This is a genomic window from Pseudofrankia coriaricola (assembly GCF_032027725.1).
In the GTDB taxonomy this organism is placed as follows: Bacteria; Actinomycetota; Actinomycetes; order Frankiales; family Frankiaceae; genus Pseudofrankia.
Map to the genome: position 1 here is coordinate 1 of NZ_JASNFO010000087.1, position 49,028 is coordinate 49,028.

General features: G+C 72.4%; 33 protein-coding genes and 3 rRNA genes. 21 read left to right on the forward strand and 15 right to left on the reverse strand.

Annotation, left to right across the window (positions count from 1 at the left end; genetic code table 11):
* Positions 1–88 precede the first annotated feature (88 nt).
* The gene (locus tag QOZ89_RS36330) at positions 89–775 is read right to left on the reverse strand and encodes a MarR family winged helix-turn-helix transcriptional regulator (RefSeq protein WP_241842139.1); all 687 of its coding nucleotides are present in this window, start codon (positions 773–775) and stop codon (positions 89–91) included.
* 360 nt (positions 776–1,135) lie between these two features.
* Here QOZ89_RS36330 and QOZ89_RS36335 point away from each other — a divergent pair, with 360 nt between their 5' ends.
* On the forward strand, positions 1,136–2,728 hold the full coding sequence (locus QOZ89_RS36335; protein ID WP_083419482.1) for an MFS transporter: 1,593 nt from the start codon (positions 1,136–1,138) through the stop codon (positions 2,726–2,728).
* A gap of 56 nt (positions 2,729–2,784) precedes the next feature.
* Here the strand turns inward: QOZ89_RS36335 and QOZ89_RS36340 are convergent, their stop codons facing one another.
* Complete coding sequence (locus QOZ89_RS36340) at positions 2,785–3,870, reverse strand: oxygenase MpaB family protein (RefSeq protein ID WP_241842138.1); 1,086 nt, start codon at positions 3,868–3,870, stop codon at positions 2,785–2,787.
* Between the two features lie 294 nt (positions 3,871–4,164).
* Here QOZ89_RS36340 and mptB point away from each other — a divergent pair, with 294 nt between their 5' ends.
* The 9 genes from mptB to QOZ89_RS36385 all read left to right on the forward strand — a co-directional run bounded on the left by mptB (position 4,165) and on the right by QOZ89_RS36385 (position 16,004).
* Entirely contained in the window at positions 4,165–6,201 is a 2,037-nt protein-coding gene (mptB, locus tag QOZ89_RS36345) for a polyprenol phosphomannose-dependent alpha 1,6 mannosyltransferase MptB (protein WP_241842137.1), read from the forward strand.
* Between the two features lie 37 nt (positions 6,202–6,238).
* Positions 6,239–7,396: a galactose-1-phosphate uridylyltransferase gene (galT, locus tag QOZ89_RS36350; RefSeq protein ID WP_071051991.1), complete on the forward strand. Its 1,158-nt coding sequence runs from the start codon at positions 6,239–6,241 to the stop codon at positions 7,394–7,396.
* A 180-nt stretch (positions 7,397–7,576) separates the two neighbouring features.
* Positions 7,577–8,899 carry a galactokinase gene (locus tag QOZ89_RS36355; RefSeq protein ID WP_083419481.1) on the forward strand — a complete coding sequence of 441 codons (1,323 nt, stop codon included), beginning with the start codon at positions 7,577–7,579 and terminating at the stop codon, positions 8,897–8,899.
* Positions 8,900–9,894: 995 nt separating this feature from the next.
* Positions 9,895–11,499 carry an ATP-binding protein gene (locus QOZ89_RS36360; protein ID WP_083419494.1) on the forward strand — a complete coding sequence of 535 codons (1,605 nt, stop codon included), beginning with the start codon at positions 9,895–9,897 and terminating at the stop codon, positions 11,497–11,499.
* 210 nt (positions 11,500–11,709) lie between these two features.
* On the forward strand, positions 11,710–12,129 hold the full coding sequence (locus QOZ89_RS36365) for a roadblock/LC7 domain-containing protein (RefSeq protein WP_198543478.1): 420 nt from the start codon (positions 11,710–11,712) through the stop codon (positions 12,127–12,129).
* Positions 12,126–12,500, forward strand: a complete 375-nt coding sequence (locus QOZ89_RS36370) for a DUF742 domain-containing protein (protein WP_071051988.1) — start codon at positions 12,126–12,128, stop codon at positions 12,498–12,500. The genes QOZ89_RS36365 and QOZ89_RS36370 overlap by 4 nt, the downstream gene beginning before the upstream one ends.
* Positions 12,481–13,164 carry a GTP-binding protein gene (locus QOZ89_RS36375; RefSeq protein ID WP_491677183.1) on the forward strand — a complete coding sequence of 228 codons (684 nt, stop codon included), beginning with the start codon at positions 12,481–12,483 and terminating at the stop codon, positions 13,162–13,164. Before QOZ89_RS36370 ends, QOZ89_RS36375 begins: the two co-directional genes overlap by 20 nt.
* 63 nt (positions 13,165–13,227) lie before the next feature.
* Positions 13,228–14,487: a cytochrome P450 family protein gene (locus tag QOZ89_RS36380; protein WP_071051987.1), complete on the forward strand. Its 1,260-nt coding sequence runs from the start codon at positions 13,228–13,230 to the stop codon at positions 14,485–14,487.
* A 269-nt stretch (positions 14,488–14,756) separates the two neighbouring features.
* A complete protein-coding gene (locus tag QOZ89_RS36385) occupies positions 14,757–16,004 on the forward strand; it encodes a cytochrome P450 family protein (RefSeq protein ID WP_071051986.1) in 1,248 nt (415 codons plus the stop codon).
* 115 nt (positions 16,005–16,119) lie between these two features.
* On the opposite strand, the gene QOZ89_RS36390 is transcribed toward QOZ89_RS36385, so the two are convergent.
* The gene (locus QOZ89_RS36390; RefSeq protein WP_071051985.1) at positions 16,120–17,355 is read right to left on the reverse strand and encodes a hypothetical protein; all 1,236 of its coding nucleotides are present in this window, start codon (positions 17,353–17,355) and stop codon (positions 16,120–16,122) included.
* A 129-nt stretch (positions 17,356–17,484) separates the two neighbouring features.
* Between QOZ89_RS36390 and QOZ89_RS36395 the strand changes: the two genes are divergently transcribed.
* The gene (locus QOZ89_RS36395; protein ID WP_071051984.1) at positions 17,485–19,224 is read left to right on the forward strand and encodes a DNA polymerase ligase N-terminal domain-containing protein; all 1,740 of its coding nucleotides are present in this window, start codon (positions 17,485–17,487) and stop codon (positions 19,222–19,224) included.
* A 66-nt stretch (positions 19,225–19,290) separates the two neighbouring features.
* Here the strand turns inward: QOZ89_RS36395 and QOZ89_RS36400 are convergent, their stop codons facing one another.
* Positions 19,291–20,634: an FAD-dependent oxidoreductase gene (locus QOZ89_RS36400; RefSeq protein WP_071051983.1), complete on the reverse strand. Its 1,344-nt coding sequence runs from the start codon at positions 20,632–20,634 to the stop codon at positions 19,291–19,293.
* Entirely contained in the window at positions 20,631–20,987 is a 357-nt protein-coding gene (locus QOZ89_RS36405; RefSeq protein WP_071051982.1) for a hypothetical protein, read from the reverse strand. The genes QOZ89_RS36400 and QOZ89_RS36405 overlap by 4 nt, the downstream gene beginning before the upstream one ends.
* A 231-nt stretch (positions 20,988–21,218) precedes the next feature.
* Between QOZ89_RS36405 and QOZ89_RS36410 the strand changes: the two genes are divergently transcribed.
* A complete protein-coding gene (locus tag QOZ89_RS36410; protein WP_071051981.1) occupies positions 21,219–21,593 on the forward strand; it encodes a YccF domain-containing protein in 375 nt (124 codons plus the stop codon).
* Positions 21,594–21,649: 56 nt separating this feature from the next.
* Here QOZ89_RS36410 and QOZ89_RS36415 read toward each other — a convergent pair whose 3' ends face one another.
* From QOZ89_RS36415 to tyrS, 5 genes are all read right to left on the reverse strand, one after another.
* Positions 21,650–22,375, reverse strand: coding sequence for a TetR/AcrR family transcriptional regulator (locus QOZ89_RS36415; RefSeq protein ID WP_083419479.1), 726 nt, complete (start codon positions 22,373–22,375; stop codon positions 21,650–21,652).
* 27 nt (positions 22,376–22,402) lie between these two features.
* Complete coding sequence (locus QOZ89_RS36420) at positions 22,403–23,950, reverse strand: MFS transporter (RefSeq protein ID WP_083419478.1); 1,548 nt, start codon at positions 23,948–23,950, stop codon at positions 22,403–22,405.
* Between the two features lie 196 nt (positions 23,951–24,146).
* Positions 24,147–26,117: a rhodanese-like domain-containing protein gene (locus tag QOZ89_RS36425; RefSeq protein WP_071051980.1), complete on the reverse strand. Its 1,971-nt coding sequence runs from the start codon at positions 26,115–26,117 to the stop codon at positions 24,147–24,149.
* A gap of 254 nt (positions 26,118–26,371) precedes the next feature.
* A complete protein-coding gene (locus QOZ89_RS36430) occupies positions 26,372–27,835 on the reverse strand; it encodes a carboxylesterase/lipase family protein (RefSeq protein ID WP_071051979.1) in 1,464 nt (487 codons plus the stop codon).
* A gap of 462 nt (positions 27,836–28,297) precedes the next feature.
* Complete coding sequence (gene tyrS, locus QOZ89_RS36435; RefSeq protein WP_312628447.1) at positions 28,298–29,608, reverse strand: tyrosine--tRNA ligase; 1,311 nt, start codon at positions 29,606–29,608, stop codon at positions 28,298–28,300.
* Between the two features lie 350 nt (positions 29,609–29,958).
* On the opposite strand from tyrS, the gene QOZ89_RS36440 reads away from it, so the two are divergent.
* From QOZ89_RS36440 to QOZ89_RS36450, 3 genes are read left to right on the forward strand one after another with little or no spacing between them, the layout of a single operon-like run.
* Positions 29,959–30,393, forward strand: a complete 435-nt coding sequence (locus QOZ89_RS36440) for a hypothetical protein (protein WP_312628455.1) — start codon at positions 29,959–29,961, stop codon at positions 30,391–30,393.
* A gap of 49 nt (positions 30,394–30,442) precedes the next feature.
* A complete protein-coding gene (locus QOZ89_RS36445) occupies positions 30,443–31,237 on the forward strand; it encodes a copper resistance CopC family protein (protein WP_083419476.1) in 795 nt (264 codons plus the stop codon).
* A complete protein-coding gene (locus QOZ89_RS36450) occupies positions 31,227–33,596 on the forward strand; it encodes a bifunctional copper resistance protein CopD/cytochrome c oxidase assembly protein (RefSeq protein ID WP_312628449.1) in 2,370 nt (789 codons plus the stop codon). Before QOZ89_RS36445 ends, QOZ89_RS36450 begins: the two co-directional genes overlap by 11 nt.
* A gap of 44 nt (positions 33,597–33,640) precedes the next feature.
* Here QOZ89_RS36450 and QOZ89_RS36455 read toward each other — a convergent pair whose 3' ends face one another.
* Entirely contained in the window at positions 33,641–34,000 is a 360-nt protein-coding gene (locus QOZ89_RS36455; protein ID WP_083419474.1) for a YkvA family protein, read from the reverse strand.
* Positions 34,001–34,194: 194 nt separating this feature from the next.
* Between QOZ89_RS36455 and QOZ89_RS36460 the strand changes: the two genes are divergently transcribed.
* On the forward strand, positions 34,195–34,839 hold the full coding sequence (locus tag QOZ89_RS36460; protein ID WP_071051977.1) for a pyridoxamine 5'-phosphate oxidase family protein: 645 nt from the start codon (positions 34,195–34,197) through the stop codon (positions 34,837–34,839).
* A gap of 82 nt (positions 34,840–34,921) precedes the next feature.
* On the forward strand, positions 34,922–35,779 hold the full coding sequence (locus QOZ89_RS36465; protein ID WP_241842136.1) for a thioesterase family protein: 858 nt from the start codon (positions 34,922–34,924) through the stop codon (positions 35,777–35,779).
* Positions 35,780–35,801: 22 nt separating this feature from the next.
* Here QOZ89_RS36465 and QOZ89_RS36470 read toward each other — a convergent pair whose 3' ends face one another.
* The 3 genes from QOZ89_RS36470 to QOZ89_RS36480 all read right to left on the reverse strand — a co-directional run bounded on the left by QOZ89_RS36470 (position 35,802) and on the right by QOZ89_RS36480 (position 40,280).
* Complete coding sequence (locus QOZ89_RS36470) at positions 35,802–37,760, reverse strand: Hsp70 family protein (protein WP_071051976.1); 1,959 nt, start codon at positions 37,758–37,760, stop codon at positions 35,802–35,804.
* A gap of 79 nt (positions 37,761–37,839) precedes the next feature.
* Positions 37,840–39,420, reverse strand: coding sequence for an acyl-CoA synthetase (locus QOZ89_RS36475; RefSeq protein WP_071051975.1), 1,581 nt, complete (start codon positions 39,418–39,420; stop codon positions 37,840–37,842).
* A 392-nt stretch (positions 39,421–39,812) separates the two neighbouring features.
* Positions 39,813–40,280, reverse strand: a complete 468-nt coding sequence (locus tag QOZ89_RS36480; RefSeq protein ID WP_071051974.1) for a universal stress protein — start codon at positions 40,278–40,280, stop codon at positions 39,813–39,815.
* Between the two features lie 223 nt (positions 40,281–40,503).
* Between QOZ89_RS36480 and purU the strand changes: the two genes are divergently transcribed.
* A complete protein-coding gene (gene purU, locus QOZ89_RS36485) occupies positions 40,504–41,460 on the forward strand; it encodes a formyltetrahydrofolate deformylase (protein ID WP_241842135.1) in 957 nt (318 codons plus the stop codon).
* Positions 41,461–41,495: 35 nt separating this feature from the next.
* Here purU and QOZ89_RS36490 read toward each other — a convergent pair whose 3' ends face one another.
* Complete coding sequence (locus tag QOZ89_RS36490) at positions 41,496–42,275, reverse strand: class I SAM-dependent methyltransferase (protein ID WP_071051973.1); 780 nt, start codon at positions 42,273–42,275, stop codon at positions 41,496–41,498.
* A 1,509-nt stretch (positions 42,276–43,784) separates the two neighbouring features.
* On the opposite strand from QOZ89_RS36490, the gene QOZ89_RS36495 reads away from it, so the two are divergent.
* The 3 genes from QOZ89_RS36495 to rrf all read left to right on the forward strand — a co-directional run bounded on the left by QOZ89_RS36495 (position 43,785) and on the right by rrf (position 49,000).
* Positions 43,785–45,291: ribosomal RNA gene (locus QOZ89_RS36495) — 16S ribosomal RNA — on the forward strand.
* A gap of 389 nt (positions 45,292–45,680) precedes the next feature.
* Positions 45,681–48,789: ribosomal RNA gene (locus QOZ89_RS36500) — 23S ribosomal RNA — on the forward strand.
* A 94-nt stretch (positions 48,790–48,883) separates the two neighbouring features.
* Positions 48,884–49,000 (forward strand): 5S ribosomal RNA (gene rrf / locus QOZ89_RS36505).
* Together the 16S, 23S and 5S rRNA genes form the textbook arrangement of a ribosomal RNA operon.
* Positions 49,001–49,028: the final 28 nt, after the last annotated feature.

Consider the following 49,028-nt stretch of genomic DNA (forward strand, 5'->3'; position numbering starts at 1 on the left):
GCTCGCGCGCCGCCGCCTCGCCGATGCCGCTGCTCGCGCCGGTCACGAGCGCCACCGTGCCGTCCAGCCGTTCCGCCATCGCCCGAACCTACGGGAAGGCGCGTAGCAGCGCCCGCAGGGCCTCGTCGAGGCTGGCGCGCTGGTCGGGGGAGAGCACCGCGTCCAACCGGTTGACGAGCTGGGCGTGTTCGGTGACCGCCGCGTCGATGACGGCGCGGCCCTTGTCGGTGAGCCGGACCCGGAAGCTGCGCCGGTCGGCGGGGTCCAGGGCCCGCTCGACCAGGCCCGCCGCCTCCAGCCGGTCCAGCCGGTTGGTCATGCCGGCGCGTGACATCATCAGCAGCGCCGACAACTGCGACGGGATGAGCGTGCACCGCGGTCCGGAACGGCGCAGCGCCGCGAGCACGTCGAACTCGCCGGCGTTCAGCCCGTGCCGGCGCATGACCTGCTCGGCCATCGCCGCGAGGTTCTTGGTCAGCCACTTCATCCGGGCGAAGCAGCCGAGGGCGCCGAGGGTGCCGAGGTCGAGGTCCGGGCGTTCCAGGCGCCAGGCTTCGATGAATTCGTCGACCTGGTCCGGTCCAACCTCTGGTGCGGCGCCTTCCGGGGCGATGCAGAAGTCCTCGGGCTCCGGCACGTCGTCCAGGGAGGCCATGTCGGTGCTGGCCATGGCGCTGGTGTCCGGGCCGTAGCCGGTGAGCGGGGCGTCGTCGGTGCGCGTGCCCGCGTCGGCGCCGTGGGTGCGGGCCTTCATGACGTGAGTGTAGTTGATCACGATAGTTTGATGCCAGCTCTGTTCGATGCCGTACTATCTGGAAGCGAACTACCGTCGGTCTGACCCACTGGCGGCCCGTAGCCGGGCGTTCGCTCCGACCACTGCCAACCACCGACGTCCACGGCGGCATTCCAGTCCCCTGCCGCGCGCCGAACGCCCGGCCACCCAGGCCGACGCGGGCGGCGTGTTCACGGGAGGGCCGCGCGACCGCGGACCTCGCTCGAGACGGCCCCACCCGGGCAGCCCCGCGTGCCGGAGACACCCCGGTCCGCAGGAGAAGACCTTCGCCCCCGGCCGAGAAGACGCGACGATGCTCTCCCTCGCGCCTCCGGAGCCCTCTCCAGAAGACACGGAGACACAGTGACCACAACCACCGACGTCACATCGTCGGGCGACGGCGGCGATCAGAGGACCGGCGCGCCGGTGATCCCGGCCCAGCCCGCCGCTGCGGCCGCGGCGGTCACCGCCGCCGCGGCGCCGGTCGCCGAGGCGTCCGCCCATGGGGCGGCCGGCGAGCCCGACCCACGCCGCTGGATCGCGCTCGCCGTCATCGCCGTCGCCCAGCTCATGGTCGTGCTCGACGGCTCGATCGTGACGCTCGCGCTCCCGCACGCGCAGGCCGCGCTGGACATCTCCACCGCCAACCGGCAGTGGGTCATGACCGCCTACACGCTCGCCTTCGGCGGCCTGCTGCTGCTCGGCGGGCGGATCGCCGACTTCGCCGGGCGCAAGCGGGCCTTCATCTGGGGCCTGTTCGGCTTCGCCGCCGCCTCCGCGCTCGGCGGGTTCGCCCCGAACGCGGCGATGCTGTTCGCCGCCCGCGCCCTGCAGGGCGCCTGCGCAGCGGTGCTCGCGCCGGCCGCGCTCTCGCTCATCACGGTGACGTTCACCGACGGCAAGGAGCGCGCCCGCGCGTTCGGCGTCTACGGCGGCATCTCCGGCGGCGGCGCCGCGATCGGCCTGATCGTCGGCGGCCTGCTCACCGAGTACACCTCCTGGCGCTGGTGCCTGTTCGTCAACGTCCCGATCGCGGTGGTCACGGCCGTCGCCGCGATCTCGGTCGTGCGCGAGAGCCGCGCCGAGGGCAAGCCGAGCTACGACATCCCGGGCGCGACGACGATCACCCTCGGCCTGGTCGCCCTGGTGTACGGGTTCACCAAGGCGGCCGACGACGGCTGGGGCTCGGCGGTGACCGTCTCCCTGCTGGTGGCGGCGGTCGTGCTGTGCGCGGCGTTCGTCGTGATCGAGCTGCGCACGGCGAAGCCGCTGCTGCCGATGCGGGTCGTGCTCGAGCGCAACCGCGGCGGCTCCTTCCTCGCGTCGCTGTTCTTCGGCGCGGCGCTGCTGGCGATGTTCCTGTTCATGACGTTCTACTTCCAGCAGACGCTCGGCTACAGCGCGCTGCGCAGCGGGTTCGCCTTCCTGCCGTTCAGCGGTGGGATCATCTTCGGGGCGGCCATCGCGAGCCAGCTGCTGCCGCGCGTCGGCCCGAAGTCGCCCATGGTCGTGGGCGGCGTGATGGCGGTGGTCGGCCTGCTGCTGCTCACCCAGGTCGGGCTGCACACCGGCTACGCCTCCCACGTCCTGCCGGCGGAGCTCCTGATCAGCCTCGGCATGGGCATGGCGTTCGTCCCGATGTCGAGCCTGTCGCTGATCGGCGTGGCGGACCACGACGCCGGCGTCGCGAGCGCCCTGGTCAACACGACCCAGCAGGTCGGTGGCTCGCTCGGCATCGCGCTGCTCAACACCGTCTACGCGACCGTCGTGACGAACTACCTGGGCAGCCACGGCATCGGCCCGGCCGCGCAGGCGCAGTCCCAGATCGAGGGCTACACCACGGCATTCCTCTGGAGCGCCGTGCTGATGGCGGCCGCGCTGGTCACCGTCGTGATCCTGGTCAAGGCGCGGAAGTCGGACGTGGCCGCCGCCGGCGCCCCCGTCCACGCGGGCTGAGCGGCTCCGCGGCGTAGCTGAACGGCCATGCGGCGAACGGCCAGCGGCTGGGGCAGTCAGACCAGCCGCTGGCCAAGCCGGCGGCGCAGGCGCATGTCCAGGAGCAGCACGTTGTAGGGGAAGAGGCGGGCGAACCGGGGCAGGCGGCGCTGGACGGCGCCTAGCCGGCGCAGCGTCCGGTCGAACCTGGCCTGGTCGGCCGCCGACCAGGCCAGCCCCATCTCCTCGCGGAACCTGGGCGGCAGGAAACCGGTCGTCACGAACACCACGAGGCGCCGCGGGCCCAGGCTGAACGGCCAGCGCATCCCACGGCCGGTCACCAGGCCGTGCAGGTAGGCGCGGACGGTCGGGTCCATCGCGACCCGGCCGAGCGCCTCCTCCCAGTACAGGTCGAACGCGACCCGGTCGGTGGGCCACATCGGCTGGCGCACCTGCAGGGTCGTGCCGAAGCGGGCGGCGTGCCGGTAGAACGCGTCCGCCGCCGGCGGCTCGATCGGGCCGTGCAGCCGGGTGTGGACGTCGACCGCGCCCTGGTACATGCACGCCGCGACCCAGAGCTGCAGTTCCGGCCACAGCGCGTTGTAGCGGACGGAGCTCGCCGAGGTGGAGCGGACCTGCCGGTGCGCCGCGTTGACCGCGTCCCGGTAGCGGGCCCGCTCCTCGTCGCTGCCGAGCATGGAGACGGCGACGTAGGTCAGCGTGGTGCGGAAGCGCTTCACCGGGTGGTGGGTCAGCCGGCCGCCGGCCACCCGGCTCTCCACCACGCCGTGGCCGACGGGCGCCCAGCTCAGCTGCATGACGACGTTCGCGACACCGGCGAGGAACGCACCGAGGCCGTCGAGGTACTCACGCACGTCGAAACCGGCCGGATCGGGACCGAGCACGCGGGGACGGGCCGCGTCGGCGTCGGCGTCGGCGTCGGCCGCGCCGGGACGGGCGGGGCCGGGGATGGCCGGGTCGAGGACAGCCGGGTCGAGGACCGCCGGGTCGAGGACGTCCACCGTGGGGCTCGCCGCGCCGACGGCCGTGGCGGCGGCGAGTGCGGCGGCGGACGCGGATGACACGTCGCCGGGCGGGATGACGGTGGCGGGCGCCGCCCTGGGGGCCGGGATGTCCCCCGCGGCAGCCGGGGCCCTCGTCACGTGGCGTCTCCTTTCGCCCTGCGCGCAGGCGGGCGCGTCGACCAGTTCTCGACGTCCATCACCGAGTCTCGACGTCCATCACCGAGGTTAGAGGAGGGACTGGGCGTCGATATCGCGCTCCGTGTCGCTGGCTTCACCCGTGCGGCGAGATTCGCGCGATCCGTGGTCGAGCTGTGACCCGATGCTCGTGGCCTCGCGGTCAAGGTGACGGGTATCACGTCGACGATGGTGGTGACCTCTCCGGTTCCGGTCTGTTCATTCCGGGTCCGCTCCGGCGCCGTCTGGGCGTGCGGCATGGCTGGCAGCGTTCTCGTCGCGATGGGAGATACCAGGCCGGACAGGCAGACCAGGGGTCGCGACGTCCGTGACGTGGCGAACGCCGGCGGAACCGGGGCCGACGGCGCGTGGCCTGTCACCGGCGACGCGCCGATCGGCTCCGGCAGCGCGCCAACGGTCACCGGCAGCGCGCCGACCGACAGCGCACCGACCCACAGCGTGCCGACCGACAGCGCGCCGACCGACAGCGCGCCGACCGACAGCGCGCCGACCCACAGCGCGCGGGGCGACGGCGCGCCGACCGGCGGGGCGCGGGGCGACGGGGCGAGCGCGCGTGGGCGCCGGGCGCGGCACCTCGGTGCGCTCGTGCTCGCCGGGGCGGTCGGCGCCCTGGGTGCCACCCTCGTCGTCATCACCGGCGGGCGCCTCGCGCTCGGCCCCGTGGTGCGCCCGCCGACGGCCTGGTTCGGGCTGCTCGACCCCGTCGCGACTGACAAGCCGTCGCTGCTGCCGGTGGTGCTGCTCCTTGGCGCGACCCTGCTCGTCGGCGCCTGGTGGTGGGCGTGCCGGCGCAGCCAGCGCGGCGAGTTGTCCCTGCGCGGCGTCGCGGCGCTGATCTGCTGCTGGTCGGCCGCGCCGCTGTTCGGCCCGCCGATCCTCAGCCTCGACGTCTACAGCTACGTGGCCCAGGGGGCGATGCTTTCCGCCGGGCTCGACCCCTATGCGGCGGGGCCCGCGCTGCTCGGCAGCCACCCGGCGGCGCTGGCCGCCGACCCGATCTGGCAGGACACCCCGTCGCCGTATGGCCCCGTCGGCCTGGGGCTCTTCCACGCGGTCACCGCGCTGACGGGTGGCCGGGTCGTCCGGTCGGTCATCCTGCTGCGGGTCGTGACCACCGTCGCGGTCGCGGCGCTGGCCTGGTGCCTGGTCCGCGCGGTGCCCGCGCACCGCCGCCCGTGGGCGCTCGCCGCCGGCGTCGGCGGGCCGGTCGTGCTGCTGGAACTGCTCGGCGCCGTCCACCTCGAGGCGGTGATGATGGCGCTGGCCGCGGCCGGGCTGCTGGCCGCGCTGCGCGGGCGGGTCGGGCTCGGCCTCGCCCTGCTCACCGCCGCCGCCCTGACCAAGTGGCCGGCCGCAATGATCATGGTCGTGCTGCTGGCCCGCCGCTGGGCCGATCTCGCGGTCGGCCCGGCCGCCGCGGCGGAGCCGGAGCCAGAGCCGGAATCGGCGCCGAACCCCGCGGATGGGCCATCGCCGGGTGCCCCCGTCAGGACACGGACGGCGACCGGGAGCCTGGCCGGGCGCGGGCTCGCCCTCGGCCGGCGGCTCGCCGCGGCGATCACCGCCTCGGCGCCGGTGCGCTGGGTCGGCGGCGGCGGTACGGACCGGCGCTGGGCCCTGCCCGGCCCGTCGACGAGGGGACCCGTGGCGCGGGTGCTCACGGCCATGATCCGTGACCTCGCCGTGATCGCCGCGACGGCGACCGTGCTGTCGCTGCTGCTCGTGCCCGACGGGCTGGGCTGGGTACGTGCCACGTCGACACCGTCGCACGGGCTGAGTCTCTACTCGCCCGTGTCTGCGCTCGCCAACCTGCTCGCCATCGTGACCGACACACCGGGCCCCGCGCTGCCGGGCAGCGACCTTCTCGGCCTCGCCCGCGCCGCCGGGATGGCCGGGGCCGCGCTGCTGATCGGCTGGCTGCTCATCACGGTTCGCCGCCGGGACGTCCCGGCCACCTGCGGCCTCGCGCTGCTCAGCCTCGCCCTGCTCGGGCCGGTGCTCTACCCGTGGTACCTCGTCTGGGGCATGGTCCCGCTGGTCATGGCCAGAGGCGTGCCGCGCCGCCGGGTGCTCATGGCTGTCGGCGCCGCCGGGGCGTTTCTGTCGGTGCCGCATCCCGAGGTGCTCTTCGTCGGCGAGCCGGAGGTGACGTCGTGGTTCGCGCGGGAAGGCCCGGTAGTCCTGATTGTCCTGCTGGTGTGCGCGGGCGTCGGGCTGATCGCCCGGCGCAGGCTGGTCAGCGGTACCCGCGCCGAGGTCTACCGGTCGATGTGATCGGGCGTCCCGGTAGCGTCTAGCCCGTGACGACGGCGTGACGGCGGCTGACGCGGCCGCGCCCGGCGCGACCCGGACGGCGGTGCTGCTGTCCGACGGCCGGGAGCTCATCTACTTCGACGACGAGCCGGGCCGCCGCCGCGGAGAGCCCGACAGGCGCGGCCTCGCGCCGGTGGCCCGGCCGCCGTCCCAGCTGCGCCACGACCGGCTGACCGACGAGTGGGTGGTCATCGCCGCGCACCGCCAGGGGCGGACCCATCTGCCGGCGGTCGCCGACTGCCCGCTGTGCCCCAGCGGGCCGGCCCGGGAGACCGAGGTCCCCGAGGACTACGACGTCGCCGTCTTCGAGAACCGTTTCCCCGCCCTCGGCGTGCCGGCGGTCGGCCTTCCGGCGGTGGGCCTGACCGGCCCCGGCGAGGGCGGCCCGTCCGCATCGGGGCAGGCCCGGCGGGGGGACCGGGCCGGACCGTTCGCCGGCCAGCCCGGTGACGGGCGCTGCGAGGTCGTCTGCTTCACCGCCGACCACGACGCCTCGTTCGCGGCGCTCACGCCACGCCGGGCCGCCACGGTGCTCGCGGCCTGGACCGACCGCACCGCGGTACTGGGCCGCCTGCCCGCCGTGGCGAGCGTGTTCGTCTTCGAGAACCGCGGCGAGGAGATCGGGGTGACGCTCGGCCACCCGCACGGCCAGATCTACGCCTACCCGTTCGTCCCGACGCCGCTGTCCGCGATGATCCGCGTCGCGCGTCGCCTCGGCCGCTGCCAGCACTGCGAGGCCGTCGCCGCCGAGGAGGCGGCCGGTGCCCGCCTCGTCGCCTCGACGGACGCCTGGGTCGCGTTCGTGCCATACGCCGCCCGCTGGCCGTTCGAGGTGTCGATCTACCCGCGCCGGCACGTGCCCGACCTGCCCGCGCTCGACGAGGACGAGCGGGCCGAGTTCCCGTCGCTCTACCTGGACGTCCTGCGCCGCTTCGACCGGGTGCTCGGCGTGAAGATGCCCTACATCGCCGCCTGGGAGCAGGCCCCCGTCCGGGCCGGCCGGCGCTGGGCGCACCTGCGCCTGCGCGTGTTCTCCAACCGGCGTGCCCCGGACAGACTCAAGTACCTCGCCGGCAGCGAGTCCGCGATGGGGGTCTACGTCAACGACATCGAGCCCGAGCACGCCGCGTCCCTGCTGCGCGCCGCCGCGTGCTGAGCCTAACCTCCCAGATCGGCTTCCGGACCTCCCAGATCGACTCCGCAAGCTCCGTCGATCCGGCAGGAACCCCGGATCCGGCAGGGACCCTGCTCTGCACCTGGTTCCGGGTCGGGGCGCGGCGGGGTGCCCACAGGTGGGGGTGTGGATCGTCCCGCCAACGTCGGGCGTTGCGTAGACATGACGGACGGCCAGGCCGCCGGGGGTGGTGGCGCCAGGAGTGCGGAGGTCGCGCTGGACAGTTCCGTCCCGCCCCGTCCCGGAGAGCCTGGCGAGCCGGCGGGCGGGCCACGCCGTTCCAGGATGCGTCGCGGCCGGCCCGCCGGACGGGGGCCGGTTACGGCGGTCGCCTTCGGGCCGGGGCGGGTCAACCTCGTCGGGGAGCACACCGACTACAACGACGGCCTGTGCCTGCCGTTCGCGATCGAGCTCGGTGTCACGGTACGGGCGCGGCCCTCGCTGGACGGCCTGATGCGGATGCACGCCGTCGACATCGGCTCGCACGACGTGTTCCCCGCCGTCGCGCCCCCGCGCGTCGAGGGCTGGCGCTCGTTCGCCCGCGGGGTGGTCGCCTTGCTTACCGAGGCCGGGTACTCCATCCGTCCCGCGCGCCTGACGATCACCGGCACACTGCCCCGGGGCGCGGGCCTGTCGTCGTCGGCGGCGCTCGAGGTCGCGCTGGCGCTCGCGCTGCTGGCGCACAGCGGGCACGGCGAGCCGGACCGTCGCCAGCTCGCCGGGCTGCTGTCCCGGGTGGAGAACGAGTGGGTCGGCGCGCGTACCGGCCTGCTGGACCAGACCGCCTCGCTGTTCGGCCGTCCCGGCCACGCGCTGTGTCTGGACGTCCGGGCCCTCGGCGCCATCCCCGCCCCCGGCCAGGCGCCCGGCGGCGTTCCCGCTCCCGGCCCGCTGCCCGCGCCGCCCGCGTCGGCCGCCCGGGCGAGCGGCGCGGACGGCGGGCGGGCGACTCCGGGTGCCGAGCCGGCGGCGACGGGCATCGAGCCGGTGCGTCTCGACCTGGGCCGGTGGCGGCTGGTGACGGTTGACTCCGGGGTCCGGCACGCCATCGCGGCGTCCGGCTACAACACCCGCCGGGCCGAGTGCGCCCGCGCCTGCGAGCTGCTCGGGATCGGTTCGCTGCGCGACGCCGACCAGGACGCGCCCGGCCGGCTGCCCGAGCCGCTGGGCCGCCGGGTGCGCCACGTGCTGGCGGAGAACGAGCGGGTCCGCCTCGCGGTGGCGGCGCTGCGGGCCGGCGACCTGCCCGAGCTCGGCCGGGTGCTCGACGCGTCGCACGCCAGCCTGCGCGACCTCTACGAGGTGTCGGTGCCCGAGGTGGAGGCGACGGCGGCGCGCCTGCGGGCCCTCGGCGCTGCCGGCGCGCGCATGGTCGGCGGCGGGTTCGGCGGGTCGGTCCTCGCGCTCTTCCCTCCGGGCAGGCGCCTACCAGCCGAGGCCATGCGCGTCGCCCCAGGTGGCCCCGGCCGCCTGCTGCCCCGCTGACGCCGGACGCCGTCGCCGGTCCCTGACCGCCGGCCCGCCGCGGGTGCTCGGCCCGCCGCGCCCGCTCGCCCCGCCGGTGCCGCTCGGACGGCTCGAACCGCTCGCGAGCTCACCGCCTCCGAACTCACCGTCACCGAGGTCGCGTGGCGCGCCCGCTCGTCCGGGCAGGTGCCCGCGAGGCATCTCGGGCGCCCGGCCGCGCCGGGGAACGCCCCGGCACGACGGTTGGCCGCCGACGCAACGACGAGAAAACGTCGACACTCCGGACGTGTCTCCACTGTAGGCATCCGTGTTGTGGCGCGGGCCGTGCCCGTTCGCGCGCAGCCATGGGCCGCGCCGCCGGCGGTCGCGGCCTGTGACGAATGTGCCGAGGCGGCGCGGGTCAGCGCGGCCGATGCAGGGGGACGCCCCTCAAGGCTGAAGATCCCGATTTGTCCAGTTCTAAGTGCCGGCGCACCGCGTCGGTTCCGTCGAAATGTCCGGATGCGTGAGAGGGCCTGTCTCTGACAGCGATTCCGGAACAGTTTGGCTCTGATGTTCAGAGTGACCACCCGATTATCACCGGTGGCCAATCCGGGCCGCCCAACGGGTGCGCGCCAATACCCAGTGTCCATCGGCGTGACAACGTGAACACATGTCACTCACTCGGCCGTGGCCGGGTGGCCGGTGGCGGCGCCAGCTGCATGCGGCCGGTGCGCGTGGTCTCCCTAGCATCGGGTGACGGCCGGCATATGGGCGACGCCCACGCGGCCGGCCGGCTCCATCGCGTGGCCGGCGGATGGCCGAGGAGTGGTCGCGGTGTGGGGGAAGCCTGCGAGGCACGGCGCGCCTTTGCCGCGCATTCAGCGCCGGCCCGCGCGGCCACCGCGCCCGCCGGCGAATCCTGAGCTTTTGTTGGACGGTTTCTTTGCCGCGCCGGCCCGGTCCCGCGCCGTCGGCGTGGCCGCGGCCGCCCGGGCTGCCGTGACGACGAGTTGGACGAGGAACTGATCGCGATGCCACGTGTACTCGAGCCCGCTCGCGGGCGGGCCGACACCTTCCCGGCTGGCACGTCCACCCCGGCCGGCACGTCCACGCGCCGCCAGCCCGTCCTCGGCGCGAACCGCACCGTGTTGCTGTCCGCGCTGCTGGTCGTCGCCGTCGCCGCGCTGTGCGCGGTCGCGACGGCCCCGTCGTCCGCGCGGGTCTCCGTCGGAGTCGCGGTGCTCGTGGGCCTGGCCGCCGCGGCCGTGATCGTGGTCCTCGCGATCCGCCAGGCGGACGGCACGGCGCGGCTCGTCGAGCGGTTGGCGGCCCTCGACGCCCTGACGGAGCGGCGGGCCGCCGGCCTTGCCCAGCTGGCTGACGACACCCTGCCGAAGATCGTCGCCCAGCTCCGCGACGGTGTCTCGGCCGAGGAGGCCATGGCGGGCGGGCCACCGCCGGCCGACCCCGCCGAGCAGCGAATCCTGCGCACCCTCGCCGAGGAGGTCGGCCGCGGCGAGCGCATGCGCGCCGCCGCGATGGCCGCCTGCGCGAACGCCGCCGGCCGGGTCCAGGCACTGGCCACCAGCATGCTCGCCGACCTGCGCGACATGGAGGACCGGCACAGCGAGGAGGTCCTCGGCGACCTGCTGCGCCTCGACCACAGCGTCTCCCAGGCCGGCCGGCTCGCCGACTCCATCGCGGTGCTCACCGGGGCCCGCTCCGGCCGGCGCTGGACCAAGCCGATCGTGATGGAGAGCATCCTGCGCGGCGCGCTCGGCCGGATCAGCGCCTACCAGCGGGTCCGGCTGCACTCGACCAGCACGGCCGCCGTCGCCGGCTACGCGGCCGAGGGCGTCATGCACGCGCTGGCCGAGCTGATGGACAACGCCACCAGCTTCTCCCCGCCGTCGGAGGAGGTGCACGTCTACGTCGAGGAGGTCCAGGCCGGCCTCGTCGTCACCGTCGAGGACGGCGGGCTCGTCATGGGCCCGGCGGCGCTGCGCCGGGCGGAACGGGCCGTCTCGGCCGAGGCGCTCGACCTGACCACGCTGTCCGGCACACGCCTCGGCCTGGCCGTCGTCGGCGTGCTCGCCCGCAAGTACGGGCTCACCGTCTCCTTCCGCCCCTCCTCCCGGGGCGGCACCGGCGTGATCGTCATCATCCCCCGCCAGCTCATCACCCAGCCGCGGCCGGACGGTGCGCCGCTGCCCGGGGCACATGTCACGGCGGCACCGGGCGTGCCGGCCGGCGGGCGCGGCGGCCGGCAGGCAGTGGCGGAGCGGCCCGGTGAGCCCGCGCCGGCGGCACCTCCGTCGCGGGACGCGGCGCACCCGGCGGGTACGCCCGAGCCGCTGCCCAAGCGGGGCCGGGGCGAGACGCTCGCGGGCGCCGCGCGGGCGGCGGCGCTCGCGACGTCCCCTGGCGGCCCGCCTGCGGGTCAGGACGGCCGCCCGGCCGCTCCCGCGGTGTCACCAGGCGAGCGGTTCGGCGCGTTCCAGCAATCGCGCGCGCGTGCCCGGTCCGGCGAGACCGGGCCGACCGGCAGCGCCGGCCAGCAGCCGGCGGGCGACACCGACGCCGCTGGTGCCGCTGACGCCATCAACGCCACCGACTCCCGTGAAGCGGCGCCATGACGTCCGGGAGACCGGCGGGCCGGGTCAGGCAAGGCCCATGGCCACCAGGCGGGCGCTGACGCGGCGCCCGGCTCGCCAGACGCCCACGCCCCGCCCGTCGCCAGCCAGGAGGCGAACCGGGCCTTCGAGTTCCCGGACCAGACAGCCAGATAGGAGGCAGGGGCCGACCGGCCGCGGGCAGCGGTCCCGCGGCGGCCCTTACACCCGATGATGAAGACCAACGAGCGCGACCTCGACTGGCTGCTCGAGAGCCTCCTCGAGCGCACCCCGGGTGCCCGGCACGCGCTGGTGCTGTCGCGGGACGGTCTGAGGATGTGCCGCACGTCCGGGCTCACCGTCGACCAGGCAGACCAGTTGGCGGCCATCGCGTCGGGCATCCAGAGCCTCGCGCACGGCGCGTCCGTCGAGTTCGGTGACGGCAACGGCGGGGTCCGTCAGTCCATGACCGAGTTCCACGGGGGCCTGCTGTTCATCGTCGAGGCCGGCGAGGGCGCCCACCTCGCCGTCATCGCCACCGAGGACGCGGACGCGGGCGTGATCGGCCACAACATGAACGAGCTGGTCGAGCAGATCGGCGAGTATCTCAGCGCGCCAGCGCGTGACCTGAGGGCCACGGCGGCTCCGGCGTGACCCGCGGCCACATCGACCGGGAGAACCCGGACCGGCTCTACACGATCACCGGTGGGCGCAGCCGCGCCGACGCCGACGTCTTCGACCTGGTCACGCTCGTCGTCGCGGAGTGCGACCCCAGCCCGGGGATGCAGTCGGAGCACGTCGGGATCCTGCGGTTCTGCCGCTCCGCGCGCGCCGTCGTGGAGATCGCCGCCCACCTGCGCCTGCCGATCAGCGTCACCCGGATCCTGCTGTGCGACCTGCTGGACGCCGGCCGCATCGTCGTCCGCCAGCCGGCCAGGTCCGCGCCGCGCCGCTCGGCGGTCGAACTCCCTTACGCCCACCCAGAGCTGCTGAGAGAGGTGCTCGTTGGACTCCGCCGGCTCTAGGATCGCCGCGCCGCCGCTGGCCGGGCTGGCCCGCCTCTCGGGGCGCGTCGACCCTGGCATGCCGCAGATGCTCGCCCCGCTGCGCGACACCGTCCGCGAAGGCATGAAGATCGTCGTCGTCGGTGGGTTCGGCGTCGGCAAGACCACGATGGTGCGCGCGGTCAGCGAGATCCGCCCGCTGTCCACCGAGGAGGTCATGACCGAGGCGGGGGTCGGCATCGACGACACCGCCGGGCTGCGCGGGAAGAGCACGACGACGGTCGCCTTCGACTTCGGCCGGATCAGCCTCGACGACCACCTGGTGCTCTACCTGTTCGGCGCGCCCGGCCAGGAGCGGTTCTGGTTCCTGTGGGACCGGCTGTTCGCCGGCACGCTCGGCGCCGTCGTGCTGGTCGACACCCGCCGGGTCCAGGACTCCTGGTACGCGATCGACCGGCTGGAGCACCAGAAGGTGCCGTTCGTCGTCGCCCGCAACAACTTCGGCCCGCCGACGCACTCGCTCGACGAGGTGCGCGACGCGCTGTCGCTCAGTCCCGAGGTGCCGCTACTCGACTGCGACGCCCGCGCCCGCGAGTCGAGCAAGACGGTGCTGATCGAGCTGGTCAACCACGTGCTGACGCTGTCCACCGCCGCCTACGGCGCGATGGCGGGGCACCCCCAGTGAATCGAGGTCGCCCGGCGAGAGCGGCCGTCATCACCACTGCTACGACCCAGACTGGAGACCGCGATGACCGAGGCGAACGTCGCCCTTGAGACTGCGGGCTCAGCTGCGTCGCCGAACCGTTACCCGGCGCACGTCGGCGCGGCCCGGCTCTACGGCGACGAGTTCCACCGCGACCCGGCGGCGGTGTACGACCAGCTGCGGGCGCGCCACGGCGCGGTGGCCCCCGTGCTGATGGACGGTGACATCCCGGCGTGGATCGTGCTCGGCTACCGGGAGTTCGCCTACGTCCTGGAGAACCCCGAGCTGTACACCCGGGACTCGACGCTGTGGAACGCCTGGGACCTCGTCCCGTCGGACTGGCCGGCGCTGCCGATCGTCGTCGGCCGCGACACCGCGGTGTGGCTCGGCGGCCTCGCGCACGAGCGCCGGTCCACCGTGCTGCACGACGGGCTGACCGTGGACCCCTTCGAGCTGCGGGCCCGGTGCGAGCGGATCGCCGACGAGCTGATCGACACGTTTGCCCCGACGGGCGAGGCCGACCTGATCAGCCAGTACGCGGAGCTCCTGCCGGTGCACGCCTTGGGCGCGGTGCTCGGGATCCCGCCAGCCGACTGCCGCGTGTTCACCCGGGACGTCATCACCGTGGTGAACGGCGCCCCCGACGCCCAGGAGGCCTTCGTCCGGTGGCGCGCCGGCCTGCAGCGGCAGGTGGTGGCACGCCGGGAGAACCTGGGGTTCGACGTGCTCTCGCGCCTGTTGACGCACCCGGCGTCCCTGACCGACGGCGAGCTTCTCGAGGAAATGGTGACCGTGTTCTCGCTCGCGCACGAGATGGTCTCGTCGTGGATCGGGAACTCGCTGCGGCTCATGCTCGGCGACCCGAGGTTCGCGGCCACGATGTTCGGCGGGCGGCGCAGCGTCGGCGACGCGATGGCGCAGGTGCTGTGGGAGGACACGCCCGCGCAGAGCCTGACCGGCCGCTGGCTGTCCCGGCCGAGCCAGCTCGGGAGCTACCAGATGGCGGCCGGTGACATGGTGATCCCCAGCGTCACGGCCGCCAACGCCGACCCAAGGGTCCGCCCGAGATCGGGGATCGTCGAGACCGCCGGCAACCAGGCCCACCTGTCCTACGGTCACGGCGAGCACCGCTGCCCGCTGCCAGCCCAGGAGATCGGCGAGGTCATCGCCGAGACAGCCGTCCGGGTGCTGCTGGATCGGCTGCCCGACGTGACCCTGGCGGTCCCCCTCGAAGACCTGGTGTGGCGGCCGACGATCTGGATCCGCGGCCTCACGGCCCTTCCGGTGGTCTTCGGGCTGGCCTGACCGCCGCCGCTGACAGCGTGCTGGCGGGCCACCGGGGTGATCCCGGGGCCGCCCGCCGGCCGTGGCCACCGACCGGGCGCTGTGGCGTCGGGCGCGTCCCGACGTCCGTCGGCCCCGCCCGACGGACATCACCCGTTTGTGACACCCGCGAGGTGGCGCGCCCACAGGCCCGTCCGCGCCACCGTGACGTCCGCGCACGGCCGTCCGCCCGCCCAGAGGCGGCTGGTGAACTCGGTTGATGACAGGTTGTGGATGGTGGGGGAGACCCGATGACTGATCTGACCACCGCCCCGGACCGGGCGGCCGCCTTGGCCAGCCGCTACCCGGCGCACGTGGGCGCGGCCCGGCTCTACGGCGAGGAGTTCCACCGGGACGCGGCCGGGCTCTACCGGGCGCTGCGGGCGCGGCACGGCGCCGTGGCCCCGGCCCTTCTGGAGGCCGACCTCCCGGTCTGGCTCGTGCTCAGCTACCGGGAGATGCACTACGTGCTCACCCGCCCGGAGCTGTTCGACCGGCAGACGCCGTGGAACGCGCTCGACCTCGTCCCGGCGGACTGGCCGCAGCGGTGGGTCCTCGGCACCGAGTCGGTCATGCGGTCGAGCGGCCGGGAGCACGAGCACCGCTCGACCGTGCTCCACGACGCGCTGGCCGCCGTCGACCAGCTCGAGCTTCGGTCGCGCTGCGAGCGGATCGCCGACGCGCTGATCGACGAGTTCGCCGCCGACGGCCGGGCGGAGCTGATGAGCCAGTTCGCCCTGCAGATACCCGTGCGCGTGGTGTCCTGGATGCTGGGCATCCCGCTGGCGGAGGCGCCGGCCGTGGTGCGAGACCTCATCGTCCTGATGGACTACACGGCCGAGGCGCCGGCCGCCTACGGGCGGCTGCTCGCCCGTATGCGCGACCTGATCCGGCAGCGGCGCGAGCGGCCCACGTTCGACGTCACCTCCCGGATGGTCCACCACCCGCTGGCGGCATCGGACGACCTGCTGGTCGAGGACGTGCAGTACGTGGTCAGCGGCGGGCAGCAGCCGACGGCGTACTGGATCGGCAACACGCTGCGGCTGCTGCTCACCGACACCCGGTTCGCCACGACGCTCGTCGGCGGGCGGCGCAGCGTCGGCCAGGCGATGGGCGAGGTCCTCTGGGAGGAGCCGCCGCTGGCGAACCTGAGCGCGTACTGGGCCGCCCGTGCCTGCCAGCTGGGCAACCACCAGATCCGGGCCGGCGACATGCTGGTCCTCGGCATCGCGGCCGCGCACGCCGACCCGCACATCCGCCCGGACCAGACCGCCGGCGTCGGCGGCAACCAGGCGCACCTGGCGTTCGGCCACGGCCCGCACCGCTGCCCGTTCCCGGCACAGGAACTGTCCGAGGTCATCGCCGAGACCGCCCTCGAGGTGCTGCTCGACCGGCTCCCCGACCTGAGCCTGTCCGTGCCCGCCGACGAGCTGCGCTGGGAGGAGTCGATCTGGTTCCGGGGCCTGACGAGCCTGCCCGTCGTCTTCACCCCGGCCTGACCGGCGTCGCGGAGCCACGCGCCCCGTCCCAGCGGAGCCGGCGCGGCGGCGCGGGCTTCCCGTGAGCTTCACCGCCTCCTGAGGGGCGCGGCGCCGCTCGCCACTACGACCGCTACTACTGCGCGGCGGCGGGCTTCGGCTTGGGGCCTGTCGAGCGCATGTTGACGAGGCGGCCGAGCAGGTCGAACCAGAACGGCGCCCCGGCGGTCAGGGCCGCGACGGTGACCAGCCATCCGAGCGCCTTCAGCGCCCAGTCCCCGACGCCGTCGGGGACCGCCCTGGGGTCGGTGGCCGCGCCGGCGCGGGTCCAGCCGAACGGGAGCTGCAACGCGCCGATGTCGCGCACCGCCGACACCTTCGTCTCGTCGGGGCGCTCCCCGGCCGAACCGTCCGCGTCGGCGGGAGTGGAGGTCTGCGCGCGGGTCTCGGCGGACGCGACGGCGACCGCGCGCAGCGCGCTGTCCTGCCAGAGCGCCCGCGTCAGGCCGATCGCGTCCAGGTTGAACGCGACGGTCAGGACGACGGCGTAGACGAGCAGGAACTTGCCGACCCGGCGTTTGTACCAGCCGGAGAGCCGGTCCATCGCGGCGTCGTACCACTGGGCAAGCTCCGCGACCAGCTTGTCCCGGTCGGCGCCCACGCGGGCCGCGGCCGCGGTCAGCGCGGTCTTGAGCGGCGACTCCGGCAACAGGGCGATCTCCGCTCCCAGCGGCAGTATCGCCGTGTCCGGCGACTGGGCGAGGAGCGCCACGATCGCGGTGGTGACCGCGCGGCCGGACTCGCAGCTGGCGGGCATCGCCGTGTGCAGCGCCTGGGCGGTCGCCGGGGTCAGGCCGTCGTAGGCGGCGCGGTAGGCGGCGGCGTACGCCGCACGCTGCTCGTCGGTGACGTCGGTCGGGAAGACCCCGGCGAGCTCGGCTGGGCTGGCGCGGTGCAGCAGGGCCCGCGCCGGCGGCTCGACCATCTCGAGCACGGCGCGCGCGAACGCCGTCGACGAGACATAGGTCGGCAGCCGCAGGTCGCGGGCCCGCCGGACGGCGCCCAGCCAGCCGCGGGCCGGCGGCACCGCGGCGACGGCGGGGACACCGGAGCCCCCGCCGGTCCGCATGGCCCGCAGCGGCCCGTCCATCAGCTCGGCGGTGATGTCCCGCGGCGGCGCGGCGCCGTCCTGGGAGGGCGCCGCGGGATGGGCGGCCTCCGAGGCGAGGCGGCGCAGCTCGGCCTCCAGCTGGCGTCCCCGATAGTTGAAAAAGCCGAGCACGGCCTCGTTCACCCGTGAGACGGCGACACTGAAGACGGCGAACACCAGGGCAAGCCCGATGAGCACCTGCAGAACGGCGGAGTCCGGCATGACACACCTCGTTCGCATACGCCGCAAGGAAGAGCGGCCTGCGCATTTCTACCGGAACCGCCACCCGCGCCGATCAGGTGGCGGGCGTTCACCCGCGGGCGCCCCGCCGCGGCGGGGTAGGCAGGAGAGATGACGGGGGAGGAGCCGAGCCCGCTGGACGCCTATCGCGCCCGGCGCGACCAGGCGCGCACCCCCGAGCCGGTGCCCGCCGCGCACCCGGAGAACGCGTCCGGACCGGCGGCGACGCCGGGGGAAACACCGGAGAAGGCGCCGGGTGATACGCCGGGTGAGACGCCGGGCGGCGGGGACCGCGAAAGCGGGGTGGTCGACCACACCGGTGACGACCAGGCGGGGCGGGGCGACACCTTCGTCATCCAGGAGCACCACGCGCGGGCGCTGCACTGGGATGTCCGGCTGGAACGCGACGGGGTGCTCGTCTCCTGGGCGGTGCCGAAGGGGCTGCCGGTGGACCCGCATACCAACCACCTGGCGAAACAGACCGAGGACCACCCGCTCGAGTACGCGGGCTTCGCGGGCGACATTCCGCGCGGTGAGTACGGCGGTGGGTCCGTGAAACTCTGGGATCGCGGCACCTACGAGCTGGAGAGCTGGACCGCGGACAAGGTGAAGGTCGTGCTGCACGGCGAGCGGGTGCGCGGCCGTTACGTCTTCTTCCGCGCGGGTGGCCGGCCGGGGCGGGAGACCGGTGCGACCGGCGCGGCGGGCCGGCGCCGCGGCGCGCCGTACGGGCCGGACGACTGGATGGTGCACCGGATGGACCCGCCCCAGGACCCGACCCGCGAGCCGATGCCGGCGGCGCTGGAGCCGATGTACGCCGTCGCCGGTCCGCTGCCGTCGGGGCCCGAGTGGGTGTACGAGGTCAAGTGGGACGGGATGCGGGTGCTCGCGTTCATCGAGGGCGGCCGGGTGCGCGCCCGCAGCCGGGCGGGGCGCGACGTGACGGCCGCGTTCCCTGAGCTGAGGCCGGTCGGCGCCGCGCTCGGAGCGACGCAGGCTGTGCTCGACGGCGAGATCGTCGCCTTCGGCCCCGATGGCCGGCCCGACTTCTCCCTGCTGGCGCACCGGATCCACGTCGCCGACGCGGGCGCTGCCCGCCGGCTGGCCCGCCAGATCCCGGTGAGTTACCTCGTCTTCGACCTGCTCTTCCTCGAGGGGCACGCCACGACCGGCCTGTCGTTCGACGAGCGGCGCGACCTGCTCGCCCAGTTCCCGGGGCTGACGCTGTCGGACACGCTGCCGGGCGACGGGCCGGAGGTGCTGCGCGCGAGCGCCGCCGCGGGCCTGGAGGGCGTCATCGCGAAGCGCCGCTCGTCGGTCTACCAGCCCGGCCGGCGTGCCGCCGACTGGGTGAAGACGAAGAACATCCGCACCCAGACCGTGGTGATCGGCGGCTGGGAACCGGGTGCCGGCCGGCGGGAGGGCCGCATCGGCTCGCTGCTTGTCGGCATCGCGGACCCCGGCGTCGCGGACCCCGGCGGGCCGCGTCTCGGTGGGGCGCGTCTCGGTGGAGCGGAGGGTGGCGAGACCGGTGGCGACGTCGGCGGCGGGATCGCGTTCCGGTACGCCGGGCACGTCGGGACGGGCTTCTCCGATGCCACCCTCGACCTGCTCGCCAGCCTGCTGGAGCCGCTGCGGCAGGACACCCCGCCGTTCCCGGACGTGCCGGCCCAGCGTGCCCGCAAGGCCGTCTGGGTGCGCCCCGAACTGGTCGCCGAGGTCGAGTACGCCCACTGGACCCCCGACGCCCGGATGCGCCACCCGTCCTTCAAGGGCCTGCGCGATGACCTGACTCCCGCCGACACCGCCCGGGATCCTTCCCCGATCGGCGAAGCCGGACCGATGGCGTGACCCGGGGTCGATGGCGGTGCCCATACCGATGTATGGCCAGGCCGGGCCTCTGACCGCGTTCCTGGCCTAGCGCGGCGAGGCTGGCACGGATGTCGGCAGGTGACGCGTCACCGGCATGTCCACGTGCTCGGGGCGCAGGCCGACGCCGACCAGGCGGCCGGCGAGGCCCCGCAGGGCGGGCTGGCGGTCAAGCAGCCGGACGGACAGGGGTGCCCGCACCGGCGTGTCGGCCGCGAGCGCCGGGCCGATCAGGCCGCGGCCGAGCCCGCGCTGCAGCAGCTGGGTGCCGGCGGTCGGGAACCACCGGCGGCGCTGGAACGCGCGGAGCACCCTCGTCACCTCGGCCGTCCCGGCACCGGAACGCAGCGGGCCGGCGAGCATCCGCGCCGCGGCGACCGCGTCCTGTACCGCCAGGTTGATCCCGACCCCGCCGACCGGCGACATCGCGTGCGCCGCGTCGCCGATGAGCAGCACGCCGGGGGCGTGCCAGCGGCGCAGCCGGTCGACCCGCACGGGCAGGAAGGCGATGTCGTCGACGTCGGCGAGCGCGCCGACCCGGCCCGCGAGCCAGGGCGCGAGCGCGGCGATACCGGCGCGCAGCGCGCCCATCCCGGCCGCGAGCGTCTCCTCCCTGCCGTCCTTCGGAATGAGGTATGCCGTCTGCCAGTAGTGGCCGCGGTCGAGGAGCACCAGCAGCCGGCCGGCACCGACCTGCGCCGCGATCCCTTCCGGGTCGTCGGGCCAGCGCGGCAGCCGGAACCACAGCACGTCCATGGGCGCGCCGAACTCCTGGCGGGTGAGCGCGCGCCCGGCGGCGCCCAGAGCCGCGCACACCGTCGAATGCCGCCCGTCCGCCCCGATGACCAGCCGGGCGCGGATCTCGACCCGGCGGGGTGCGGCCCCCGGCATGCCCGACGGCGCGGCGGGAGCGGCCGCCACGACCCCGCGGGCCGGGCCGCCCGGCGTGTCGAAGACCAGGCCGGTGGCCTCGTGGTTCCGCAGCAGCAGGAAGGTCGGATACTCCGCGGCCGCCGCGGCGAGCATCTCCAGCAGGTCCCACTGCGGCAGGAAGAGCACGTACGGGTGCGCGATGCGCAGCCGGGAGAAGTCGGCGACCCGGAAGGTGCCGTCGGCGAAGGTCGCGGTTAGCGCGTGTACATGCCGGCCCGGCAGGGCGTCGACCCGGTCGCCCAGCCCCAGCTCGTCGAGCACGTCCAGGGTGGACGGGTGGACCGTGTCGCCGCGGAAGTCGCGCAGGAAGTCGGCATGCTTCTCCAGCACCGTCACCCGCACTCCCGCGCGGGCGAGCAGCAGCCCGACCAGCAGCCCGGCGGGCCCGGCGCCGACGACGCAGACATCGCAGGAGCCGGGGTTGTCGGCGCCTCGGCGGGTGAAGCCGTCGGCGCTCACCGGGCGGCCCTCGTCCCGTGCGACCGGGTGTGGGCCGACCGGGTGCCACCACGGCGCCGACATGCGGGCCGGAAGTGCGGCGGCTCCGGCGGCGTAGGGTCGGGTGGCAGGTGGGGGCCCGGCTCGGGGTGCGGGCCCGGCTCGGCCGGCGTCGGCTCGGTCACGTTGAACAGCGGTGCGTCGAGATCCTGGTCGGCGTCCTGGCGGGCGCGCGATGCCGCCGGCGAGGTCAGCCAGTCCGCGAGCCACCACGACGGGCGCGACGCGGGGCTCCGCCGCGGTCGCGTGGCCTTCTGCCGGGCGCGGCTTCTCGACTCCCGCTCGGCCGTCGGCGGGGTGAACGAGTCGCTCATGATTCCCCTGTACCCGCGTTGGCCCAGGCGTACCGGGTGACGGCGTTCCGAGGGCCCTGGCCAGGCGGGCGCACTGACGGATGCCGGACATCGGTGTGGACGTCGCGACCGGTGGCCAGAATACTGACGGCCGCGTCGGTACTGACGCCGCGTCGAGACTGACCGGAGCGTCGGGCTGACGGGAGCGCCGGGGAACGCCGGCGATGGGAACGCCGAGGAGAGGAGGACGCGATGCGCCTCGTGCTGAACCTGATCTGGCTGGTGCTCTGCGGGCTGTGGATGGCGATCGGCTACACGGTCGCCGCGTTGGTCTGCTTCATCCTGATCATCACGATCCCGTTCGGGATCGCGTCGTTGCGGATCGCGAACTACGCGCTCTGGCCGTTCGGCCGGACGGTGGTCGACGACCCGGAGGCCGGCGCGCCGTCGCTCGTCGGCAACGTGCTGTGGGTGGTCTTCGCCGGGTGGTGGCTGGCGCTCGGCCATCTCGTCACCGGGTTCCTGCTGTGCCTGACGATCATCGGCATCCCGCTGGGCCTGGCCAACTTCAAGCTGATCCCGGTGTCGCTCCTCCCGCTCGGCAAGGAGATCGTCCCCGCTCCCTGACACGGCTCGCCGGGGAGAGCGGCTGACGGAGGTTGGCTGGCTGGAGCGGCCCGGCGTCAGCCGAGGCGGAGCACGGGGCTGGCGGAGACGAGCTGCTCCCAGTCGCTCTGCGTGACGGGGCGGGTGGCGAGCGGGCGCTCGCCACCCGGGCGCAGGCCGTCGACGAGCAGGTCCAGGTAGCGGCGCCAGATCACCGGGGCGGCGTGCTGGGTCGCGTCGATCAGGCCGGTGACCGACCAGACGACCACGCCGACGTCGTACGGGCCGACGTCGGCGCGGACCCGGCCGGAGGCCCTCGCGTCGGCGAGGATCAGTTCGAGGGTGCGCACGTACTCGTCGCGCAGCGGCCGGGCGACGGCCGTGTCCCACAGCCGGCCCGAGCGGACACCGTCGGTGGCGTGCTGCTCGGCCATCGCCCGGATGAACATCTCGAGGCGCTCGGCCGGCTCCGGGTGGGCATAGGCGGCCTGGGCGGTCGTCAGCAGCTGCTCGAAGAACGGGCGGGCCAGCTCGTCGAGCAGCGCGTTCTTCGTCGGGAAGCGCCGGTAGACGGTGCCGATCCCGACGCCGGCGCGGCTCGCGACCTCCTCGACGGTGAACGCGCCGCCGTGCTCCCGGTAGAGCTCCAGCGCGGCGGCCAGCACCCGCTCCCGGTTGCGCGCCGCGTCGCAGCGCAGCCGCTCGGCGCGCGCCGGCGTCCGCGCCGGTGCGACGGACGCCGGGACCGGCCCCGCCGAAGCCGGCGCGGCCGAGACCGACGCCGCCGAGGCCACGGAGGTCATGTCACCAGCCTAGGCCAGAGAACCTGATCAGCTCGCCGCCGGAGCGGCCACGGCCTCGCCGGCCGCCGCGGCGGCCGGCGCCGACGAAGCCGTCTCGCCGGTCCGACCCGACCTGGCCCGCAGGGTCGGGACCAGCGCGCCGGCCAGCGCCGCGGCCAGCGTCGCCACGCCCAGCAGCACCAGGCTGGTGACGTAGCTGGACTCCTTCGGGTATCCGCTCGGCAGGGCGCCGGAGGCGAGCACGCTCGCGACGATCCCGCTGCCGATCGACCCGCCGATGGTGCGGATGTTGGCGTTCATGCCGGTGGCGGCGCCGGTCGTCTCGATCGGCACGGACTGGATGATCAGGTTGGCCATCGAGGAGAACGCCAGGCCGATGCCGATGCCCTGCACGCCCGACATCACGATGAAGTCCCACGGCGAGCCGTGGTCGACGACCAGCAGGGCACAGGCCGCCGCCGCCACCACGGAGCCGACCACCAGCGGCAGTTTCGAGCCGAACCGTTCGGTGATCCGGCCGATCAGGACGCCGACGACGAGCATCGCGACGGTGCCCGGCAGCATGTACAGGCCCGAGAGCGTCACCGACGCGCCGAGGCCGTAGCCGACGCTCTTCGGTGTCTGCATCATCGGCGGCACGACGATGAACGTCGCGTACATCCCGATGCCGAGCAGCAGCGCGGCGGCGTTCGTCCACCACACCGCCGGGATCCGCATCACCTGCAGGTCGATCAGCGGCACCGCCGAGCGGCTCTCCACCAGCACCCACACGGCGAACAGCGCGACCGCGGCGACGAACAGACCGATCGTGCCGGCCGAGGCCCAGCCCCAGGTGGAGCCCTTGGACAGGCCGAGCAGCAGCGCCACCAGCCACGCGGCGAGCGCGCCCGCCGCCGGCAGGTTCACCGAGCCGGTCGCCCGCACTGGCGACTCGGGGATGAAGAAGATCGTCGCGACCAGCGAGAGCCCGGACACCATCAGCGGGAACCAGAACAGCCAGTGCCACCCCAGCGACTCGACGATCGGTCCGGCGAGCACGACGCCCAGGCCGCTGCCGATGCCGAGCATGCCGGACATCAGGCCGATCGCGGCGGGGACCTTGGCAGCCGGGAACTCGTCGCGGATGATGCCGAACGACAGCGGGAAGATCGCGCCGGCCATTCCCTGGATGACCCGGGCGAGGATGAGCAGACCGATCGAGTCGCTCAGCCCCGAGATCAGCGAGCCGACGCTGAGCGCGGCGAAGACGACCATCAGCATCAGCCGCTTGCCGAACAGGTCGCCGATGCGGCCCAGGATCGGCGTGGCGATCGACGCGGAGAGCAGGAACGCGGTCAGCAGCCACGAGACCGTCACCTGCGAGGTGTGCAGGTCGTGCTGGATCACGGGCAGCGCCGGCAGGACCAGCGACTGCAGCACCGTGTACGCGGATGCGCCGAGCGCGAGCGTGACGAAGATCACCGTCGTGTTGCCCCGCCCCGGCGTGTGCGGATTCGGGTGCGCACCGATGGCCGGGCGGTCGCCGGTGGCGGCGCCGGGGCTTGATGACGCGGCGCTGCCGGGTTCGGCGGACATGGGGCTCCGTTCGCGGGCGGACGAGAAGGGGGCGACAAACGGAATCGCGCTCCGGATAATACGACAACCGGAATCGTCTTCCGCTTCCGTCGCCCACGTTCCTTCCGTCACCCGCGACCGGGCATGGTGACCGGGCCGGCCAGCCATGCTCGGTCAGGCATGCCCGGCGGCCGTGCCCGGTCGGTCGGGCAGCCCGTCAGCCGGCGCCGGTCGCGACCGGGCGATCCGAGTCGGACGACCAGTCCGACCACGACCCGGGATAGAGCACGGCGTCGATGCCGGCCACGGCGAGCGCCGCGATCTCATGGGCGGCCGTGACGCCGGAGCCGCAGTAGACGCCGACCACCCCGTTGCCCTCGCCCGCGCCGAGGGCGCCGAACCGCGCGCGCAGCTCGTCCGGCGGCAGGAACCGGCCGTTCTCGTCGAGGTTGGCCGCGGTCGGCGCGCAGCGGGCCCCCGGGATGTGGCCGGCGCGCGGGTCGACGGGTTCATGCTCGCCGCGGTAGCGCTCGCCGGCGCGGGCGTCGAGCAGGATCCCCTCGACGGTGATCCGCGCCGCCCCGGCGGCGTCCACGGTCGGCAGCGCGCCGCCCCGCAGCAGCACGTCACCCGGCGCCGGGGTGACCTCTCCGTCCTCCAGCGGCAGGTCGGCCGCGCGCCAGGCGGCGAGCGCGCCGTCGAGGATGCGCACGTCGCCGACACCGGCCCAGCGCAGCAGCCACCAGGCCCGGGCGGCCGACTGGCCGCCGTTGTCGTCGTAGACGACGACCCGCCGCCCCGCGGTCAGGCCCCAGCGGCGGGCGGCGGCGGTCAACGCCGCCGCGTCGGGCAGCGGGTGACGCCCCCCGGGAACGGCCGCCGGCGCGGCGAGCTCGGTCTCCAGGTCGACGTAGACGGCGCCCGGCAGGTGGCCCGCGCGGTGGTGCTCACGCCCGCGCGCGTCGCCGAGCGCCCAGCGGACGTCGAGCAGCAGCGGCGGGTCGGCGGCGAGCAGTTCGTCGTGCAGCGGCTTGGGGTCGACCAGGACGGCCGCGGGAGCCGGGACGCCTTCAGCCGCGCCGCCGCCGCCCGCCGACGAGGCGGCGGACGAGGCGGCGGAGAAAGGGAGCGGCCGGCCGGCGGCGGTGAGCACGGCCGCCAGCTCCGCCTCGCCGAACGACGACGGGGCCGCGCCGCGGCGGGCCGCGGCGGCGATCCAGCGGGCGAGCGCCGCGTTCACCGGTGCCTCGATCCCGTTCAGGCGGGCGAGCAGCACGATCTCGCCGTTGAGGTAGTCGGACTCGACGGAGGCACCCCGCGCGAGGCTCTGCCAGGTGGAACTGCCGGAGCGTTCGTAACCGGAGATCTCCTTGATCGACCAGCCGGTCAGGTCCAGGCCAGGAGCCGTGATCGGCTCGGCGGGCTCGATGCCGGCCGCGGCGAACGCGGCCCGCGCCTCGTCGACGACGGCGGCGACGGCCGCGTCGCGCAACGGGCCGGGGCCGACGGCCGCGTCGAGGTTGTAGGCGAGGTTGCTGAGCAGCTTGCCGGCCTTGTAACGGCCGATGTCGTCGACGACGGTGGTGGCGAACCCGGCGCGCCGCAGGTCGGCCGCCACCTGCTCCGCCGCCCGGTCACCCGCGAGCGTCGAGGCGGGACCGCCGCCGCGCGGCGCGCGCCCGATGACGAACCCGCCGACCTGCGGCGTGCCGGGGGAGACGACCTCCCCTGGGCGCAGATGGATCGCCGGGATGATGACCACCGTGTCGATCACGGTGGTGAACCGGCGCAGGGCGCTGCGGACACTGTCGATGCCGTTCTGCGGCAGGACGACAGGCAGCACCTCGGCGGCCACCGCGGCCTCACCGGGAGCCGCGCCGGGGCCCGGCTCTGCCCCGTCGACTGGCTGCCAGGCCCAGGTGGCCAGCAGCGCCTCCGCGTCCTGCGACTTGGTCGCGAGCACCAGCACGTCGCCGGCGCGCAGCCGGACCTCGTCCGGGCCGGCCGCGACGTCGAACGCCACCCGCCGTTCCCCGTCCGGCCGCAGGTAGCGCAGCCCGTGCTCACGCAGCGCGGTCAGGTTCGCGCCGCGCGCGACCACCACCACCGGGATACCGGCCTCGGTCAGCTGAGCGGCGACGCTCGCGCCCACCGCACCGGCGCCGATGATCACATACCTGGAGCTCACGATCTTCCTTCCACCCGCGACCGCACCGACCCCAGCGTCAACGTCCGCTGCCCCAGCACCATTCACCCGGCCGGCAGGATTTATCGCGTCTTGAGCTACCTGTCACACACGAGCAACAACAGGCCGCCGCCCGGCGTACCCCTTGATCCCGTGACCCGGCGCATCTTCCCGCTCTCCCGCTCGCCGCTCCCGGGACCCTTCCCCTCGATGTTGCGGGGCACTGCCGTCGGCCACGGTTCGCGGCGCGGGGCTGACTAGGGCAGCGGCAGGCCGGTCCAAGCGGCGTCGCGGCGCTCGCCGGGGCGGTCGACGACCCGCGGCGAGGTAGTCAGCAGCAGGACCGGCCGGCGGTCGGGGTCGTGGCGGGGCCAGAGCGGCAGGCCCGGGGTGGCCGGGTCGCCCGCGCGGGCGAACGCCAGCAGGGCGTCCTGCCACAGCGCGGCGGCCCGCCGGGCCGGGTCGGGGCTCGCGGCGTCGGCCCGCCCCCAGGTCAGCGGAAGGTCGGCACCGTGTGGGACTCGCACGTGGTCACCGAGGTGGTCGAGGTGGTCGAAGCGCAGCATCCAGACGCGGCCGCCCGCGGCGTGCGCGGCGTCGGCGAGGCGCGCCGCCGGCATGGCGAACGCCGCGTCGGTCAGCAGCGCGGAGCGGGCGCGGGCGCCGTGGTCCTCGGCGTAGCGGGCGAGCAGGCGCCGCCACTGGTCGCCGCCGAGCGCCGCCCGTACCCGCGCCTCCTCGGCCGCCGGCACCACGTCCGGGGCGAGCGTCAGGAACAGCTCCATCTCGTCGCGGCACCACGTGACCAGCAGCGGCACGTCCCGGCACGACCCGCCCGCGATCGCCTCCATCGGCGGCTCGGGCAGCACCACGCCGTCGACGGTCTGCAGGAACGGGTCGTTCGACGTGACGAGCAGCGCCTCGCCTGCGCGGACCAGATCGGCCGTCGACGCCTCGGCCGGTGGGCGGCCGAGATGCTCGACCAGGCGGCGGCGGACGGCCTGGGCGGCGGCGAGGCCGCGGACGTGATGGGCCGCGCCGCTCTGGAGCACCGCCCGGTGGAACAGCCCGCGGGCGGCGGGCGCGGCCAGCAGCCCGCCGATGTAGATCGCCCCGGCGGACTCCCCGAAGACGGTCACCCGCCCCGGGTCGCCGCCGAACGCGCCCACCGCGTCGCGCACCCAGCGCAGCGCGGCGATCTGGTCGAGCAGCGCCAGGTTGACACCCCTCGGCTCGTTGCCCGGCGCCGGCTCGTCCGGCGCCAGGTCGAGGTGGCCCCACGGGCCGAGCCGGTAGTTGATCGTGATGACGACGGCGTCGCCGCGGGCGGCCAGGCGCGCCCCGTCGAACGAGCTGCCGGCGCCGCTGACGAAGCCGCCGCCGTGGATCCACACCAGCACTGGCCGCTGCTGCCCGCCGGGCCCGGGCTCCGGTGACCAGACGTTGAGGTAGAGGCAGTCCTCGGAGCCGCGTGGCGCCCGGGCGCGCCGTCCCGGTCCGCGAAGCCCCGGCAGCCGCAGCTGCGGGCTCGTCGGGCCGAACGCCGAGCAGTCGCGTTCGCCCGCCCACGGCTCGGGCGGCCGCGGCGGCCGGAACCGCGCCGGCCCGACCGGCGCCGCCGCATACGGCAGCCCGCGCCACACCCGCACCGCGCCCAGATCCACCCCGCGCGCGTCCCCCCACGGCGTCCGCGCCATCGTGGTCGCGGGCGGCGCGATCATCGGGCGCGCTGTCTCCTTCGGGACTGTCGTCGTTCCCACATTCGCGTGCCCGTGCATGTGTGCTCTCGTGCGGCGGAACGCTCAACAGTACTCTGCGGCAGTCCCGCTGATGGCGCTGCAGCGATCAGATCGGTGATCACGGTCTGCACCGTCGTGGCCTCAACGGCCGCAACCGTCACCGGTACACGTCCGCACCGGGACTGCCCTGCCCGATCACCGCGATACATGGCTGCGCCGACCCATCCCTGTCGCGGGAGGACGTCGTCGCCTGGCGGGAACGGACAACGGCTCGTTTTGAGATATTCGAGCTTCCCGGGGGCCACTTCCTGCCGAAAACCCATCCGGATCAGTTTTTCGGCGTTGTGCGACAGATCCTGTCCGACCAGGGAACCGGCGGCCTGGAACCCCTTTCGCGAACACTGGCCCAACCGCGAGGTCCCGGAGCGGGCGGGCTGGCCGCCGCTATTGACCGGCCTGAGCCGAGCCGGCGCCCAGCAGGCGCACCGCGCGTAGTTTGCCACGCTGGAGAATCTTCCCGTCCAACGCCTGCACGGTGAGTGGCGCGGGTTCGGGCGACACCTTGTCGCCGTCAAGCCGGATCGCCTGGGCGGCGAGCAGGCGGCGAGCCTCGCTCTTCGACGCGGCAAGGTTGGCCGCACACAGCAGATCGACGATGTCAACCTTGTCGCTGAACTGGGCGATGGAGAACTCCGGAGCGTCGACCGGCAGCCTGCGGCGGCGGAACCGCTCGTCGAAACGACGAGCGGTGTCCTGCGCGGCAGCGGCACCGTGGTACAGCTCGACGATCCTTCGGGCCAGCGCGAGCTTCGCCTCCATCGGCTTCGCGCGAGCCGACTCGGTGAACGTGTCCAGGGTGCCGGCGTCCCAGTTGCAGCACAGCTCGGCATAGTGGGTCAGAAGGTCATCGGCGATCGACATGACCTTGCCATACTGATCGTCCGGTGAATCGTTCAGCGAAATCCAGTTGCCGAGCGACTTCCCCATCTTCTCGGCACCGTCGGTCCCGCGCAGCAACGGCATTGTCAGGATCAGCTGCGGATTCTGGTTGGCTTCCTTCTGCAGGGTCCGGCCGACCAGGTTGTTGTAGGTCTGGTCGGTGCCGCCTATCTCGATGTCGGACCGGATCGCGACCGAGTCCATTCCCTGGAGCATCGGGTACATGAACTCCATGAGGCTTATCGGCAGTCCGGCCTGGTATCGCCGGGCGAAGTCGTCCCGCTCCAGCAGGCGGGCGACCGTGAGCAGCCGGCTCGTCTCCAGCACCTCGACGAGGCTCATCTTGGCGAGCCAGTCGGAGTTGTAACGAAGCTCGAGCTGGTCCTCGCGGAGGATCTTCAGAGCCTGCCGGAGGTAGGTCTGTGCGTTCGCTCTCGTCCGGTCCGCGGAGAGCGCCTTCCGGGTCTGTGTCCGGCCGGTCGGATCACCGATCTGTCCGGTGAAGTCCCCGACGATCAGAACCGCGATATGCCCATGGTCCTGGAACTGGCGAAGCTTGCGGAGCACCACGGCGTGGCCGAGGGTGAGATCCGACCCTGACGGATCGACGCCGAGTTTCACCCGCAGCGGCCGCCGTGCCGATCTTGCCTCGGCGAGCCTGGCTTCCAGGCCGCCTTCGGGAATTATCTGCGCCGTACCGCGGGCGAGCTCGGCCGCCTCCCGGGCGACATCGGCCCGACCCGCGACGTCGCCGCTCGTTGCCGACTCACGGTCGGACGCGAGGTCGTCTTCCCCGCCCGCGCTCTGCCTGGCCACACCCGTGTCTCCTCGCGACCGAGCTCGTCCGAGCGCCCGTGCCCGGCCCGTGAGCCACCCTACAAAAGACCAAGCGCGGCAATCGTTTCCGCCACCGGGACGAAATGACCGCGCCGGCTCGCCCCGGCCGGACCTCCCGCCGACGTACTCACTCATCCCCCGCGACCTTGGGCGGCCGGCGCCGACGGCGGGCATCCTGGCGTCGGTGCGGCGCTGCGGGCCATGCTCCCGGCGCTCGCGGCGCTGCTGGGCGGCCGTGACGGCCGCGCTCGCGCGGCCATCCCTGAGGGCAGCCATCCGGCGCGCGGCCGGCGTCGCTTCTACGGTGCGTAGAAGATAGCGTGACGCGCATGGAGACGGTCTGGGATCTCATCGTGGTCGTGCACCTGGTCGGGATGGCCGCTGTCGTCGGGGGGTGGCTGACGCAGCTTGGGGCCGTCCGGCCGCGAGTGCCGGCGGTGGTCGTGTACGGCGCGGTCACCCAGGTGATCAGCGGGCCGGTGCTGGTGGGGCTGGCGTCGTCGGGCGCGGTCGACCACGACGTCGACAACGCCAAGATCGGCGTGAAGCTGGTCGTCGCGCTGGCGGTCTTCGCCGTCGCCTACCTTGGACTGCGGCGCGACGACGAGGAGCGGGCGCTGCCCGCGCTTGCCAGCGCCAGCGCCAGCGCGAGCGCGAGCGCCGGCACCGTGCCGGCGGCGCGGGCGGTGGACCTGCGGGCGCCGGTGAACCTGGCCGGCGGCCTTGCCCTCGTCAACGTGCTGATCGCCGTCCTCTGGCGGTAGCGGAGGGCGACGACGGGCCAGGTATCTTCGACGTGACGTAGAAGCGAGCGTGGGTGTGAACGGTGGCGGTGCGGCCCTGGAGCCGAGCCCGCCGCCGCCGCGCCTGGCGGGGCTGGGGCTGGAGTCGCCGATGCGCGGAGTCGTTGCCGGACGGCGAGGGAGCCTCGCCGAGGCCCTCGGCGTGAGACCTCCCCACCGGCGACGGGCCCCTGGCACGGCCGTCCTCGCCGCCGCCCTGGTGGGTGGGCTGGCGACGCTCGCGATCCTCGCCGGGGCGTCGCCCGCGAGTGCGCACACCCAGCTGACGTCGAGCACGCCGGCCAACGGCGAGACCGTCCCGACCGCGCCCGATCATGTCGAGTTGCTGTTCGCCCAGCATCTGCTGGGCCTGGGCGCGGTCGCGGTCGAGGGGCCCGCCGGCGCCAGCGTCGCCGCGGGCGAGGCGGTCCTCGACGGCGCGACCGTCACCCAGCCGCTGGCCGCCAACCGGCCGGCGGGAACCTACCGGCTCGCCTACCGGGTGGTCTCCGCGGACGGCCACCCGGTCAGCGGCGAGATCACTTTCACCGCGACGGCCGCGACGGGCCAGCCCTCGCCGAGGCCGTCCGCCGCGAGCGCCTCCACCGGCCCGGCCTCGATACCGACGGCAACCCCGGCGGTGGCCGGTGACCCGACCAGCGGCACGACCACGCTGACGAATGCCGGGGAAGACGTGAGCGGGAACGGCGGATGGTCCACGGGCTTGATCGTGGGGGTCGCGGTCGGCGCCGGCGTGCTGGCCGCCGGCGGCGCGGTCATCGCGGTGCTGGCCAGGCGCAGGCAGGGGAGTACCGATGGGACCTGAGCAGGCGCCGGCCGCCGCGGGCACCGGCCTGGCCGACACGGACCCGACGGACGCCGGCGCGGTCGACGCTGGTCTGACGGACGCTGGTCTGACGGACGCCGGTCCGGCCGACGCCGCCACGGCCATCTCCGCTGACGGTTCCGTGCCGGACCGCTCTCCCGCCGTACCCGCCGCGTACGCGGACGCCGCCGTGGCCGGGATTACCGAGACACCCACCACGGTCGCCGCTTCGGCTGGCGCCCCGCCCGTTGACCCGACTGCCGGCACGCCAGCCACGCCGCCCGCCGCCATCGGCACGCCCCGGGAGACGGGCGGAGAAGGCGAGGGCGACGGCGGCGCCGAGGGCGGCTCGGGACGGTGGCCGGCGATCGCCGGCGTGGCCGCGGGCGCCGTCGCGATGCTCGTGACGCTCGTCGTCGTGCTCAAGGCGGGCGGCGGCGCGCCGAAGCGGCTTCCGGCCGAACTCGCCGGGGCCGACCCTGGACTGTTCACCGGCTGGGGGCTGCCGATCAGCCGGCTGCTGTGCGACACGGCCGGCGTCGCCACGGTCGGGGCGCTGCTCGCCGCCGCGTTCCTCTTCCCGGCGGCCGGCGGGAAGCCGGGGGCGGCCGGCAGGAGGATGCTGCGCTGGGCGTCCGCCGCCGCCTGGGTCTGGTGCGTGGCCTCGCTCGCCCAGTTCGCGTTCACCGTCTCCGACCTGATCGGGCGCCCGCTGCCGGGCGCGCTGAGCCGCCACAACGTCGGCAACGTCATCGACGCGGTGCCGCAGCCGCGGGCGTTGCTGATCGTCGCGGGCCTCGCGTTCGCGATCGCCATCGGCGCCGGGGTGGCCCGCAGGCTGGACACGTCGGCGTGGCTCGCGGTGCTGGCGCTCGGCGCCCTGCTCCCGGTCGCGATGACTGGTCACGCGCACGGCTCCGGCGGCCATGATCTCGCGACCGTCAGCGGCGGGCTGCACGTTCTCGGGGTGTCGGCCTGGGTCGGCGGGCTCGCCGCGCTGCTCGCCGGCGGGCGCCGGCTGGGCGGGCGCGAGCTGGTCACCGCCGTCACCCGCTACAGCGGGATCGCGGGGCTCTGCCTCGTCGTCGTCGCCATCAGCGGCGTCGTCAACGCGTACGTCCGGGTGGCCAGCTGGAGCGCGCTGCTCGACAGTCGCTACGGCAACCTGGTGATCGCGAAGGCGGTCGCGCTCGTCGTGCTCGCCGGCCTCGGCGCGGCGCACCGGCGGTTCACGATCCGTCGCCTCGCCGCCTCACCCGGGCGGCGCCGGCCGTTCCTGCGGCTCGGCGCCGCCGAGGTCGCCGTGATGGGTGTCGCCATCGCGCTCGGCGCCGGCCTGTCCCGCACCCCGACGCCGGCGGGCGCCGACGGCGTGGCGACCGACGACCCGGTGGTCTCGCTCCTCGGCTACCCGATGCCGCCGCCGTTCACCGCGGGCCGGATCGTCACCGGGGCCCGTCCCGACCTGCTGTTCCTCACGGTGGTCCTGCTGGGCGCCTGGCTGTACCTGACCGGGGTCATCCGCCTGCGCCGCGCCGGCGCGTCCTGGCCTGTCGGGCGCACCGTCAGCTGGCTGATGGGGCTCGCCGTCATCGCGTTCGCGACCAGCAGCGGGCTCGGCCCCTACGGCCGGGTGCTGTTCAGCGTGCACATGGCCCAGCACCTGCTGCTGATGATGCTGGCCCCGGTGCTGCTGGTGCTCGGCGCGCCGGTGACGCTCGCGCTGCGCGCGCTGCCGACCGGGGTCACCGGTACCACCCGCAGCGCCAGGGCCTGGCTGCTGCGGATCGTGAACAGCCGCTGGCTGGCGTTCGTCTCCCACCCGGTCGTGACGTTCACCCTGTACTCGGTGTCGCTGTATGTGCTGTACCTGACGCCGCTGTACGGCTGGGTGCTTCGCAACCATCTCGCGCACCTGGCGATGATGTGCCACTTCCTCGTCGTCGGGTACCTGTTCTTCTGGCTGCTCATCGGCGTTGACCCGGGGCCGCGCCGGCCGGTGTACCCGGCGCGGATCGTGCTGCTGTTCCTCGCCTCCGCGGTGCACACGTTCTTCGGCGTGATCCTGATGATGTCCAACGAGGTGATCGGCGCGTCGTACTACCGGCTGCTCGACCGGCCGTGGGGCGGCTCGCTGCTCGACGTCCAGCAGGTCGGCGGCGGCATGGCGTGGAGCTTCGGGGAGCTGCCGTCGCTGGCGGTGCTCGCCGCCCTGTTCTTCCAGTGGGCGCGCACCGAGGAGCGCCACGGCCGCGCCAAGGACGCTCGCATGGACAGCGGCGAGGACGACGAGTTCGAGGCCTACAACCGCTACCTGGCTAGCCTCGCCAAGCCGGGCCCGCGGCCTCCCCGCCCCTGAGCCACGGCCGCCCGGTCCCTGAGGCGGAAGGACCGAAGCGGGGGTCAGCTCCCGATGCGGCGGCGGTCGCGAGGCGTCCGGCGCGTGTCGTGGACGACCTCGCCGTCGATCACCGAGTCCGGCGCCGCCGCGCGCCGGGCGGCGACCAGCCGGGCGACATACAGCGCCGCGGCGAGCAGGACACCGCCGTCGTCGACGAGCCCGAACGGGCCGAACAGTGCCTCCGGTACGGCGTCGACCGGGGACACGAGGTAGGCGAGGGCGCCGACGGCGGTGACGACGCCGCGCAACGGTACCCGGTACTTGACGAGCACGTACGCGCCTGCGCCCGCGAGGGCGAGGGCGACCAGACCAAACACGGTCAGGATGACCAGTGCCACGGTGCTGAAGGTGTCGTGGTCCACGCCGCCTGCGCCCCTTCCGAGAGCCATCCGGCCGCGCCCTGGCGCCGCGTCGGCGCCAGGTCGATCGACCATGCGACCTGACCATGCCCAACATCGCCCACCGATGAACGTCACAACGACGACAGCTCTGTCATAGGTGTCGGCGACAACGGAAATCGGGCGACGGCGCCGCTCGGCGGAGCGAGGATCGAGGCATGGGGAAGGTCTACGAGCGGATCGACGGGCGGCTGCGGGACTTCGTCGAGGCGCAGCCGGTGTTCTTCGTGGCCACGGCGCCGCTGTCCGGGGACGGGCACGTGAACCTGTCCCCGAAGGGCGGGGCGGACACGTTCGCGGTGTTCGACGAGCACACGGTGGCCTACCTGGACCTGGGCGGCAGCCACGCCGAGACGATCGCGCACCTGCGGGAGAACGGGCGGATCACGCTCATGTGGTGCGCGTTCTGGGGGCCGCCGAAGATCGTGCGGGTGCACGGGCGCGGCGACGTGGTGTTCCGCGACGACCCGCGGTTCGGCGCGCTGCTCGCCCGCTTCCCCCTGCGGGACCAGCCGTCGGTGCGCGCCGTCATCGTGGTGACGGCCGAGCAGGTCAGCGACAGCTGCGGATACAAGGTGCCACTGATGGAGCCGGTCGGGGACCGCGCGCTGCACGGCGAGTACTTCGGACGCAAGACCGACGAGGAGTTCGCCGCGTACTGCGAGGCGAAGGACTTCAACGGCCAGAGCATCGACGGCCTCCCGGCCCTCCCGTTGCCCTTGCCGCCGCTGCCCGCTCCCACCGTGGTCCCTGTCCCCGTCCCTGCCGTGGCCTCAACGGCGACCGGCATGGCTGACGAGTAGCGTCCGGGCCCGGTCGGCCAGTCGGCTGTGATGCGGATCACCCGGCTGGGGGGGTCGGACGGAAGCGGCCTAACGTCGGGCCGTGTCTGACGGCGGCGTGTCGACGACGAGCGAGCCCTCCGTGGTGCCGGGCGGTCCGCCGCCCACGGCACCGGCCGCGAGTCTGTATGTCGACCTGGGCGACGGGCGCTGGCTCGCGACCGGGCACACGGCCGGGCCCTGGGACCCGGCCGCCCAGCACGGCGGGCCGCCGAGCGCGCTGCTCGTCCGAGCAGTCGAGCGGACCGCGCCGCGGCCGGACATGATGATCGCGCGGTTCACCACCGAGCTGCTCGGGCCGGTGCCCGTCGGCGAGCTGAGCCTGCGGTCCGAGGTGGTCCGGCCGGGGCGCAGCGTCGAGCTGGTCGAGGCGGTGCTCACCGCCGGCGGCCGGGACGTCGCCCGCGCCACCGCCTGGCGGGTCAGGCGCGCCGAGGGCGCGGGCGCGCCACCGCGCCACCCGGCGCCCCCGCCGCTGCCGGAGGCGCCGCCGCCGCGCGCGCCCGGGCCGGGACGCATGCGCGGGTTCGCGAGCGCGATCGAGTGGCGCTCGGCCGGCCGGGGCCGGATGAGCGTGCCCGGGCCGGCCGCGCTGTGGGGACGGCTGAGCTACCCGCTCGTCGCCGGCGAGGAGACCAGCCCGTTGCAGCGCGTGCTGGCGCTCGCCGACAACGGCAACGGGATCTCCAGCGAGACCGACTTCCTGACGACGTACTTCATCAACCCGGAGCTCACCGTGCACCTGCACCGCGAGCCGGTCGGCGAGTGGATCTGCGTCGACGCGACGACGGCGATCAGCCCCGGCGGCGCCGGCCTGGCCACCACCGTGCTGTCCGACCTCGACGGCCCGGTCGGCGTCGGCGCCCAGGCCCTGCTCGTCGCCCCGCGCCCCGGGCGCTAGAGGCGCGAAGCCGCGCGCCGGGCTAGAACACGAGTGGGAGGTTGGTGGCCGAGCCGGTCGGGCCGAGGGTGGTCGGGTCCTGGAACGTCGTCGCGAGATCGACGCGCTCGGTGTGCTCGCTGTCGCCCGCCAGGTCCCGGGCGTGGATGGTGAGCTGGCGCCGCCGGTCGACCGCCAGGACGATCTCGACGCGGGCCGTTCGCGCCGCGGTCGCCGTGAGGTCCGTCAGCTCGAACTGCCGGACGCGCCGGAAGGTGCCCCCGGGCACGAAGTAGCCGCCGTCCTCCACGATGTGGACGGTGATGCTGTCCAGGTCGTCCGCCGCGTTCGTCACGAGGACCGTCTCGCGGACCGGTACGGACTTGTGGGCCGTGATGACCTCGCGGAACCTGCCCCCGGCGATCTCGACGCCCAGCGGGTAGGCGACGGTCGTCGTGACGATGGGCAGGTTCTCGAAGACGGGACCGCCGTCGATGCCGTTGAGGCGCCGTGCGCGGGTCGCCGCCCGGGCGCTGGCACGGTCGATGACGCGGGACTCGGCGCGCCCCGTCCCCAGGTCGGTGGCGGTCACCCGCAGCGTGCCGCCCGCGTCGACGTCGAAGGCGACGTCGATCCGGTGCGCGAACGCCGGTGCCGGGGCCAGGCCGGTGACGTCGAGCCTGGCGAGGGGAATCGCGTCGTCCCGGCCGGCCCGGTCCTCCTCGGACTCCACGACCAGCACGGTGAGCGAGGTCTGGTTGTCGACGGCGGTCGTGAGCAGCTGATGGCGCCGCGTCGGCACGGTCGTGTTGCGCTGGATGACGGGGAGATACAGCCCGCCGACCTGTTCGACGCCCACCGACGCCGGGATGACGTCGCGCAGGCGGAGGTCCTTGACCTGCCCGGTGAGGCCGGCCGCCTGAAGGGCGGCGCCCGTCACGACGCCTTCGGAGATGGTGCGGAACGGCGGTTTCCCGGCGAGCTTCTGGACGAGCCCGCCCACGGCCGGCATCCGGGCGGCGCCGCCCACCAGAATCACGTGGTCGATCTCACTGGCCCGTAACGCGCCGTCGCGCAGCACCCGTTCGAAGGGCCCGCGGCAGCGTTCCAGGGTGGACTGGGTGATGGTCTCGAGCTCGTTCCGGGTCAGGGCCACGTCGACGTGCGCGAAGCCGTCGCCGGCACGGGCGAGGTGCGGCAGGTAGACATTCGCCGTGGTCGCCGCGGACAGGTCGATCCGCGCGGTCTCCGCGGCCTCCCGCAGCCGGGCCAGCGCCGTCAGGTCCTGGCTGATGTCCAGTCCGTGCCGCTCCCGGAGCAGGGCGACGAAATGGCCGACGATGGCCTGGTCCCAGTTGTCGCCGCCGAGGTGGTTGTCCCCGGCTGTCGCCTTCACCTCGCAGACGCCGGCGCCGATCTCGACGAGCGAGACGTCGAACGTGCCGCCGCCGAGGTCGAAGACGAGGCTTCGCTCCTCCTGCGCGCGGTGCAGGCCGTGGGCGATGGCGGTGGCGGTCGGCTCGCTGACGATCCTCGCGACCTCGATGTCGGCCATCCGCGCGGCGTCCTCCAGGGCGCGGCGCTGCACGTGGCTGAAGTAGGCGGGAACGGTCAGGACGGCGGTGCCGATGCTCGTGCCGGCGTACTCCCGCACGTCCGCGTGCAGCCGCCTCAGCACGAGCGCGGCGACCTCCTCGGCGGAGTAGCGGGTGCCGTCGTGCTCGTGCGACCAGTCGCTGCCCAGCCGCAGCTTGACGGACCGGATCGTGTGCTTGGGATTGGTGACCGCCTGGCGCAGGGCGGCGGCGCCGACCAGCGGCGGCCCGTCGGCGACGAAGGCGACGACGCTGGGCGTGGTCAGCGTTCCCTCGGCGTTCGGCACGAGCCGGACCCGGCCGCGCTCGAAGATGCCGACGGCCGAGTTGGTGGTCCCGAAGTCGATGCCGACCGCCGGCTCGGCCACGGTCTTGCGTGCCTGCTGGGCCTGTCCGTCCGACGTCATTCACCATCACCCCGTCGTTGATCTCCGGTCCGGACGGCTAAACCGTAGTCGATCGACGACTTACGGGCACTTGGTTGGCTCAACCGGTGGCCGCGGTTGCGGACCGATAGTGCTCGCGGAGGAGGTTCTTGCGCAGCTTGCCGGTCGGCGTGCGCGGCAGCTCGTCGACGAAGTCGACGCCGCGCGGAGCCTTGTAGTGGGCGATCCGGTCCCGGACGCAGGCGATCAGCTCGTCGGCGAGGCCCGGGCCCGGCTCGACGCCCGGGGCCGGCTCGACGACGGCGTGCACCCGCTCGCCCAGGTCCGGGTCGGGAATGCCGATGACCGCGACGTCGAGGATCTTCGGATGCAGGGCGAGCACATTCTCGATCTCCTGTGGGTAGATGTTCACCCCGCCGGATATGATCATGAACGTCGCCCGGTCGGTGAGGTAGAGGTAGCCGTCCGCGTCGAGGTGGCCGACATCGCCGACCGTCGTCCAGGTCGGGTGCCGCGGGTGCTGCGCGGCGGCGGTCGCGGCCGGGTCGCCGTGGTACGTGAACGGCAGGGCCTCACGCTCGAAGTAGACGACGCCGTCCTCGCCCGTCGGCAGCTCCCGGCCGTCCTCGGCGCAGATGTGGACGACGCCGAGCGCGGACCGCCCGACCGTTCCCGGCCGCTCCAGCCACTCCTGGGACGAGACGAACGTGATGCCCGACGCCTCGGTGGCGGCGTAGTACTCGTGCAGGATCGGCCCCCACCAGTCGATCATCGCCCGTTTCACGTCGGGCGGGCACGGCGCGGCGGCGTGGATCGCCGCCCGGTGGGCCGACAGGCCGGAACGCTCCCGCTCGGCCGCGGGCAGCTTCAGCATGCGGACGAACATCGTCGGCACCCACTGGCTGTGCGTCACCCGGTACTTCTCCAGCGCCGTGAGCGCGGCCGCCGGCTCGAACCGTTCCATCATCACGACCGTGCCGCCGAGGGCCTGCACCGCGGCGCCGAACCGGAGCGGGGCCGCGTGGTAGGCCGGCGCCGGTGACAGGTAGACCGTGTCCGCGCCCATCCCGTACTGCATCTGCAGCATCGGCGGCAGGATCATCCCGGGCCTGTCGATGCGGTGCTGGGGGAGCGGCGGGCGGATGCCCTTGGGCCGGCCGGTGGTGCCGGACGAGTAGAGCATGTCGGCGCCGGCCCACTCGACCTCGGGGCGCTCGGCCGGCGCGCCCGCGACCGCCCGCTCGTAGTCCTCGTGGCCGTCGAGCTGGCCGCTCGGCTGGCCGGCGGCGCCGGCGGCCGGCTCGCCCGTCGAGGCGAAGATGTAGCGGTGCCGGACCCGGGGGGTCGCCCCGACGATCCGGGCCGCGAGCTCGCGGTGGTGCGAGGAGACGATCAGCGCCGCCGCCTCGCAGTCATCGACGATGTAGGCGACCTCGGACGGGGAGAGGTGCCAGTTGACGGGGGTCACGTACAGCCCGCTGCGTAAGGCGGCCCAGTAGACCTCGAAACAGTGCAGGTCGTTCTCCGCCAGCAGCGCGATCCCGTCTTCGCGCCGCAGCCCCGCCGCGGCCAGGACGTTCGCGAACCGGGCCGAGCGCTCGTCCAGCTCACGGTAGGTCAGCGTCGCCCCCGAGCCGGCCATGACGACCGCGGGCCTGCCCGGTGTGACGGCGGCGTGCATAGCGGGATTCACGGCGACCCCCTGGCATTACTGTGACGACAGTCACATTAACAGTCGGATGGGCTGGGATGCGGCGGTTGGACACAAGCGGAATACCGGCTCCGGTGGCGGGCGAGGCGCTGGACGCGCTCGCCCGTGTCGGGCGCTGGGCGCCCTCCTCGCGTGGTGCCGGGCCCCTGGCATGTGGCGGTGGTAGGGCCTGGACCGGGCTGTCGATGTGGCTGGGCTGGTGCTGCGCCGATGCGCCGTCACTTGTTGTGGCTGGGTTGCGCTTACTGGTCGCCGGAGTGGCGTCGTGGGCCGCCGCGCTGCTGGACATCGGAGCCCGTGGGATGTCTGCCAGGCGGCTGCAGGGGCCGGGGATCACGACGCTGCCCGCGGGGTTCGTCGTGTCAGTGACTGGAGCTCGCGTCGTGCTCGGGCCGCGGTCGGACGACGAGAACCGGACCGGTCGCATGGTGGATGACCGCCGTGCTGACGGATCCGAGGAGGGCGCTGACGAAGCCGCCGTGCCCGCGCGAGCCGACGACCACCAGGTCCGCGTGCTTGCCGGCCTCGACGAGGACGGACGCCGGCAGGCCGTGGCGCAGCTCGGCGCGCACCCCGTCGGGCAGCTTGTCCCCGAACACCGCGGCCAGCGCCCCATCGAGCCCCTGACGGGCACCCTCCTCCCAGACGCCCGCGTCCAGCGGCATGGCAGGCAGGTAGGGGCCGACGACCGGCAGTTGCCAGGCCATCAGCACGAGCAGCTCCGCGCCATGCAGCTCGGCCTCGCGGGCCGCCCAGCGCAGGGCCTCGAGCGAGCCCTCCGAGCCGTCGATGCCGACGACGATCTGGCTTACCGCGCCGCCAGTGGTCATGTGAATCCTCCGGGTCCGGGCCACGCTGACGTTCCGTCTACTGAGCACCTAGCCCCGCCGTGACCGCGCCAAACCGGGAACCACGGCCCGTTGGTCATGGCCCGTCTGGCCTGTGCGCGGCGGCACGTCGGCACCCGTCAGCCCTCCTTCCTCCTTCGTTTCTCCTTCGCACCGGCGGCGTGGGAACTCCCGCCGAGGCAGGCGAGAGGGCGACGATGAGGAAATGACCGGAGGGGCGACGGGCGGGGGCGGGGGCGGGGCTGTCGCGCGCGGCGGCGCGAGGCCGCTGGTGACGCCGGCGGCTGTGGCCGCCCATGCCGAGCGGTACCGGGACATCGGGCGGGTGCTGGTCACCTGCCCGGACCGGCCCGGCATCGTCGCCGCAATCTCGGGCCTGCTGTTCCGGCACGGCGCGAACATCACCGAGCTGCAGCAGTACTCCACCGACCCGTTCGGCGGCACCTTCTTCCTGCGGATCGAGTTCCACCGCGAGGACCTCGCGGGCGAACTGCCCGCGATCGAGGAGGGACTGGCGCGGCTCTCGGCGGGCGCGGCGATGCGCTGGCGGGTGGCCACGCCGGCGGTGCGCCAGCGGGTGGCGATCTTCGTGTCGAAGGCGGACCACGCGCTGCAGGAACTACTGTGGAGGACCCACTCGGGCGAGCTGGAGATGGACGTGCGGATGGTGGTCTCCAACCATCCGGACCTGGGTGATGCCGCGGCGGGCTGGGGAATCCCGTACCACCACATTCCCGTGACGCCGCAGACCCGGGGCGAGGCGGAGCGGCAGGCGCTGGCACTGCTCGCGGGCCAGGTCGACCTGGTGGTGCTCGCCCGCTACATGCAGGTCCTCACCCCGCGGTTCCTCGCGGCGCTCCCCGACCGGATCATCAACATCCACCACAGTTTCCTGCCGGCGTTCGTCGGCGCCGACCCGTACAGCGCGGCCGCCCGGCGCGGAGTGAAACTGATCGGCGCGACGGCGCACTACGTGACCGCCGAACTCGACGCCGGGCCGATCATCGAGCAGGACATCGAACGGGTCGACCATCGCCACCAAGTCGCCGACCTGCGCCGGATCGGCCGGCACGTCGAACGGGCCGTGCTCGCGCGCGCCGTCGGCTGGCACCTCCAGGACCGCGTCATCGTCCACAGCAACACAACGATCGTCTTCGCATAGGGCGCGCGGCTTGACGTCCAAGCCTGTGGGAGGTCTCAGGTGGTGGTCTTGCGGAGGCGCCAGATGCACTCCGAGGGCCAGCGGCGCGCCCACTCGTTGTCCGAGCGTTGGCGGCCACTCAGGGTCGGATCGTCCTTCGGGCGGGTTTCCAGAAGGTCCTCGACGGCCAGTCCGCAGGAGCGGAACAGCCTGATCCACTCGCCATACGGGAGGTTGGCGCTGACGAGCCCGTCGGCGTCGGCGAACATCCGCAGGTCGAAGTAGTCCCTGGCCAGTTTGCGGCCCGCGCGGTCGCTGCCCGCCTCGACGGTGATCTCGTACAGCGGGCTGATGTGGCTGAACGCCAGCAGGCCGCCGACGCGCAGAATTCGGGCAGCCTCCGGGATCGCGCGGCGCGGGTCGGCGAACGAGAACGCGCCGTGGTCGGCGAACACGATGTGGAACGAGCCGTCGGCGAACGGGACCTCCTCGGCGCTCGCCTGCACGAGCGGGAATGTCAGCCCGGTCTCGCGCTGCAGGCGCAGGCTGTGCTGCAGCTGGCGCTCGGACAGGTCCAGGCCGACGGGGCTGGCGCCGCGGCGGGCGAGCGCCGTGGACCACTGGCTGCCGCCGCAGCCCATCTCCAGTACATCGAGCCCGGCGACGTCGCCGAAGATGTTCAGCTCCGACTCGGGCAGCCCCCACAGCCCCCAGGCGACGTCCCCGGTGAATGCCTGGCCGCGGATCCGGGGGGCGTTGAAGCGCTGGTAGTCGTCGGATATCTCGTTCCAGCGCTCCCGGTTGGTGCGCACGTGTGTACCCACGACGTCGCTCATCGGCTTGTCACCGGCCGCTCGTCCGTTCGTTCGTTGCTCTGATGTTTTCTTTGACGCTCGTCGTTGACGTTCTTTTCCCGCCATTGCCCACCGTCGCCGGACTGTGTCATGGCCCGGTCGAGGCCGCCGGCCACCGGTCAGTGCCGCCGCCCGGCGCCATGGCCCTAGCGCCTAGTGCCTACCGCCCAGCGTCCTGTGCCGTGACCGCGCCCTTGATGGATGGCGACTGGGAACGGGGGTACCGGCGCAGCGCGGGCGGTTGACATCTGGCCGAGTCGGTTGCTGGAGGCGCGCCGTAGCCAGGGAGCCGACTCTAGGCGAGCGCTCCCGGGGGCCCTGCCCTGGGTCAGCCCGAAGGCCGCCGCGTCCCGGCGAGGGCATCGGGGGCCTCGCGCTGGACGGCGGGCGCAACGAATCGCGGCGGACCGACGGATCGCGGGCGGCCCATGGCGGACGTGGCGGCACGTGCCGCTGCCTGGGGGCCCGCGGTGGCCTGAAGCTGCGACCCCGCCCAGCGCGGGCGCCGCCGGCGCCCGCGCTGGGCGGCGGAGTGCTGAGGCTCCGGCGGGAATCCGCTCCAACCAGCTCCCGGACCGCGCCGAGGAAGCGCGATGACCGGCGCGCGGATCGCGCGGATGACGGACGCGCGGGAGGTCCGCACACAGGTGTGCGGGAGGCCGGGCGGCGGGAGCGTGCCGGCGCCCGACCGCCCGACCGGCCGACCGCCATGGGACGGCCGTCCGTGGAGCGACGGCGGAGCGTCGGCGCGTGCATGCCTCGTGCCGGGTGCGGACCGTCACATCACCCCCCCGACAAACTCCGTTTGCCGGGGTGTAACGTTGCCCTTCGCCTCACCAGCCACGGCGCGAGCCGCGGCGGCCGGGGTCGGCATCGTCGCCGGAGCACCGTGACATCGGGCCCCGATGAAGCCGACAAAACGGGGTGGGGTAAGGTGCTCCAGACCTCGAAAGTGGCGGGCAACCGGCTTTGCCGGAGTGAACCGACATCGGGGCGCCGTACCGGGTGATAGGTCAGAAAAATCCACGGGAGAGTCGCGAGACTCGCTTGATGAGACCATCTGGTAAGTTCTCGGACACGGCGAGGCGGTGCCAAATCCAGCCAGCGGCGGGATTTGACAGCCCTTAAGAAGCTCCGTAAAGTACGAAATGTTCCGCAGCCGGGAAGCCGGGTGCGGGAAGCACCTCCGGCCTTCGGGCCGGGAACTAGTGGTAGCGTGGGACCGGCTCCAACCGGTACGCGCCGGTGAAGTGCCCAGCAGGGTGTGGATCCGGTTCATGCGTCCGCTCCTTGAGAACTCAACAGCGTGCCATAGAAGTCAGTGCCATATTTTGACCCCGTTCCGCGGGTGGTGCTGGTGTCGGGCCTGGATGGTCTGGTGCTGGTGTTGTCTGTGGGGGTTTGTAAGGTTCCTTTGGCATTTGATGGACGATCTACGGATCTGTGTCCATATTTTGTCGGGGTTTCTCCCATCGAGGGAGTTTTAGAGCATCGATGGAGAGTTTGATCCTGGCTCAGGACGAACGCTGGCGGCGTGCTTAACACATGCAAGTCGAGCGGACCTTCGGGTCAGCGGCGAACGGGTGAGTAACACGTGGGCAACCTGCCCCAGGCTCTGGAATAACTCCGGGAAACCGGGGCTAATGCCGGATATTCACACCTTCGGGCATCTGGTGGTGTGGAAAGATTTATTGGCTTGGGATGGGCCCGCGGCCTATCAGCTTGTTGGTGGGGTAGTGGCCCACCAAGGCGACGACGGGTAGCCGGCCTGAGAGGGCGATCGGCCACACTGGGACTGAGACACGGCCCAGACTCCTACGGGAGGCAGCAGTGGGGAATATTGCGCAATGGGCGAAAGCCTGACGCAGCGACGCCGCGTGAGGGATGACGGCCTTCGGGTTGTAAACCTCTTTCAGCAGGGACGAAGCGCAAGTGACGGTACCTGCAGAAGAAGCACCGGCCAACTACGTGCCAGCAGCCGCGGTAATACGTAGGGTGCAAGCGTTGTCCGGAATTATTGGGCGTAAAGAGCTCGTAGGCGGCCTGTCGCGTCGGCTGTGAAAACCCGGGGCTCAACCCCGGGCCTGCAGTCGATACGGGCAGGCTAGAGTCCGGTAGGGGAGACTGGAATTCCTGGTGTAGCGGTGAAATGCGCAGATATCAGGAGGAACACCGGTGGCGAAGGCGGGTCTCTGGGCCGGAACTGACGCTAAGGAGCGAAAGCGTGGGGAGCGAACAGGATTAGATACCCTGGTAGTCCACGCCGTAAACGTTGGGCGCTAGGTGTGGGGGACCTTCCACGGCCTCCGTGCCGCAGCTAACGCATTAAGCGCCCCGCCTGGGGAGTACGGCCGCAAGGCTAAAACTCAAAGGAATTGACGGGGGCCCGCACAAGCGGCGGAGCATGTGGCTTAATTCGATGCAACGCGAAGAACCTTACCAGGGCTTGACATGCGGGGAAATCCATCAGAGATGGTGGGTCCTTAGGGGTCCCGTACAGGTGGTGCATGGCTGTCGTCAGCTCGTGTCGTGAGATGTTGGGTTAAGTCCCGCAACGAGCGCAACCCTTGTCCTATGTTGCCAGCGAGTTATGTCGGGGACTCATAGGAGACTGCCGGGGTCAACTCGGAGGAAGGTGGGGACGACGTCAAGTCATCATGCCCCTTACGTCCTGGGCTGCACACATGCTACAATGGCCGGTACAATGGGCTGCGATACCGCGAGGTGGAGCGAATCCCAAAAAGCCGGTCTCAGTTCGGATCGGGGTCTGCAACTCGACCCCGTGAAGTCGGAGTCGCTAGTAATCGCAGATCAGCATTGCTGCGGTGAATACGTTCCCGGGCCTTGTACACACCGCCCGTCACGTCATGAAAGTCGGTAACACCCGAAGCCGGTGGCCTAACCCTTGTGGAGGGAGCCGTCGAAGGTGGGACCGGCGATTAGGACGAAGTCGTAACAAGGTAGCCGTACCGGAAGGTGCGGCTGGATCACCTCCTTTCTAAGGAGCATCCCGTGGTTTGTCCGCGGGGCCGGTTCCTGGCTGTGCATGCCGGGCTGGTTAGCTCAGTGGCGTGGAATGCTGACTTCAGAGGCCGTCCTGCGGCCAGGTGGTGGCTAGTACTCCCTGTCCTTCGGGGTGGGGGTGGAACGTGCCGGCTGGTGGGGAGGCGGTTTCGTGTGGTGCGCTGTTGGGTCCTGAGGGAGCGGAAATCGTTTCTTCGGTGGCCATCGACCCCCGGGTCCTTCCTCTTGTGGGGGGGGTTCGGGGGTTGGCTGCGGTACGGACCAGTCCTTCCAGACATCGGCCCCGGGTGGGGTGGCGGTCTGGGTGTGGGGTTGGGGTCGTCCGTTCTTTGAGAACTGCACAGTGGACGCGAGCATCTTTGTGGCCAAGTTATTAAGGGCGCACGGTGGATGCCTTGGCACCAGGAGCCGATGAAGGACGTGGGAGGCTGCGATATGCCTCGGGGAGCTGTCAACCGAGCTGTGATCCGAGGATTTCCGAATGGGGGAACCCGGCAGGATGCTAAGTCCTGTCACCCGCACCTGAACTCATAGGGTGTGTGGAGGGAACGCGGGGAAGTGAAACATCTCATTACCCGCAGGAAGAGAAAACAACCGTGATTCCGTGAGTAGTGGTGAGCGAAAACGGATCTAGGCTAAACCTGTTTCGTGTGATAGCCGGCAGGCGTTGCGGAACAGGGGTCGTGGGACGGCTCGGATGGTTCTGCCGAACTGTCAGGGAGTTATAAAGCGTCGTGTTAGTCGAAGACCATGCGAATGGGTCGCCGTAGCGGGTAACAGCCCCGTAGACGAAAACATGGCGCCTCCCGAGTTGTATCCCAAGTAGCACGGAGCCCGTGAAATTCCGTGTGAATCTGGCGGGACCACCCGCTAAGCCTAAATACTCCCTGGTGACCGATAGCGGACTAGTACCGTGAGGGAAAGGTGAAAAGTACCCCGGGAGGGGAGTGAAATAGTACCTGAAACCGTGTGCCTACAATCCGTCGGAGCTGGGCTTCGGTCTGGTGACGGCGTGCCTTTTGAAGAATGAGCCTGCGAGTTTGCGGTGTGTGGCGAGGTTAACCCGTGTGGGGTAGCCGTAGCGAAAGCGAGTCCTAACAGGGCGTTTCAGTCGCATGTCTAAGACCCGAAGCCGGGTGATCTACCCATGGCCAGGTTGAAGCGCGGGTAAGACCGTGTGGAGGACCGAACCCACCAGTGTTGAAAAACTGGGGGATGAGCTGTGGGTAGGGGTGAAAGGCCAATCAAACCCGGTGATAGCTGGTTCTCCCCGAAATGCATTTAGGTGCAGCGTCGTGTGTTTCTTGCCGGAGGTAGAGCACTGGATGGGCTAGGGGGCCTACAAGCTTACTGAACTCAGCCAAACTCCGAATGCCGGTAAGTGAAGCGCGGCAGTGAGACTGCGGGCGATAAGGTTCGTAGTCGAGAGGGAAACAGCCCAGATCGCCAGCTAAGGCCCCTAAGCGTACGCTAAGTGGAAAAGGATGTGGAGTCGCACAGACAACCAGGAGGTTGGCTTAGAAGCAGCCATCCTTGAAAGAGTGCGTAATAGCTCACTGGTCAAGTGATTCCGCGCCGATAATGTAGCGGGGCTCAAGCGTACCGCCGAAGCTGCGGCACTCACATGTTTGCCTAACTGTCTCCTTTGGGGGTGGTTCAGGTGTGTGGGTGGGTAGGGGAGCGTCGTGTGGCGTGTGAAGCGGCGGGGTGACCCAGCCGTGGATGCCACGCGAGTGAGAATGCAGGCATGAGTAGCGAATGACGGGTGAGAATCCCGTCCGCCGGATGACCAAGGGTTCCTGGGGCAGGTTCGTCCGCCCAGGGTGAGTCGGGGCCTAAGGCGAGGCCGACAGGCGTAGTCGATGGATAACGGGTTGATATTCCCGTACCGGCGCTGGTGCGCCAGTACCGAACCCTGCTGTACTAACCTTCTGTCGTGGTGGCCTTCGGGTTGCCTCGGTGGTGGGGATCTTGGTGGGTAGTAGGTAAGCGATGGGGTGACGCAGGAGGGTAGTCCATCCCGGGCGGTGGTTGTCCCGGGGTAAGCGTGTAGGACGTCAGGTAGGCAAATCCGCCTGGCATGTGTCTGAGACGTGATGCCGAGCCGATTGTGGCGAAGTGGATGATCCCATGCTGTCGAGAAAAGCCTCTAGCGAGTGCCAGGGCCGCCCGTACCCGAAACCGACACAGGTGGTCAGGTAGAGAATACCGAGGCGATCGAGTGAACTGTGGTTAAGGAACTCGGCAAAATGCCCCCGTAACTTCGGGAGAAGGGGGGCCACTACCGGTGATGACACATGCTGTCTGAGCTGGTGGGGGCCGCAGAGACCAGGGGAAAGCGACTGTTTACTAAAAACACAGCTCCGTGCGAAGCCGTAAGGCGATGTATACGGAGTGACGCCTGCCCGGTGCTGGAACGTTAAGGGGACGGGTTAGCTCTTCGGGGCGAGGCTCAGAACTTAAGCGCCAGTAAACGGCGGTGGTAACTATAACCATCCTAAGGTAGCGAAATTCCTTGTCGGGTAAGTTCCGACCTGCACGAATGGCGTAACGACTTTCCTGCTGTCTCGACCACAGACTCGGCGAAATTGCACTACGAGTAAAGATGCTCGTTACGCGCGGCAGGACGGAAAGACCCCGGGACCTTTACTGCAGCTTGATATTGGTGTTCGGTCCGGCTTGTGTAGGATAGGTGGGAGACTGTGAACCTGAGACGCCAGTTTCAGGGGAGTCACTGTTGAAATACCACTCTGGTCGTGCTGGATGTCTAACCTGGGTCCGTGATCCGGATCAGGGACAGTGTCAGGTGGGTAGTTTAACTGGGGCGGTTGCCTCCTAAAGAGTAACGGAGGCGCCCAAAGGTTCCCTCAGCCTGGTTGGCAATCAGGTGTCGAGTGCAAGTGCACAAGGGAGCTTGACTGTGAGACCGACGGGTCGAGCAGGTGCGAAAGCAGGGACTAGTGATCCGGCGGTGGCTTGTGGAAGCGCCGTCGCTCAACGGATAAAAGGTACCCCGGGGATAACAGGCTGATCTTGCCCAAGAGTCCATATCGACGGCAAGGTTTGGCACCTCGATGTCGGCTCGTCGCATCCTGGGGCTGGAGTAGGTCCCAAGGGTTGGGCTGTTCGCCCATTAAAGCGGTACGCGAGCTGGGTTTAGAACGTCGTGAGACAGTTCGGTCCCTATCCGCCGCGCGCGTAGGAGTCTTGAGAAGGGCTGTCCCTAGTACGAGAGGACCGGGACGGACGAACCTCTGGTGTGCCAGTTGTCCCGCCAGGGGCATGGCTGGTTGGCTACGTTCGGAAGGGATAACCGCTGAAAGCATCTAAGCGGGAAGCTCGCTTCGAGATGAGGTCTCCCACAGGGTTAACCTGGTAAGGCCCCCGAGAGATGATCGGGTTGATAGGCCAGATGTGGAAGCACAGCAATGTGTGGAGCTGACTGGTACTAATAGGCCGAGGGCTTGTCCTACAAAGATGCTACGCGTCCACTGTGCGGTTCCCGAGGAACGGCAGACCACCCCCCACTCGCCGTGGGGGGAGTGGTGTCGATAACTCGATAGTGTTTCGGTGGTTTTGGCGGAGAGGGTACGCCCGGTCCCATTCCGAACCCGGAAGCTAAGTTCTCCAGCGCCGATGGTACTGCTCGGGAGGCCGGGTGGGAGAGTAGGTCACCGCCGAACAATCATTGACGGAAGGCCCGTCGTCCCC

What these genes read in the sequence shown, in the direction of transcription:
- QOZ89_RS36415 (WP_083419479.1), bottom strand. Translation starts at nt 22,375, where the DNA reads ATGACCTCCGTGGCCTCGGCGGCGTCGGTCTCGGCCGCGCCGGCTTCG.
- QOZ89_RS36470 (WP_071051976.1), bottom strand. Translation starts at nt 37,760, where the DNA reads ATGACGTCGGACGGACAGGCCCAGCAGGCACGCAAGACCGTGGCCGAG.
- QOZ89_RS36390 (WP_071051985.1), bottom strand. Translation starts at nt 17,355, where the DNA reads ATGCCGGACTCCGCCGTTCTGCAGGTGCTCATCGGGCTTGCCCTGGTG.
- QOZ89_RS36490 (WP_071051973.1), bottom strand. Translation starts at nt 42,275, where the DNA reads ATGAGCGACGTCGTGGGTACACACGTGCGCACCAACCGGGAGCGCTGG.
- QOZ89_RS36355 (WP_083419481.1), top strand. Translation starts at nt 7,577, where the DNA reads ATGACGGACGGCCAGGCCGCCGGGGGTGGTGGCGCCAGGAGTGCGGAG.
- QOZ89_RS36480 (WP_071051974.1), bottom strand. Translation starts at nt 40,280, where the DNA reads ATGACCACTGGCGGCGCGGTAAGCCAGATCGTCGTCGGCATCGACGGC.
- QOZ89_RS36450 (WP_312628449.1), top strand. Translation starts at nt 31,227, where the DNA reads ATGGGACCTGAGCAGGCGCCGGCCGCCGCGGGCACCGGCCTGGCCGAC.
- QOZ89_RS36360 (WP_083419494.1), top strand. Translation starts at nt 9,895, where the DNA reads ATGCCACGTGTACTCGAGCCCGCTCGCGGGCGGGCCGACACCTTCCCG.
- QOZ89_RS36475 (WP_071051975.1), bottom strand. Translation starts at nt 39,420, where the DNA reads ATGCACGCCGCCGTCACACCGGGCAGGCCCGCGGTCGTCATGGCCGGC.
- QOZ89_RS36395 (WP_071051984.1), top strand. Translation starts at nt 17,485, where the DNA reads ATGACGGGGGAGGAGCCGAGCCCGCTGGACGCCTATCGCGCCCGGCGC.
- QOZ89_RS36380 (WP_071051987.1), top strand. Translation starts at nt 13,228, where the DNA reads ATGACCGAGGCGAACGTCGCCCTTGAGACTGCGGGCTCAGCTGCGTCG.
- purU (WP_241842135.1), top strand. Translation starts at nt 40,504, where the DNA reads ATGACCGGAGGGGCGACGGGCGGGGGCGGGGGCGGGGCTGTCGCGCGC.
- QOZ89_RS36385 (WP_071051986.1), top strand. Translation starts at nt 14,757, where the DNA reads ATGACTGATCTGACCACCGCCCCGGACCGGGCGGCCGCCTTGGCCAGC.
- QOZ89_RS36410 (WP_071051981.1), top strand. Translation starts at nt 21,219, where the DNA reads ATGCGCCTCGTGCTGAACCTGATCTGGCTGGTGCTCTGCGGGCTGTGG.
- QOZ89_RS36365 (WP_198543478.1), top strand. Translation starts at nt 11,710, where the DNA reads ATGAAGACCAACGAGCGCGACCTCGACTGGCTGCTCGAGAGCCTCCTC.
- QOZ89_RS36420 (WP_083419478.1), bottom strand. Translation starts at nt 23,950, where the DNA reads ATGTCCGCCGAACCCGGCAGCGCCGCGTCATCAAGCCCCGGCGCCGCC.
- QOZ89_RS36440 (WP_312628455.1), top strand. Translation starts at nt 29,959, where the DNA reads ATGGAGACGGTCTGGGATCTCATCGTGGTCGTGCACCTGGTCGGGATG.
- QOZ89_RS36405 (WP_071051982.1), bottom strand. Translation starts at nt 20,987, where the DNA reads ATGAGCGACTCGTTCACCCCGCCGACGGCCGAGCGGGAGTCGAGAAGC.
- QOZ89_RS36460 (WP_071051977.1), top strand. Translation starts at nt 34,195, where the DNA reads ATGGGGAAGGTCTACGAGCGGATCGACGGGCGGCTGCGGGACTTCGTC.
- mptB (WP_241842137.1), top strand. Translation starts at nt 4,165, where the DNA reads ATGGCTGGCAGCGTTCTCGTCGCGATGGGAGATACCAGGCCGGACAGG.
- QOZ89_RS36430 (WP_071051979.1), bottom strand. Translation starts at nt 27,835, where the DNA reads ATGATCGCGCCGCCCGCGACCACGATGGCGCGGACGCCGTGGGGGGAC.